This window comes from Cryobacterium inferilacus (assembly GCF_019599185.1).
In the GTDB taxonomy this organism is placed as follows: Bacteria; Actinomycetota; Actinomycetes; order Actinomycetales; family Microbacteriaceae; genus Cryobacterium; species Cryobacterium inferilacus.
On the sequence record NZ_JAIEUL010000012.1, the window covers coordinates 56,871 to 113,176 of the forward strand.

52 protein-coding genes and 1 tRNA gene (2 of these 53 cut by a window edge) are annotated in these 56,306 nt (G+C 68.8%); 22 read left to right on the forward strand and 31 right to left on the reverse strand.

Annotated elements, in window-relative coordinates:
- On the forward strand, positions 1-492 hold the 3' portion of the coding sequence (locus K2F54_RS11900) for an ABC transporter ATP-binding protein (RefSeq protein WP_220606076.1). It extends 180 nt beyond the left edge of the window; 492 of the gene's 672 nt are visible here — the last part of the coding sequence; its start codon lies off the left edge, out of view; the stop codon is at positions 490-492.
- A 97-nt stretch (positions 493-589) separates the two neighbouring features.
- Here the strand turns inward: K2F54_RS11900 and K2F54_RS11905 are convergent, their stop codons facing one another.
- Positions 590-1,660, reverse strand: coding sequence for a hypothetical protein (locus tag K2F54_RS11905; protein WP_220606077.1), 1,071 nt, complete (start codon positions 1,658-1,660; stop codon positions 590-592).
- 475 nt (positions 1,661-2,135) lie between these two features.
- Between K2F54_RS11905 and K2F54_RS11910 the strand changes: the two genes are divergently transcribed.
- Complete coding sequence (locus K2F54_RS11910) at positions 2,136-2,888, forward strand: YqaJ viral recombinase family protein (protein ID WP_220606078.1); 753 nt, start codon at positions 2,136-2,138, stop codon at positions 2,886-2,888.
- A 65-nt stretch (positions 2,889-2,953) separates the two neighbouring features.
- On the forward strand, positions 2,954-4,168 hold the full coding sequence (locus tag K2F54_RS11915; protein ID WP_220606079.1) for an ROK family transcriptional regulator: 1,215 nt from the start codon (positions 2,954-2,956) through the stop codon (positions 4,166-4,168).
- A gap of 25 nt (positions 4,169-4,193) precedes the next feature.
- On the opposite strand, the gene K2F54_RS11920 is transcribed toward K2F54_RS11915, so the two are convergent.
- The 3 genes from K2F54_RS11920 to K2F54_RS11930 all read right to left on the reverse strand — a co-directional run bounded on the left by K2F54_RS11920 (position 4,194) and on the right by K2F54_RS11930 (position 7,551).
- On the reverse strand, positions 4,194-5,195 hold the full coding sequence (locus K2F54_RS11920) for a sugar phosphate isomerase/epimerase family protein (protein ID WP_220606080.1): 1,002 nt from the start codon (positions 5,193-5,195) through the stop codon (positions 4,194-4,196).
- 71 nt (positions 5,196-5,266) lie between these two features.
- Entirely contained in the window at positions 5,267-6,424 is a 1,158-nt protein-coding gene (locus K2F54_RS11925) for a Gfo/Idh/MocA family protein (RefSeq protein ID WP_220606139.1), read from the reverse strand.
- Positions 6,425-6,504: 80 nt separating this feature from the next.
- A complete protein-coding gene (locus K2F54_RS11930) occupies positions 6,505-7,551 on the reverse strand; it encodes a substrate-binding domain-containing protein (protein WP_220606081.1) in 1,047 nt (348 codons plus the stop codon).
- 172 nt (positions 7,552-7,723) lie between these two features.
- Here K2F54_RS11930 and K2F54_RS11935 point away from each other — a divergent pair, with 172 nt between their 5' ends.
- The 5 genes from K2F54_RS11935 (at position 7,724) to K2F54_RS11955 (ending at position 14,544) form a co-directional block, all read left to right on the forward strand.
- Positions 7,724-9,244, forward strand: coding sequence for a sugar ABC transporter ATP-binding protein (locus K2F54_RS11935; protein WP_220606082.1), 1,521 nt, complete (start codon positions 7,724-7,726; stop codon positions 9,242-9,244).
- Positions 9,241-10,305, forward strand: coding sequence for an ABC transporter permease (locus tag K2F54_RS11940; RefSeq protein WP_374107292.1), 1,065 nt, complete (start codon positions 9,241-9,243; stop codon positions 10,303-10,305). The genes K2F54_RS11935 and K2F54_RS11940 overlap by 4 nt, the downstream gene beginning before the upstream one ends.
- Positions 10,306-10,367: 62 nt before the next feature.
- Entirely contained in the window at positions 10,368-11,366 is a 999-nt protein-coding gene (locus tag K2F54_RS11945) for an NADP-dependent oxidoreductase (RefSeq protein ID WP_255577049.1), read from the forward strand.
- Positions 11,363-12,796 (forward strand): cryptochrome/photolyase family protein, encoded by a 1,434-nt coding sequence (locus K2F54_RS11950; RefSeq protein WP_220606083.1) that lies wholly within the window; start codon positions 11,363-11,365, stop codon positions 12,794-12,796. Before K2F54_RS11945 ends, K2F54_RS11950 begins: the two co-directional genes overlap by 4 nt.
- A 140-nt stretch (positions 12,797-12,936) precedes the next feature.
- Positions 12,937-14,544, forward strand: coding sequence for an HNH endonuclease signature motif containing protein (locus tag K2F54_RS11955; RefSeq protein WP_220606084.1), 1,608 nt, complete (start codon positions 12,937-12,939; stop codon positions 14,542-14,544).
- Positions 14,545-14,603: 59 nt separating this feature from the next.
- Here the strand turns inward: K2F54_RS11955 and K2F54_RS11960 are convergent, their stop codons facing one another.
- From K2F54_RS11960 to aceA, 3 genes are all read right to left on the reverse strand, one after another.
- A complete protein-coding gene (locus K2F54_RS11960; RefSeq protein WP_308287635.1) occupies positions 14,604-15,266 on the reverse strand; it encodes a GNAT family N-acetyltransferase in 663 nt (220 codons plus the stop codon).
- Between the two features lie 83 nt (positions 15,267-15,349).
- On the reverse strand, positions 15,350-17,143 hold the full coding sequence (aceB, locus tag K2F54_RS11965; protein WP_220606085.1) for a malate synthase A: 1,794 nt from the start codon (positions 17,141-17,143) through the stop codon (positions 15,350-15,352).
- Positions 17,144-17,205: 62 nt separating this feature from the next.
- A complete protein-coding gene (gene aceA / locus K2F54_RS11970; protein WP_220606143.1) occupies positions 17,206-18,570 on the reverse strand; it encodes an isocitrate lyase in 1,365 nt (454 codons plus the stop codon).
- Positions 18,571-18,737: 167 nt separating this feature from the next.
- Between aceA and K2F54_RS11975 the strand changes: the two genes are divergently transcribed.
- Positions 18,738-20,264, forward strand: a complete 1,527-nt coding sequence (locus tag K2F54_RS11975) for a helix-turn-helix transcriptional regulator (protein ID WP_220606086.1) — start codon at positions 18,738-18,740, stop codon at positions 20,262-20,264.
- 186 nt (positions 20,265-20,450) lie between these two features.
- On the opposite strand, the gene K2F54_RS11980 is transcribed toward K2F54_RS11975, so the two are convergent.
- The 4 genes from K2F54_RS11980 to K2F54_RS11995 form a co-directional block, all read right to left on the reverse strand.
- Positions 20,451-20,912 (reverse strand): MarR family winged helix-turn-helix transcriptional regulator, encoded by a 462-nt coding sequence (locus K2F54_RS11980; RefSeq protein ID WP_220606087.1) that lies wholly within the window; start codon positions 20,910-20,912, stop codon positions 20,451-20,453.
- A gap of 140 nt (positions 20,913-21,052) precedes the next feature.
- Positions 21,053-21,895: a transglutaminase family protein gene (locus tag K2F54_RS11985; RefSeq protein ID WP_220606088.1), complete on the reverse strand. Its 843-nt coding sequence runs from the start codon at positions 21,893-21,895 to the stop codon at positions 21,053-21,055.
- Positions 21,892-22,821, reverse strand: a complete 930-nt coding sequence (locus K2F54_RS11990) for an alpha-E domain-containing protein (RefSeq protein WP_220606089.1) — start codon at positions 22,819-22,821, stop codon at positions 21,892-21,894. Before K2F54_RS11990 ends, K2F54_RS11985 begins: the two co-directional genes overlap by 4 nt.
- Positions 22,815-24,497: a circularly permuted type 2 ATP-grasp protein gene (locus tag K2F54_RS11995; RefSeq protein WP_220606090.1), complete on the reverse strand. Its 1,683-nt coding sequence runs from the start codon at positions 24,495-24,497 to the stop codon at positions 22,815-22,817. Before K2F54_RS11995 ends, K2F54_RS11990 begins: the two co-directional genes overlap by 7 nt.
- Before the next feature lie 287 nt (positions 24,498-24,784).
- Between K2F54_RS11995 and K2F54_RS12000 the strand changes: the two genes are divergently transcribed.
- Complete coding sequence (locus tag K2F54_RS12000; protein ID WP_220606091.1) at positions 24,785-26,458, forward strand: ATP-binding cassette domain-containing protein; 1,674 nt, start codon at positions 24,785-24,787, stop codon at positions 26,456-26,458.
- Positions 26,459-26,500: 42 nt separating this feature from the next.
- Here the strand turns inward: K2F54_RS12000 and K2F54_RS12005 are convergent, their stop codons facing one another.
- The 6 genes from K2F54_RS12005 to K2F54_RS12030 form a co-directional block, all read right to left on the reverse strand.
- Positions 26,501-27,244 (reverse strand): GntR family transcriptional regulator, encoded by a 744-nt coding sequence (locus K2F54_RS12005; RefSeq protein ID WP_308287636.1) that lies wholly within the window; start codon positions 27,242-27,244, stop codon positions 26,501-26,503.
- 90 nt (positions 27,245-27,334) lie between these two features.
- Entirely contained in the window at positions 27,335-28,024 is a 690-nt protein-coding gene (gene rplA, locus K2F54_RS12010) for a 50S ribosomal protein L1 (protein WP_220606093.1), read from the reverse strand.
- A 137-nt stretch (positions 28,025-28,161) separates the two neighbouring features.
- Positions 28,162-28,593, reverse strand: a complete 432-nt coding sequence (rplK, locus tag K2F54_RS12015) for a 50S ribosomal protein L11 (protein WP_220606094.1) — start codon at positions 28,591-28,593, stop codon at positions 28,162-28,164.
- A 127-nt stretch (positions 28,594-28,720) separates the two neighbouring features.
- Positions 28,721-29,701 (reverse strand): transcription termination/antitermination protein NusG, encoded by a 981-nt coding sequence (nusG, locus tag K2F54_RS12020; protein ID WP_220606095.1) that lies wholly within the window; start codon positions 29,699-29,701, stop codon positions 28,721-28,723.
- Between the two features lie 115 nt (positions 29,702-29,816).
- On the reverse strand, positions 29,817-30,089 hold the full coding sequence (gene secE, locus K2F54_RS12025; protein ID WP_220606096.1) for a preprotein translocase subunit SecE: 273 nt from the start codon (positions 30,087-30,089) through the stop codon (positions 29,817-29,819).
- Between the two features lie 42 nt (positions 30,090-30,131).
- Positions 30,132-30,204 (reverse strand) — tRNA-Trp (locus K2F54_RS12030).
- 152 nt (positions 30,205-30,356) lie between these two features.
- Here K2F54_RS12030 and K2F54_RS12035 point away from each other — a divergent pair.
- Positions 30,357-31,598 (forward strand): pyridoxal phosphate-dependent aminotransferase, encoded by a 1,242-nt coding sequence (locus K2F54_RS12035; RefSeq protein ID WP_220606097.1) that lies wholly within the window; start codon positions 30,357-30,359, stop codon positions 31,596-31,598.
- 3 nt (positions 31,599-31,601) lie between these two features.
- Here K2F54_RS12035 and K2F54_RS12040 read toward each other — a convergent pair whose 3' ends face one another.
- On the reverse strand, positions 31,602-32,477 hold the full coding sequence (locus K2F54_RS12040; protein ID WP_220606098.1) for a hypothetical protein: 876 nt from the start codon (positions 32,475-32,477) through the stop codon (positions 31,602-31,604).
- 113 nt (positions 32,478-32,590) lie between these two features.
- Here K2F54_RS12040 and K2F54_RS12045 point away from each other — a divergent pair, with 113 nt between their 5' ends.
- The 4 genes from K2F54_RS12045 to K2F54_RS12060 all read left to right on the forward strand — a co-directional run bounded on the left by K2F54_RS12045 (position 32,591) and on the right by K2F54_RS12060 (position 36,399).
- The gene (locus tag K2F54_RS12045) at positions 32,591-33,487 is read left to right on the forward strand and encodes an ABC transporter ATP-binding protein (RefSeq protein ID WP_220606099.1); all 897 of its coding nucleotides are present in this window, start codon (positions 32,591-32,593) and stop codon (positions 33,485-33,487) included.
- On the forward strand, positions 33,484-34,386 hold the full coding sequence (locus K2F54_RS12050; RefSeq protein WP_220606100.1) for an ABC transporter permease: 903 nt from the start codon (positions 33,484-33,486) through the stop codon (positions 34,384-34,386). Before K2F54_RS12045 ends, K2F54_RS12050 begins: the two co-directional genes overlap by 4 nt.
- Positions 34,387-34,450: 64 nt before the next feature.
- On the forward strand, positions 34,451-35,779 hold the full coding sequence (locus K2F54_RS12055; RefSeq protein WP_220606101.1) for a sensor histidine kinase: 1,329 nt from the start codon (positions 34,451-34,453) through the stop codon (positions 35,777-35,779).
- Positions 35,776-36,399 carry a response regulator gene (locus tag K2F54_RS12060; protein ID WP_220606102.1) on the forward strand — a complete coding sequence of 208 codons (624 nt, stop codon included), beginning with the start codon at positions 35,776-35,778 and terminating at the stop codon, positions 36,397-36,399. Before K2F54_RS12055 ends, K2F54_RS12060 begins: the two co-directional genes overlap by 4 nt.
- Before the next feature lie 336 nt (positions 36,400-36,735).
- Here the strand turns inward: K2F54_RS12060 and K2F54_RS12065 are convergent, their stop codons facing one another.
- Genes K2F54_RS12065 through K2F54_RS12075 form a run of 3 tightly spaced genes read right to left on the reverse strand, consistent with a single transcriptional unit; the run spans position 36,736 to position 38,852 of the window.
- Positions 36,736-37,962 (reverse strand): UDP-N-acetylmuramate dehydrogenase, encoded by a 1,227-nt coding sequence (locus K2F54_RS12065; protein WP_220606103.1) that lies wholly within the window; start codon positions 37,960-37,962, stop codon positions 36,736-36,738.
- 6 nt (positions 37,963-37,968) lie between these two features.
- On the reverse strand, positions 37,969-38,409 hold the full coding sequence (locus K2F54_RS12070; RefSeq protein WP_220606104.1) for a MaoC family dehydratase: 441 nt from the start codon (positions 38,407-38,409) through the stop codon (positions 37,969-37,971).
- Positions 38,406-38,852, reverse strand: a complete 447-nt coding sequence (locus K2F54_RS12075) for an FAS1-like dehydratase domain-containing protein (protein ID WP_220606105.1) — start codon at positions 38,850-38,852, stop codon at positions 38,406-38,408. The genes K2F54_RS12070 and K2F54_RS12075 overlap by 4 nt, the downstream gene beginning before the upstream one ends.
- A 127-nt stretch (positions 38,853-38,979) precedes the next feature.
- On the opposite strand from K2F54_RS12075, the gene K2F54_RS12080 reads away from it, so the two are divergent.
- Positions 38,980-39,456 (forward strand): GNAT family N-acetyltransferase, encoded by a 477-nt coding sequence (locus tag K2F54_RS12080; protein ID WP_220606106.1) that lies wholly within the window; start codon positions 38,980-38,982, stop codon positions 39,454-39,456.
- Positions 39,457-39,503: 47 nt separating this feature from the next.
- Here the strand turns inward: K2F54_RS12080 and K2F54_RS12085 are convergent, their stop codons facing one another.
- The 3 genes from K2F54_RS12085 to K2F54_RS12095 form a co-directional block, all read right to left on the reverse strand.
- The gene (locus tag K2F54_RS12085; protein ID WP_220606107.1) at positions 39,504-40,337 is read right to left on the reverse strand and encodes a MetQ/NlpA family ABC transporter substrate-binding protein; all 834 of its coding nucleotides are present in this window, start codon (positions 40,335-40,337) and stop codon (positions 39,504-39,506) included.
- 83 nt (positions 40,338-40,420) lie between these two features.
- A complete protein-coding gene (locus tag K2F54_RS12090) occupies positions 40,421-41,185 on the reverse strand; it encodes a methionine ABC transporter permease (protein ID WP_308287637.1) in 765 nt (254 codons plus the stop codon).
- Between the two features lie 2 nt (positions 41,186-41,187).
- On the reverse strand, positions 41,188-42,174 hold the full coding sequence (locus tag K2F54_RS12095; protein ID WP_220606108.1) for a methionine ABC transporter ATP-binding protein: 987 nt from the start codon (positions 42,172-42,174) through the stop codon (positions 41,188-41,190).
- Between the two features lie 138 nt (positions 42,175-42,312).
- Here K2F54_RS12095 and K2F54_RS12100 point away from each other — a divergent pair, with 138 nt between their 5' ends.
- Both K2F54_RS12100 and K2F54_RS12105 read left to right on the forward strand, forming a co-directional pair.
- The gene (locus tag K2F54_RS12100) at positions 42,313-42,867 is read left to right on the forward strand and encodes a HEAT repeat domain-containing protein (RefSeq protein WP_220606109.1); all 555 of its coding nucleotides are present in this window, start codon (positions 42,313-42,315) and stop codon (positions 42,865-42,867) included.
- A 12-nt stretch (positions 42,868-42,879) separates the two neighbouring features.
- Positions 42,880-43,668 carry an SGNH/GDSL hydrolase family protein gene (locus tag K2F54_RS12105; protein WP_220606110.1) on the forward strand — a complete coding sequence of 263 codons (789 nt, stop codon included), beginning with the start codon at positions 42,880-42,882 and terminating at the stop codon, positions 43,666-43,668.
- A gap of 46 nt (positions 43,669-43,714) precedes the next feature.
- Here the strand turns inward: K2F54_RS12105 and K2F54_RS12110 are convergent, their stop codons facing one another.
- The 7 genes from K2F54_RS12110 to K2F54_RS12140 all read right to left on the reverse strand — a co-directional run bounded on the left by K2F54_RS12110 (position 43,715) and on the right by K2F54_RS12140 (position 53,110).
- On the reverse strand, positions 43,715-44,422 hold the full coding sequence (locus K2F54_RS12110) for a glycosyltransferase family 2 protein (RefSeq protein ID WP_220606111.1): 708 nt from the start codon (positions 44,420-44,422) through the stop codon (positions 43,715-43,717).
- Entirely contained in the window at positions 44,422-45,918 is a 1,497-nt protein-coding gene (locus K2F54_RS12115; RefSeq protein WP_220606112.1) for a PIG-L family deacetylase, read from the reverse strand. Before K2F54_RS12115 ends, K2F54_RS12110 begins: the two co-directional genes overlap by 1 nt.
- Positions 45,912-47,012: an acyl-CoA dehydrogenase family protein gene (locus K2F54_RS12120; protein ID WP_220606113.1), complete on the reverse strand. Its 1,101-nt coding sequence runs from the start codon at positions 47,010-47,012 to the stop codon at positions 45,912-45,914. Before K2F54_RS12120 ends, K2F54_RS12115 begins: the two co-directional genes overlap by 7 nt.
- A 484-nt stretch (positions 47,013-47,496) precedes the next feature.
- On the reverse strand, positions 47,497-49,839 hold the full coding sequence (locus K2F54_RS12125) for a beta-xylosidase/alpha-l-arabinosidase (RefSeq protein ID WP_489667115.1): 2,343 nt from the start codon (positions 49,837-49,839) through the stop codon (positions 47,497-47,499).
- A gap of 62 nt (positions 49,840-49,901) precedes the next feature.
- A complete protein-coding gene (locus K2F54_RS12130) occupies positions 49,902-50,786 on the reverse strand; it encodes a carbohydrate ABC transporter permease (RefSeq protein ID WP_220606114.1) in 885 nt (294 codons plus the stop codon).
- A complete protein-coding gene (locus tag K2F54_RS12135; protein ID WP_220606115.1) occupies positions 50,783-51,796 on the reverse strand; it encodes a carbohydrate ABC transporter permease in 1,014 nt (337 codons plus the stop codon). Before K2F54_RS12135 ends, K2F54_RS12130 begins: the two co-directional genes overlap by 4 nt.
- 9 nt (positions 51,797-51,805) lie before the next feature.
- Positions 51,806-53,110: an ABC transporter substrate-binding protein gene (locus K2F54_RS12140; RefSeq protein WP_220606116.1), complete on the reverse strand. Its 1,305-nt coding sequence runs from the start codon at positions 53,108-53,110 to the stop codon at positions 51,806-51,808.
- Positions 53,111-53,312: 202 nt separating this feature from the next.
- On the opposite strand from K2F54_RS12140, the gene K2F54_RS12145 reads away from it, so the two are divergent.
- The 4 genes in view from K2F54_RS12145 to K2F54_RS12160 are tightly spaced (at most 53 nt apart) and all read left to right on the forward strand, a layout consistent with a single transcriptional unit that may run on beyond the window.
- Entirely contained in the window at positions 53,313-54,314 is a 1,002-nt protein-coding gene (locus tag K2F54_RS12145) for a LacI family DNA-binding transcriptional regulator (RefSeq protein WP_220606117.1), read from the forward strand.
- A gap of 33 nt (positions 54,315-54,347) precedes the next feature.
- Positions 54,348-55,049, forward strand: coding sequence for a ThuA domain-containing protein (locus K2F54_RS12150; protein WP_220606118.1), 702 nt, complete (start codon positions 54,348-54,350; stop codon positions 55,047-55,049).
- A complete protein-coding gene (locus tag K2F54_RS12155; RefSeq protein ID WP_220606119.1) occupies positions 55,046-56,173 on the forward strand; it encodes a Gfo/Idh/MocA family protein in 1,128 nt (375 codons plus the stop codon). The genes K2F54_RS12150 and K2F54_RS12155 overlap by 4 nt, the downstream gene beginning before the upstream one ends.
- Before the next feature lie 53 nt (positions 56,174-56,226).
- Positions 56,227-56,306: the 5' portion of a hypothetical protein gene (locus K2F54_RS12160; RefSeq protein WP_220606120.1), read on the forward strand. 457 nt of this gene lie beyond the right edge of the window; only the first 80 of its 537 coding nucleotides appear in the window; the start codon lies at positions 56,227-56,229; its stop codon lies beyond the right edge, outside the window.

The following is a 56,306-nucleotide window of genomic DNA, read 5'->3' on the forward strand; positions in this document are numbered from 1 at the left end:
ACCGTGCAACTGGGGGCTTCCGACCTCTCCAAGCTGGGCCAGGGCCCGCTCGGCGAGATCAGGGCCAGGCAGATCGGTTTTGTGTTCCAGGGCTTCAACCTGATCCCCACCCTCACGGCGCAGGAGAATGTGGAGACCGCGCTCGCGCCGTTGGGCGTGTCGGCGGCCGACCGTACGGCCAGGGCCGCGGCGGCCCTGGCCTCCGTGGGGTTGGGCGAGCGCGGCAGCCACCTGCCGGCTGAGCTGTCCGGTGGCCAGCAGCAGCGGGTGGCCATCGCCAGGGCGCTGGTCAAGGAGCCGGCGGTGCTGCTGGCCGACGAGCCCACCGGCAACCTCGACGAGCAGACCAGGGACGAGATCATGGAGCTGCTCGAGGGGCTGTGGCGTGATCGTGGTCTCACCCTGATCGTGGTGACCCACGACTCCGCCGTAGCCAAACGAGCCCAGCGACGCCTGCTGATCAAGCAGGGCGTGGTCAAGGAGGTCGCCTGATCGGCTCGCTGCTTTGACGCGAATAACCACAGACACCCCGGGCGGTTATCGCCCGGGGTGTCCGTGGCTGTGCCGGTGGGTCTACACCCGGTGCGGATCAGGCCCGGCGGAAGCGACGGGTGAGCATCAGTGCGGCACCGAGCAGTACGGCGCTGAAGCCGGCGCCCCACACGATCGTGGTCCAGCTGGACACGCCGGTTGACGCCAGTTCAGTGGCGCTCGACGTCGGCACTGCGGTCGGGGGCGCTGTGGTCGAGGGCACTGTGGTCGAGGGCACTGTGGTCGAGCGCGGAGTCGACGGGGTGGGTGTCGGCGGGGTCACGACCACCGGCGGGGTCACCGACGTCGTGGTGCTGGGCGGGCTCGTCGGCTCGACCGGCGGAGTCGTCGGCTCGACTGGCGGGGTGGACGGCTCGACAGGCGGAGTCGTCGGCTCGACAGGCGGGGTCGTCGGCTCGACAGGCGGGGTGGACGGCTCCACCGGAGGCTCGACCGGCGGAGTCGACGGCTCGACCGGCGGCTCCACCGGCGGATCGACCGGTGGCACGACGGGCGGGTCCACCGGTGGCACCACGGGCGGATCGACCGGTGGCACCACGGGCGGATCGACCGGCGGCACGACGGGCGGGTCAACCGGCGGCACCACTGGCGGATCCACCGGCGGCACCACAGGCGGATCCACGGGCGGATCAACCGGCGGGTCCACCGGGGGATCGACCGGCGGGTCCACGGGCGGATCAACGGGCGGGTCAACCGGGGGATCAACTGGCGGGTCCACCGGCGGGTCCACCGGAGGGTCGACCGGCGGCGTCACGACATCACACCGGGGTGTCTCCCCACTGAATTCCGCGTCGTACCCGTCCGGGGTCTTGAGATCGACGAAGTAGGTGTGCGTCGTGAGGCCGTCCACCGGGATCGTGTTCTGGTAGCTCGTGCCGAAGCTCTCGACGGTGTGCTCCACATCGTCGATGGTGATGGTGACGATGTTCGGGGTGTCGTCCCACTGGGTTGTTCCGTAGAAATCGAAATTCACCGAGAGGGAGTCGCAGGTGTGGGTCACCCCAGGGGTGTGCGCGAACGCCGGAGCGACGACACCGCCGAGGGTGAGTCCGCCGATAACGAGAACGGAACCGGCGACAGTGGCCGCGGTCGTGGTGGTTTTCTTCATGGTGGGCCTTTCGGGTGGCTCAGAGTGAACTGCAAACCGCGCCCCGGTTGAGGCGCAGCGATAACTGGGATGTTCCAGGCTTTGTCTTTACGCTTCGGTGGGCACGCCGATTTCTGCCCCGACTGGAGCTCGAATGGGCGGAGGGCACCACAAATAACCTGACCAACGGTCAGATTGATGTGCTTCACCACATGAGGTGGCAGGTGCGCGGGCCGCGTGCGGCCGTCTTGATCTCGGACGAATTCCGCTCGGCCGGTCCCCCTTTATGAGGACAAGCCTAGGAAGGCCATCGCGGCCCTCGCGCCCCCACAACGGGTCATTTCGACACCGGTTTACCCCCACAACAGGTCATTTGTCCCGCGTCCGGGGGTCGGGTTTTCCGTATCCTGAGAGGGACTCAGCTGCAAACTGTCGCTCTGACCGAGTGCAGGCATGCTCGGCGAGGTGTGCGCAACGGTCGCCGAGACAGAGCAGAATGGATGACGTGCCTCACTCCCTGCTCTCCCTCTTCGACCTGGAGGAGCAGACCCCGGCCGAGGCGCCGCCCGCCGTCGCACTCCCACCCCTCCCCCATCTGGGACGCATTGTGGCCGACTCCACCAACCGGGTCGCCTGGTTGCGGGCGCGCAGCCAGGGCATCACCGCCACGGATGTCGCCAAGCTCGCCACGGAGAAGTCTGTGCACGCCGCCGCCAGGGAGAAGATCAACGGAAGCGGCTTCAGCGGTAACCCGTTCACCGATCACGGTCGGGCCAGGGAACCGGAGATCGCGGCCTGGGTACAGGCCAACTACGGCATCGAACCGAGCACCAATCTCTTCCACGCCGCCGGGCAGCCCCGTCACTTGGCCACCCCCGACGGCCTGGGCCTGGCCGGCAACGGCGTCTTCGAACTGGCCGAGATCAAGACCACCAGCAAGCCGTGGCGTAGCATCCCCCGCTCGTACCTGCGCCAGATCTGGTGGCAGCAATACGTTCTCGGTGCCGACCGCACCCTGCTGGTCTGGGAGGAGCACGACAATTTCGTGCCCCGCTCCGCGGTGCCGGAGTGCCGGTGGATCGACAGGGACGACGATCAGATCAGCATCCTGGTGGGCTACGCCAACCAGCTGATCGACCTGCTCAATCACCAGCGTGAGCGCGAACGGGCCGATGCGCCCCCGCCGTATGACTACCAGTACGACCACAACCGGTCCTCCGCGCCACCGCCCTACGACTACGGACGATAGCCGTTCGCCCCACCATCTACTGGCGCTCGACCGATGTAAGTCGAATGTTGTGATTTGATGGTGCCATGATCGACATAAGTCGCGGTGATGCGCTCGGCTCCTCCGGCACGAGCGACCTGTTCCAGATCCTCCGCGACGGCCGCTCGCGCACGCGAACCGAATTGGCCAACCTCACCGGTCTCGCGCGGTCGACCATCGCCCTGCGCATCGATTCGCTGGTGAAGCTGGGCCTCGTCGGCCCCACCACGGATGCGCCGTCCACCGGCGGCCGCCCGTCCTCCCAGGTTGCCCTGGCGACCGGGGTGAAGATCGTGCTCGCCGTCGACATCGGCGCCTCCCACGTGCGCATCGCCGTCTGCGACCTCACCGGACGGCCGCTGCACACCACGTCAACCGACCTCGCTGTCACCGAGGGGCCGAACGCCGTCCTGGGCTGGGTGATCCAGGCCGGAGACGCCCTGGTCCGCGACTCCGGCCGCGACGTCGCCGACCTGTTGGCGATCGGTGTTGGCCTGCCCGGACCCGTCGAGTACAGCACGGGCCGCCCGATCAATCCGCCGATCATGCCCGGCTGGGACCGCTTCGACGTGCGCGGCACCCTGGACGCCCATTTCCACGTGCCGGTACTGGTGGACAACGACGTGAACATCATGGCGCTCGGCGAGCGCGAGACCGCCTGGCCAGACGTGGACCACCTCATCTTCGTGAAGGTCGCCACCGGCATCGGGTCCGGGGTGATCTCCGGCGGGATCCTGCAGCGCGGCGCGCAGGGCATCGCCGGTGACATCGGCCACGTGCAGGTGCAACGTGGTGCCGACATCCCCTGCCACTGCGGTAATCGCGGCTGCCTGGAGGCCCTGGCGTCCGGGCCCGCCCTGTCGGCCGCGCTGCGCGCCATCGATCTCGACGCGATCACCAACCAAGACGTGGTCGCCCTGGTCAAGGGCGGAAACCTCGAGGCCATTCAGGCGGTGCGGCAGGCCGGCCGGGACCTGGGCGAGGTGCTCACGGCGTGCGTCAGCCTGATCAACCCGTCGGTGATCGTGATCGGCGGGTCGATGGCCCAGGCCGGCGAGCAGCTCATCGCCGGCGTGCGCGAAGTCGTCTATACCCGCTCGATGCCTCTGGCCACCCAGCACCTCCAGATTGTGCAGTCAGGGGCAGGTCCGGACGCGGCCGTGATCGGGGCCGGAATGCTGGCCATCCACCACGCCCTCTCCCCAGCCCGGATCGACGCGATGGTGCTGGACATGATGGAGAGCGCCGCCCTGGCGAAATAGCGCCGCGGCAACCGGCAGCGGGCCGTCAGCGACTGCTGAACGCGGCGTCGAATGAGGCCGTCGGAGCCTCGAAGGCCAGCGAGCGCACGAATGCGAGGGCTTCAGGCGCGCCCACGAGTCTGTCCATCCCGGCGTCCTCCCACTCCACCGAGAGTGGGCCGTCGTACCCGATCGTGTTGAGCATCCGAAAGCTGTCTTCCCAGGGCACGTCACCGTGCCCGGTGGAAATGAAGTCCCACCCGCGGCGCGGATCGGCCCAGGCCAGGTGCGAGCCCAGCCTGCCGTTCCGACCGTTCACCATCCGCTTCTTGGTGTCCTTGCAGTCCACGTGATAGATCCGGTCCCTGAAGTCCCAGAGGAAGCCCACCGGGTCCAGGTCCTGCCAGACGAAATGACTGGGGTCCCAATTGAGGCCGAACGCCTCGCGGTGACCGATGGCCTCGAGGGTTCGCACTGTGGTCCAGTAGTCGTAGGCGATCTCGCTCGGGTGCACCTCGTGCGCGAACCGCACCCCCACCTCATCGAACACGTCCAGGATCGGGTTCCAACGATCGGCGAAGTCCGCGTAGCCCGCGTCGATGGCCTCCTGGGACACCGGCGGGAACATGGCCACGTACTTCCAGATCGACGAACCGGTGAAGCCGATCACCGTCTTCACCCCGAGCTTCGCCGCGAGCCTGGCGGTGTGCTTCATCTCCTCGGCCGCTCGGCGGCGCACGCCCTCCGGGTCGCCGTCGCCCCACACCACATCAGGCAGGATGTCCCGGTGCCGCTGATCGATCGGGTCGTCACAGACGGCCTGCCCCTTGAGGTGATTGGAGATCGCGTACACCGAGAGCCCGTACTTCGCCAGGATCGCCAGCTTGCCGGCGACGTAGGCCTTGTCGTCCCAGCGCCACGGGTCCAGGTGGTCGCCCCAACAGGCGATCTCCAGCCCGTCGTAGCCCCACTCAGCGGCGAGGCGAGCAACTTCTTCAAAGGGAAGGTCGGCCCATTGGCCGGTGAACAGGGTGACGGGTCGGGGCATCGTGTACTCCAGTGGTCGGTGGATCGTCAGGATTGCGGAAGGTGGCGCGCCGGTCACGGCGCGGTTGCAGCCTATTCGTCGGTCGGGTGCTCGACTCCTGTCCAGGCGCTTCCGGAGTCCGCGCTCTGTTCCACGGCGGCAAGCACCCGCTGTACCTGCAGGCCGGCCGCGAACGACGGCTCCGGTTGGGCTTGCGCCACGATAGCCTGCACGAAGTCCATCGCCTGGTGCGTGAAACCGTGCTCGTAGCCGAGCAGGTGACCGGCCGGCCACCACGCCTTGATATACGGATGTTCCGGCTCGGTCACCAGAATGCGGGTGAAGCCCTGTCGCGTCACCGGCGCGGTCGCGTCGTAGAAGCCGAGGGCGTTGAGGTCCTCCAGGTCGAACGACACGGCACCCCGGGAACCGGCGACCTCGATGCGGAGCGCGTTCTTGCGCCCGGTGGACATCCGCGTGGCCTCGAACGACCCGAGGGCACCGCCGTCGAACCGGCCAGTGAACAGGGCCACGTCATCGACCGTCACCGCGCCCCGTTGGCTGGACGCGGTGCCCGCCAGACCGGATGAGCTGGCCAGCAGGGGGCGCTCGGTCACGAAGGTTTCCAGCAGCCCGCTGACGCTGGTGAGCCGCTGCCCGGTGATGAATTGCGCCAGGTCGATGGCGTGGGCGCCGATGTCGCCGAGGGAACCCGAGCCGGCCAGTTCCTTCTGCAGCCGCCAGGCCAGGGGAACCTCGGGGTCGACCAGCCAATCCTGCAGATACATGGCGCGCACCTGCCTGATCGTGCCGATCATTCCCTCGGCGACGAGGTCCCGGGCCAGGGTGGCCGCCGGCACCCGCCGGTAGGTGAACCCGACCATTGCGAACACACCCTTCCTGGCCGCCCTGGCTGCGGCATCCGCCATCGCCTCGGCCTCTGCGACGGTGTTGGCGAGGGGCTTTTCGCAGAGAACGTGTTTGCCGGCGTCGAGGGCGGCGATGGCGATCTCCACGTGGCTCGCTCCCGGCGTGACGATGTCGACGATGTCGATGTCGTCACGCTGCACAGCGGAGCGCCAGTCGGTGCTGGACTCTGCCCAACCCCAGGTCTCGGCCGCGGCCGTAACGGCATCGGGCTTCCGGCCCACGAGCAGGGCCATCTCCACCCGGGCGGGAAGGTCGAAGAAGCGCGGTGCGACCCGCCAGCCCTGGGAGTGTGCCGCTCCCATGAAGCCGTGCCCGATCATGGCGATTCGGAGCTTGGATGTGTCCACTGGTCCCCTTTGTTCGGCAATGAGATGGTGACGACTCCGGCATCCCGGCCGGGTCAGGACTCGAACGCGCTCGGCAGGTACTTGTCGACGTTCTCGCTCGTGACCACGGGGGCGTTCAGCACGATCCGGCTGGGCACCTCCACTTCGACGAGGTCGCTCATCGCCTTCTCCTGCACCAGCAGCCGGGCGAGCCGGATGCCATCGGCGGCCTGGGTGGACGGGTAGATGACGGTGGCCTGCAGCACACCGTCCCCGGCCTCGATCTCCCGCATCGCGTTGGCCGATCCTGCACCGCCCACCATGACGAACTCATCCCGACCGGCGGCGTCGATGGCCGCGAGCACGCCCACACCCTGATCGTCGTCGTGGTTCCAGAGAGCGTCGATCTGCGGTGCAGCGGACAGGAGCTGGGAGGCCGCAGCCTCACCGCCCTGTACCGTGAAGTCCGCCGCCACCCGGTTCGACACCGACAGGCCGCAATCGTCCAGCGCGTCGGCGAAGCCGCGGCTGCGATCCTGCGTCAACGGCAGGGAGTCGATGCCGGCGATCTCGGCAACGACGGCGTCGGGGTTGTCACCGACCTCCTCGCAAATGTAGGTGCCCGCGCTCACCCCCATGCCGTAGTTGTCACCGAGGATGGTGGTGCGGGCGGCGAAGGTGCTGGAGAACTCCCGGTCGACGTTGACCACCGGGATCCCCGCCTCCATCGCCTGGATGGCGACCTCGGTCAGGGCGGCACCGTCGGTGGGCAACAGCACGATGGCGTCCACGCCGTCGTTGATGAACCCCTCGACCTGACTGATCTGCAGGTTGGCGTCGTTGGTGCCCTCGGCGACTCGCAGGTCGATGTCGGGGTACTTCTCGGCTTCGGCGATCGCGGCGGAGTTGATGGCACCGAGCCAGCCGTGGTCGGCGGCCGGTCCGGAGAAGCCGATCACCACGGTCTCGCCGCTCTCGGCGTTGCCCTCGAGCGAGGCGGTGGTGGGCTCGACACTTGTGTCGGTGCTGCCGGGGGTGCAGGCTGCGAGCAGCCCGACCACGGCGAGCGAGGTGCCGGCGGTCAAGAGCATCCGGTGGCGCCGGGTGCGTGATGCATGCATGTGGTCCTCCTTGTTGGTGAATCGCAGTGAGCGCCAACGAAGAGGTGTCGAACATCCGGGCTATGGGTGCATCCCGATTGCCTGTCAACGCTGACGCGACACACCATAGCAGAAGTCCCGTGAATTTCGACGACTTATTCTCGTGGATCGACGTATGTGTTATGTTGCCTCCATGATCGACGACGACCATTCGGCACCGCTGTTGCGGGTGCGGGGAATCACCAAGAGTTTCGCTGGCGTGCAGGCTCTCCAGGGAGTCGACCTCGACGTTCGCGCGGCAGAGGTGCACTGCGTCCTCGGCCAGAACGGTGCCGGAAAGTCCACCCTGATCAAGGTGCTCTCCGGGGTGCACCACCCCGATGGCGGCGTCATTCGGTGGCAGGGCGACGAGGTCACCATCGCCCATCCGGTTGCCGCGCTGGGCATGGGTATCGCCACGATGTACCAGGAGTTGGACGTCGTGGACGGCCTCACCATCGCGGAGAACATCTTCCTCGGCCACGAACGGGCTGCCGGCGGTGTGCTCAAGGTGGCGGAGGCGAACCGGGCCGCCCGCGAACTGCTCGTGCGACTCGGCCACGGCAACCTGTCGCCCAGCACGGAGGTCGGCCGCCTGTCCGCGGCCAACAAGCAGATCGTCAGCATGGCCAGGGCACTCTCACACGACACCAAGCTCATCATCATGGATGAGCCCAGCGCGGTGCTGGACTCCGAGGAAGTGCGCAACCTGTTCAGGGTCATCCGCGAACTCACCGCCCAGGGCGTCGCCGTCGTCTACATCTCGCACCGGCTGGAGGAGATCCGGCAGATCGGTGACCGGATCACGGTGATCAAAGACGGCCGCAGCATGGCCGTCGGCCTGAGCGCCCAGGACACCCCCACCGCCGAACTCATCACGCTCATGACCGGGCGCGCCGTCGCGAACGTCTTCCCGGACCGGGTGCCGGTGCCGGCGGATGCCCCGGTTCTGATCGATATCACCGGCCTGGGCCTGCGCGGCCAATTCGCCGACGTGAGCCTGTCGGTGCGGGCGGGTGAGATCGTCGGACTGGCCGGACTGGTCGGCTCCGGCCGATCGGAGATTCTGGAAACCATCTACGGTGCACGCAAGGCCACCGCGGGGCAGGTGACCGTGACCGGCTCCCGGCTCACAGCCGGCTCGGTGCGCGCGGCCGTGCACGCCGGCATCGGACTGGCCCCTGAGGAACGCAAGAGCCAGGGGCTCATCCTCGACGAGCAGGTCTACCGCAACGTCACCCTGGCCACGTTCGCCAGGTTCGCCCGCGGCGGGTTCCTCGACGAACGACGGGAACGGCAGGTGTCCCTCGAGCAGATGAACGCCCTGGAGCTGCGCCCGGCCGACCCTGATCGGGCCACCCGCACCCTCTCCGGTGGCAACCAGCAGAAGGTACTGCTGGCCCGCTGGTTGGTGCACGGCACCAAGGTGCTCCTGTTGGACGAACCGACCCGGGGTGTCGACGTGGGCGCCAGGGCCGAGATCTACGCCCTCATCCGCCGGCTTGCCGCCGCCGGAACCGCGATCATCCTGGTCTCCAGCGAGATCGAGGAAGTCATCGGCCTGGCCGACCGGGTACTCGTCATCGGCGACGGCGAGGTGCTCAGCACCACCGACGCCGACGCCATCGACGAGCGCGGCGTACTGGACCTGGTCATGAAAGGAGCTGCAACGTGAGCGAACAGAACGAGGCCGTCACCGCCGGGGACCAGACGCAACCACCCTCCGGTGTGGGCCAGAAGAGCGTGGGCCAGAATCGTCCCAGTGTGTTCCGCCGAATCCTCAGCGGCTCGGTGGGCCGCAACCTCGGCCTGGTCATCGCCCTCGTGCTGCTGGGGATCGTGGGAACCATCACGGCCGGTGACAGGTTCGCCAGCGTCGACAACCTCCTCACCATCATCCGTTTCGCCTCGATCATCGGCGTGATCAGTATCGGCCTGACCTTTGTGATCACTGCGGGTGGCATCGACCTCTCCGTCGGGTCGGTGATGGGGCTGTCCACCGTGGTCGCCAGCCTCGCCGCCGTGCAGGCCGCGGCCACGCAGAGCTCGTGGATTCTGATGGTCCTGATCCCGCTGGGCGTGGGGCTCGCTGCCGGACTGGTGAACGGGATCGTGATCGCCTACGGCAATGTCGTCGCATTCATGGCCACACTGGCCATGCTCGTCGCCGCACGCGGTCTGGCGGAACTGATCTCCGGCCGCCGCACCCAGATCGTGATCGAAACCGGCTTCCTGCAGTTCACCCGGTCCGACGTGATCGGCGTTCCGCTGCTGATTTGGATCTTCCTGATCGTGGCCGTCCTGGCCTGGTTCCTGCTGAACCGCACCACGTTCGGCCGCCGCACCGTGGCCATCGGCGGCAACCGGGAGGCGACCAGACTCGCCGGCATCCGGGTGAAACGACACCTGGTCTACGTCTACCTGCTCAGCGGACTGACCGCGGGCATCGCCGGGATCATGATGCTCGGCCGCACCACCGCCGGAACGTCCACCCACGGCGGGCTGTACGAGCTCGATGCAATCGCGGCCGTGGTGGTCGGCGGAACCCTGCTCATCGGCGGGCGGGGCACGATCGTGGGCACGGTGCTCGGCGTGCTGATCTTCAGCACGCTCACCAATGTGTTCACGCAGAACAACCTGGACACCTCGGTGCAGCAGATCACCAAGGGGCTGATCATCGTGATCGCGGTGCTGCTGCAGCAGCGCTTCGCCAGCCGCGGCCCGAGCGGCACCTGACCGGGTGCGACCGGAATCCCGCTGACGGCACGCTCACCGGTGCCGTGCCGCAGAATGGGTTCATGTCTTCTACTCCGGTTCTGCCCTCGCACATGCGCGCACTCGTCATCGACAGCACCGGCGGGCCCGACGAACTCCACCTCGCCGAACTGCCGCTCCCGGCAGCGGTGAGCGACGAACTGCTCATCAGGGTCGTCGCTGCCGGCGTCAATCCCATCGACGCCAAGACCAGGGCCGGAACAGGACCGGCGGCCGTGATCCCCGCGTACCCGGCCGTGCTGGGCAACGACTTCAGCGGCGTGGTCGTGCGCTCCCCCTACGAGTCCTTCGGGTTGCAGCCCGGCGATGCGGTGTACGGCATGGCCAGGGCGCCGCGCATCGCGGGCACGTACGCCGAATACGTGGCGGTGTCGGCAATGTCCGTCTCCCGCAAACCCGCCGCCGTGAGCCACATCGAAGCCGCGGGCATCCCGTTGGCCGCGATGACGGCGTGGGGCATGGTGACGCTCGCGCAGGCGGGCCCAGGTCAGCGGATGCTGGTTCACGCCGGCAGCGGCGGCGTCGGTCACTTCGCGGTGCAGTTCGCCCGGCACCTGGGCGCCCACGTCATCGCCACCGGCTCCACCGCGTCGGTCGGGTTCCTCACCCGGCTCGGCGCCCACGAGGTGATCGACTACAGCACCACCCGGTTCGACGACACCCTGCGCGACATCGACAGTGTCATCGACCTGATCGGCAATGTGCACGACAACACCGGCACCCGCTCACTCACGGTGCTGCGCCCCGACGGGCTGCTCGTCAACGCGCCCACCGGCAGCTGGCCCACCATGCTGGCGGAAGCCACCGCGGCGGGCGTTCGCGCCACCGGGTACAAGGTCTCCGCCGACGCGCGGGTGCTCGACACCATCACCGCCCTCATCGACAACGGCACCGTGCGAGTGAACATCGACCAGGTCTTCGACCTGGCCGACGGCGCCGCCGCCCACCGGGCCATCGAGGGTGGGCACACCCGCGGCAAGATCGTGCTGCGCGTCACCGAAGCGGATGAGAGCGCAGCGTGAGCGCAGCCAAGGAGCCGGCCGGCACCACGGGCCCCACCACGGCGCGCCCGGACGGGCCGTCGCTGGTCTGGCTGCGCGACGACCTCAGGCTGGCCGACAACCCGGCCCTCACCGCCGCGGTCGAACGCGGCCGGCCCATCGCCGTGGTCTACGTGCTCGACGAGGTCTCCCCCGGCATCCGCCCGCTCGGCGGGGCTGCCCACTGGTGGCTGCACCAGAGCCTCAGCTCCCTGGCCGCAGACGCCTCCGCCCTCGGTGCCCGGCTGGTGCTGCGCCGTGGAGCGGCCGCGACCGTGATCAACCAGCTCGTCGGTGAACTGGGTGCAGGGGCGGTCTTCTGGAACCGCCGTTACGGTGCGGCCGAGCGGGAGGTGGACACCCAGATCAAGACCTCCCTCACCGACGCGGGCGTCGTGGCGCACAGCTTCGCCGGGTCGCTCCTGTTCGAACCGTGGACCATCCGCACCGGCGGCGGCACGCCGTACACGGTCTTCACCCCGTTCTGGCGGGCGTGCACCGCCGGCCCGCCGCCGCGGGCGCCCTACCCGGCGCCGGCCGCGCTCGACGACGCCGCGCGCGGGCTGGCCAGTGACGACCTGGCCGGCTGGGCGCTCGAGCCCACCAGCCCGGACTGGGCCGGTGGCCTGCGCGAGGCGTGGACGCCCGGCGAGGCATCCGCGCACGACTCCCTGGCCGCCTTTCTCGACGAGTCCCTGCCGCAATACGGCACCGAACGCGACCTACCCGCGCAGCAGGCCACGTCGCGGATGTCACCGCACCTGCGCTGGGGCGAGATCAGCCCGCACCAGATCTGGCACGCCACCGACATCGCCCGCCGCGGTCTCACCGGCGCCGCCGCCACCAGCGCCACCCGGTTCCTCACCGAGGTGGGCTGGCGGGAGTTCGCCTACCACGTGCTCTTCCACGCGCCCGATCTGGCCACCGCCAATCTGCGCCCCGGCTTCGACAACTTCCCCTGGCCGCCGCTCGACGAGCGCGCCCTGCAGGCGTGGCAGCAGGGGCGCACCGGCTTCCGCCTGGTGGATGCCGGTATGCGCGAACTGTGGCGCACCGGCAGCATGCACAATCGGGTGCGCATGGTCACGGCGTCGTTCCTGATCAAGAACCTGCTCATCGACTGGCGCGAGGGCGAGCAGTGGTTCTGGGACACCCTCGTCGACGCCGACCCGGCCAGCAATCCGTTCGGCTGGCAGTGGGTGGCCGGCTCCGGGGCGGATGCGGCCCCATACTTCCGGGTGTTCAACCCCGAACTGCAGGCGGGCAAGTTCGACCCGAACAACGAGTACGTGCGGCAGAACGTGCCCGAGTGGGGCACCCCGGCCTACCCCCAGCCGATCGTCGATCTGGGCGAAACCCGCAGGGCGGCCCTGGCCGCCTACGAATACGTCAAGGCCTCCCGCGAATCGTGAGGTAGGCGCCGGAAAAGGCGAGATTCGGGGGGTGCTCCTGGGGTGTACTCAGGCTGTGTGCCCAGGGTTGTTTTCAGAGCTGTTCTGAGGGGTGTTCCGGGCCGAGCGTCAATGTCGGTGGTAGCTGAGAGGATCTCAGTATGAGTAGCCCAGACCAGGCACCACCGCCAGTTCCGGATGATGACGACTACTCTCCGGAACCCGCCCCACCCGGATCCACCCCCACCGCTGACCACCCGCCCGGGCCCGATCGAGCCGATCCCGACTGGGTGCGCACGGAGCTGGTGCGGCGCACCGAGCTGATCGCGGCCGAGCACCGTGCCATCGCCCAAGCCCAGGCCCGGCAAGCCGAACGGCTGGTGGAACTCCAGCTCTGGAGCGAGGACCCCCAGGTGGCGTCCCGCCTGCAGGGCAGCCTGGAAGCCATTCGCCTGGCCGACCGGAACGCCGCGACGCTCAGCGCGTGTCAGGCCCGGGCGGTCGCGTTCGGCCGGTGGGAGGACCGGGAGGTGGCGAGGCGCACGATCGTGAGCGAGACCGCATGCCTGCTGAACCTGCACGAACGCACCGTGGAACGACTGCTGGACGAGTCGCTCTGGCTCTACTCCACCACGGCCACGTTCGAAGCCCTCTCGGCCGGGGAGATCAGCTACCCGCACGCCAAGGCGCTGATCGACCAGATGCGCACCCTGCCCGAGGCCGACCAGGCCGCGTTCGAAGACGCGGTGTTGCCGCACGCGAAAACCCTGCCGGTGGGCCGGTTCACCAACCGGGCCCACCGGCTACGGGAGAGACGCCACCCGGAGTCGATCGTGACCCGCACGACGAATGCCCTGGCCGAGCGGCACACCCGGTGGGAACCCGCCGCCGACGGCATGGGCTGGTTGCACTGGTACGGCACCGCGCACGACACCAAATCCGCCTTCGACCGCATCGACAGCACTGCCAAGACCCTGCAGAAGCTCGGCGATCCCGGCGCGGGAACGGGCTCGGGCTCGGGCTCGGGCTCGGGCTCGGCACCGGGGTCGGCGGCAGAGCGGGTGGAGGCCGAGCAGCAGCGCAAGCGCGGCCTCGCGCAACTTCGAGCGGACATCACCCGCGCTCTGCTGCTGGACGGTGTCACGCCCGATGGCCTTGGCGCCGGCATCCGCGGCACGGTGATGATCACCGTGCCCGTGCTGACTCTGCTGGGCCAAAGCGACGAACCCGCCACCCTCGAGGGGTATGGGCCGATCTCCCCGGAGACCGCCCGGGAAATCGCCGCCACCGCGCCCAGCTTCACCCGGCTGCTCACCCACCCCGAAACCGGCGTCGTGCTCTCGCTGGGGAAAACCCAGTACAAGAACACGAAGGCCATGAAGAAGTGGTTGCGGATGCGCGATGAGACCTGCCGGTTCCCGGGCTGCTCCCGGCCGGCGGTGACATCCGATGTCGATCACACCAACGACTGGGCCAACGGGGGAAAAACCGACTGCGACAACCTCGCCCATCTGTGTGAAGCCCACCACCGGCTCAAACACCTCTCCCGATGGCAGGTCGTTCAGGAACCGGGCGGGGTGCTGCTCTGGACCTCCCCCGGCAAGCGCAGCTACCGCACCGACCCGGCCAACCCCGTCGCACCACCCCGACCCAGACCCCCGGTCGTCACACCTAAATCCCGCAAACGACCCGCCGCGACGAGCTACCTGATGCCCGAACGACCCCAACGTCGCCCGTCACCACCGGTACCCGAGAACCCGCCGTTCTAGGAACACGTTGGCCGCTACCGAGGTCCGCATTCACTGGCCCAGCGTGGGTCCCCTGATCGTTAGAGGGCGCGCTCCAGTACGTAGTCATCTTCATAGCGCTCGCCCACCAGAAACCGCTTGATGCCCACCTGCATGAAGCCGTGTTTGCCGTAGAAGCGCAGGGCACGTACGTTCTCCTGGTTCACCCCGAGCCAGGAGCCGGCCGCCCCGCGCCCACGCGCGGCGTCGAGCGTGGCCGTCATCAGCGCGGCGGCCGTGCCACTTCCGTGCGCCTCGGCGCGCACGTAACACTTGCTGAGTTCGGCGGTGGGACGAATGCGAATCGCGCCGGCGGCATCCGCGTCGTGGGGTTCACCGAAGACCAGCATCGTGTACCCGGCGAGGGCGCCCACGGCATCTTCGGCCACGAGCAGGAGCCGATCGGGGTCGGCGAGAAAGGCCTCGAAATTAGCGGGAGCGAGCACGTCGCGCAGGAACGCGGCGATGGCGTCGGCGCTGGTGTGCGGCGGGCAGGCGAGCGCGAAGGTGGCGGCGGCCACTTCGGCGAGCGCCGCGGCCTCATCCGGGCGGGCGGGCCGCACGTGCACCTCGGCAGTGGGCTGCGCGGCAGCGTGCAGGGGCGTGGCTGGCGGGACCGTCGCGGGCGGGACGGCAGCGGGCGGGACGGCAGCGGGCGGGCTGCTGGCGGGCGGCGTGGTGTCTGGCGGCGTGGTGTCGGTCACAATCCCAGCTTCACAGCCCGCGCGCCGACACGCAAACGGCCCCGTCGGGGTACCGACGGGGCCGTTCGGGTGCGGCCGAGCGCCTACAGGTAGCGGGCGTACGCGGCGACGGTGAGGAAGGTCGGGAACTCGGGTTCGAGTGCCGCGGACCTGAACACCTCCAGGGCGTCGTCGAACCTGTCCCCGGTCGTGCGGGGCAGGGCCGCCATTTCCTCGCCGACCAGCCCGGCCACCCAGCCGGCGTCGATCTTGCGCCCATCATCCAGTGCCGAGCCGTCGTGGATCCACTGCCAGATCTGCGACCGGGAGATCTCCGCGGTCGCGGCGTCCTCCATCAGGTTGTCGATGGCCGCCGCGCCCACGCCGCGCAGCCAGGATTCGATGTAGCGCAGGGCGATGCGCACATTGTCGCGCACCCCCGCCTCGGTGATCTGACCGCCGGCAGAGGCCACATCCAGCAGGTCGGCCGCGGTCACCCGCACCTCGTCACGGGTGCGCTCCAGCTGGTTGGGCCGGTCACCGAGCACCGCATCGAACTCGGCCCTGGCGGTGGGGATGAGGTCCGGATGCGCCACCCAGGTGCCGTCGAAGCCGTCGCCGGCCTCGCGGCGCTTGTCGGCGGCGACCTGCTCGAGTGCCCGTTCGGTCACGGCGGGGTCGCGCCGGTTGGGGATGAAGGCGCTCATCCCGCCGATCGCGTACGCGCCCCGTTTGTGGCAGGTGGCCACAAGCAGCTCGGTGTACGAGCGCATGAACGGCACCGTCATGGTGATGTCCTTGCGGTCGGGCAGCACGAACCGGCGACCCCTGGCCCGGAAGGTCTTGATGATGCTGAAGATGTAGTCCCACCGCCCGGCGTTCAGGCCCGCGCAGTGGTCGCGCAGTTCATAGAGGATCTCGTCCATTTCGAACGCGGCCTGGATGGTCTCGATCAGCACCGTGGCCCTGATCGTGCCGTGCCCGATGTTGAGGTGGTCCTCGGCGTGGCTGAAGATGTCGTTCCACAGCCGCGCCTCGAGGTGGCTCTCGAGCTTGGGCAGATAGAAGTACGGGCCGCTGCCGTTCTCGATCAGCCGGCGGGCATTGTGGAACGCGTACAGGCCGAAGTCGACCAGGCTGCCGGAGGCGGGCATCCGTCGGTTGGCCCGGTCCACGAAGGTGAGGTTCTTCTCCACCAGGTGCCAGCCGCGGGGCCGCATGACGATGGTCGGGGTGGTGCCGGGGCGGGCGCCGTCCTGGCGACCGGCGGGGGCGCCGGTCACCCGGTACGCCTTGCCGTCCGGACCGTCGTACGACAGGGTGCCGCGCACCGCGTCGAACAGGGTGAGCTGGCCCTCGATCACGTTGGCCCAGGTGGGGCTGGTCGCGTCCTCCTGGTCGGCCAACCAGACGGCCGCGCCGGAGTTGAGCGCATTGATGGCCATCTTGCGGTCGGTCGGACCGGTGATCTCCACCCGGCGGTTCTCCAAGCCGGGGCCGGGGCCGGCCACCCGCCAGGACGGGTCGCTGCGGATGTGCGCGGTCTCGGGCAGGAACCGCGGATCGCGCCCGTTCGCGGCATCCACCCGGGTCTGCAGCCGCGCGGCCAGGAGGTCGTGGCGGGTGCCGGCGAAGCGGTCATGCAGTTCGGCGAGGAACTCGAGGGCCTCCGGCGTGAGGATCTCGTCGTAGCGGTCGCCGAGCTCCCCGGTGATCTCGAGGTGCGGGTGGATGGTGGTGAAACTGCCGGTACTGGTCTCCCCGAACGCGCGCCCGGTGGTCGAGCCGATCCCGGTGGTCGAGCCGATCCCGGTGGTCGAGCCGATCCCGGTGGTCGAGCTTGTCGAGACCCGGCGAGTGCTGCTCGGTGGCGCTGGTGACAGCGGTGGTGTGGTCATGATCGTGTCTCCTCTGAAGCGATGCGAATGTCTGAAGCGATGCGAATGTCGGGGCGGGCCGGCTAGAACTGCTCGGCCTCGGTGGATCCAGCCAGCGCGAGGGTGGCGCTGGTCGGGTTGAGCGCGGTGGCGATCCGGTCGAAGTAGCCGGTGCCCACCTCCCGCTGGTGGCGGGTGGCGGTGTAGCCGTCGACCTCCGAGGCGAACTCGGCCTCCTGCAGGTCGACGTATGCGCTCATCTGACGCTCGGAGTAGTCCTTGGCCAGGGTGAACATGGAGTGGTTGAGGGCGTGGAAGCCGGCCAGCGTGATGAACTGGAAGGCGTACCCGCAGGCCGCGAGCTCACGCTGGAACGCGGCGATCTGCTCGTCGTTCAGGTGCGACTTCCAGTTGAACGACGGCGAGCAGTTGTAGGCGAGCTTCTTGCCGGGGAACCGGGCGTGGATCTCCCTCGCGAAGCGCTGGGCCAGGGCCAGATCTGGCTCACTGCTCTCCACCCAGAGCAGGTCGGCGTACGGCGCGTAGGCCAGGCCGCGCGCAATCACCACGTCGGGTCCGTTCGCCGTGTCGTAGAACCCCTCGGCGGTGCGGCCGCCGGTGAGGAAGCCCTGGTCGCGCTCGTCGATGTCGCTCGTGATGAGGGTGGCCGCGAGCGAGTCGGTGCGAGCGATGATGATCGTGGGCACGCCGGCGACATCCGCCGCCAGCCGGGCCGCGTTGAGGGTGCGGATGTGCTGGCCGGTAGGCACAAGCACCTTGCCGCCCATGTGGCCGCACTTCTTCTCGCTGGCCAACTGGTCCTCCCAGTGCACGCCGGCCGCGCCGGCCTCGATCATCGAGGCCATCAGCTCGTAGGCGTTCAGCGGGCCGCCGAAACCGGCCTCGGCGTCGGCGACGATGGGCGCCATCCAGTCGATGCCCTCGCCGTTGTTGGTGGCATCGGCCCCGGATGCGACCGCCTCCGCTCCCTCGATCTGGCCGGCCCGCAGCAGCGCGTTGTTGATGCGCCGAACCACGGCAGGAACCGAGTTCGCCGGGTACAGCGACTGGTCGGGGTAGGTCTGGCCGGAGAGGTTCGCGTCGGCGGCGACCTGCCAGCCGGACAGGTAGATGGCCTTGAGCCCGGCGCGCACCTGCTGCACGGCCTGGTTGCCGGTGAGCGCGCCGAGAGCGGCGACCCACTCGGGGTTCTCCGGGGTGCCGTTCTGGTGAATGAGCTCCCAGAGCTTCTCGGCCCCACGGCGGGCCAGGGTGCGCTCCTCCCGAACGGCTCCGCGCAGGGCGATCACGTCCTCCGCCGTGTAGTCGCGGCGGACCCCCTCCCAGCGCGGGTCGGCGGCCCATTCCAGGGCGAGCTCTGCGGCCGTCTGGGTCTGGTCGCCGGGGCGGGCGGCGGATGCGGCGCTTGATGCGGTGGGGTTGGTCATGGTGTTCTCCTCGGTCAGCGTCATTGCGGAACTGGTGCGGAACTGGTGCGGCTTCTGTGCCTGCACCCACTCTGCGGCGCATCATCGTCGGCAAGCCGGGCCCGATCCGAAGAAGAAAACCTGTTCTTCCGGTTGTGTGAACAATCACCGCATGTGACCATGAGCAGATGGTCACCGTCGATCCCAGCTCACCCTCCGCCGCCGCGCCCGCCCGGCCCGCAATCGCCCCGACCCCCGCCGCAGGTGGTGCCGATCCGGGCGAAACGGGTCTGGATGCGCTCACGCTGGGCCGCCGCATCCGGGACCGCCGGCACCGGCTCGGCCTCACCCTCGACACCCTGGCCACAGCCGTTGACCGGGCCCCGTCGCAGATCTCGATGATCGAGAACGGCAAACGCGAACCGAGGCTCTCGATGCTGCGGCTGATCGCGGCAGCCCTCGACACCACCGTGGACGAGCTGCTCCGCACCGACGCGCCGACCCCCAGGGCCGCCCTCGAGATCGCGGTGGAACGCGCCCAGCGCGGCCCGGTCTTCACCGCCCTGGGCCTGCCCCGCTTCCGGGTCGGCCCCGGCCAGCCCGACGACACCCTGCAGACCATCCTCACCCTGCACAACGAGATCGAACGGCTGCACCGGGAGCGGGCCGCCACCCCGGAGGAGGCCAGACGGGCCAACGCCCAACTACGCGCCGAGATGCGCGCGCGCGACAACTACTTCCCCGACCTCGAGGCCCAAGCCCTCGAGCTCCTCACCGCCGTCGGGCACTCCGGCGGTCCTGTCTCCCAGCAGGTGGTGGCCGACATGGCCGCCCATCTCGGCTTCTCCCTGCACTACGTCACCGACCTGCCGCACTCCACCCGCTCGGTCACCGACAAGCACAACGGCCGAATTTACCTGCCCACCGAGCAGTCCGCCTCCCGCGACAGCCGCTCCCCGATCCTCCAAGCGTTCGCCAGCCACCTCTGCGGGCATGCCGAACCGAAAAGTTACGCCGATTTTCTGCGCCAGCGGGTGGAGACCAATTACCTCACCGCGGCCATCCTGCTACCCGAAACCGACACCCTGCGGCTGCTCAACGACGCCAAGGCCGCCCACCGTATTTCGCTCGAAGACCTGCGCGATGCGTTCTCGGTCTCCTACGAGACCGCCGCGCACCGGTTCACCAACCTGGCCACCGCCCGGCTGGGCATCCCGGTGCACTTCATGAAGGTGCACGAGTCGGGCACCATCATCAAGGCCTACGAGAACGACGACGTGCAGTTCCCCTCCGACGCCCTCGGCGCCGTCGAGGGCAGCACCGTCTGCCGCAGCTGGACCGCCCGCACGGTCTTCGACGTGCCGGACCGGTTCAGCCCCTGGTACCAGTACACCGACACCCCCGCCGGCACCTTCTGGTGCACCTCCCGCATCGAGAAGGCCAAGGAGGGCGACTACTCGGTGAGCGTGGGTGTGCCGTTCGCACACGTCAACTGGTTCCGCGGCCGGGAGACCGCCAACCGGGCGGTATCCCGCTGCCCGGACGAATCCTGCTGCCGCCGCGCCCCTGCAGATCTCTCCGGTCGCTGGCAGGGCCAGGCCTGGCCGGTCGCCCGCACCCCCACAAGCCTGCTCGCGGCGTTGCCCACCGGCACCTTCCCGGGTGTCGACCCCACCGAGGTCTACCAGTTCCTCGAGGCCCACGCCCCCGACTAGATCCGCCGACTTGCCGGAAACCGCCCCTTCATCGCACCCGAAGGGACCTTATGCGGCAACTCGCGACAGTGCAGTTCGCCGACTTGCCGAAAATGCCCCTTCAGCTCGCCCGAAGGGCGAACTTTGCGGCAACTCGCGACAGTGCGCTGGCGAGCGGGGCGAGGGATGGGCGGATGCGCGCTGCTGTTAGAGCGCGGCGCGGGCCAGGTCGGGCAGGCGGTGCAGGGCATCGACGAGGGGGCCGAGCTCCGGCTCCTCCTCTGCGGCGGCGAGCGCGCCGGCCAGGGCCTCGTCGTAGGCCGGGCGGGCACGGGCGAGCAGGGCCTTTCCGGCCTCGGTGAGTTCGGTGTAGATCCCCCGCCGGTCATCGGCACAGAGGATGCGCGTGAGCAGCGCCCGGTCCTCCAACCGGTTCACCAGCCGGGTCGTCGCACTGCTCGACAGCGCCGCGGCGCGAGCCAGCTGCTGCATCCGCATGTGCCAGCCGTGCTGCCGACTGAGGGCGTCGAGCACGGTGAACTCGACCACAGAGAGGTCGAACCCGGACTGCAGGGCCCGCTCGAGCACGGTCTCAATGCGACCGTGCAACGCGGCCAGCGTGCGCCACCCCTGCGCCCGAACCTCCACGGCGTCGTCTTCGATGCTCATGCGTGCTGCTCCCTCGACCCGACCTGACCTGACCCTGACAGGACCAGACCCAACCCGGCCTGACCCGACACACTCGCGCAAGTACAACGCGCTTGCAACTACCAGTGTAGGCAGATCGGGCGTCCAGGCCCGCCCCACCGCTACGACTCCCGGGTGATCTCCACCTTCACGAACAACTGTGACCCGCCAGAGCCGGCGTAGACGCCGCGCAGCGGTGCGATGTCGTTGTAGTCCCGGCCGCGGCCCACGGCCACGTGCCGGTCACCGATGTCGATCTGGTTGGTGGGGTCGTAGCCGCGCCAATCCCCGCAGAACCACTCCACCCAGGCGTGCGATTCGCCCGTGACCGTCTCGCCGATGTCGGCCTGCGGTTTGGGGTGCAGGTAGCCGGACACATACCGGGCCGGAATGCCCGCCGACCGGAGGGCGCCGAGGGCGACGTGAGTGATGTCCTGACAGACACCACGCTTATCGGCCCAGGCCTCCCGCGCATTGGTTTTCACCCCGGTGACCCCCTGCACGTAGGCCATGTTCTCGCCCACGAACCGGCAGATCTCCTGCGCCGCGTCGCACGGGTCGAGCCGGCCGGCGATCTCGGCGGCAGCCGCCACCACATCCGCCGGCGGTTCGGTGAGCGCGGTCTGCCAGGACTGCTCCACCGAGGAGGTGGACCTGGCCACCAGGGCCGCCAGGTCCTCCCACGGCATCGGGTGCAGCAGATGCTCCCGCGGCGACACCTCGACGAGGCTGTTGGCGGTCAGGGTGAGTTCGCCGTGCGGGGTGAGCACCTCGAACGACGACACCCTGGTGCCCCAGTAGTCCACGTAGTTGTGGTTGCTCGAGAGCGGGCTGATGTCCAGATTGGAGTACAGCACGAACTGGTCGGGTGAGGTGACGGGCAGCATCCGCGCCTCGTTGTACGACGTCGCCACCTCGCCGTTGTAGCGGTAGCCGGTGGTGTGCCGGATGCGCAGCCGCTTCATGACGCCTCCCCCGTCCAGGTCGGCACCGCGCTGGTCGGGAAGTACCGGTTGCCGATCGACTCCGACGCCGTACTGGTGGCGTCCTGCACCATGTCCATGTGTCCGGGCAGGTCACCCAGGATTTCCATGATCGGCCGGTACTCCAACTGGCTGCGGATCTGGCCGAGGATGCGCTGCGAGGAATCGGAGACGCCCACCCGGTCGGTGCGCGGCTCGAGTTCCTGCAGGCATTGCTCTGCGCGGGTGATCGAGTACACGATCGACCGGGGGAACAGGCGGTCCAGCAGGAGGAACTCGGCCGCGTTCCGCGCCGACGGAACCCCGCGGTAGGTGCGCAGGTACGATTCGTACGCGCCGCAGGAGCGCAGAATGGTGGTCCAGGACGGCCCGCTGTTCTCGGTCAGCGACCGGGTGGCCAGGAGCCTCGCGGTCATATCGGCCTGTTCCAGGCTGCGTCCCAGGGTGAAGAACTGCCAGGCGTCGTCCCGGCTGGCGCTGGATTCGACGATCCCCACGGCCAGGGCCGCCCGCTCGCGCACCCAGCCGAAGAAGTCATGGGTCTTGGCGCTGGCGACGTTCCTCGGCATCTTCGTGTAGGTGGTGTTCAGGCACTCCCACAGTTCGGTCGACACGATCTCCCTGGCCCGGCGCGCGTTCTCCCTGGCGGCGCCGAGCGAGTACGCGATCGACGACGGATGCGTGCGGTCGGCCGCCAGGGTCGCGAGCACGTCCTTGCGGGTGAGGTCACGGTTCGGCGGAACCGGGCTGCCCATCAGGTGCAGCAGCGACCGGCAGGCCAGGTTCTCCTCGATCCACGGGTCCTCCAGCAACAGCTGCAGGTGCACATCCAGGATGCGCGCCGTTCCGTCGCTGCGTTCGATGTAGCGGCCGATCCAGAACAGGCTCTCGGCGATGCGGCTCAGCATTCGAGGGTCCTTTCAGCAGTCGGGAGAGTGCGTTGTTGCTGTTGTTGTTGCTGTTCCTGGTCCTCGTCGCCCGGCGGGGTGTCCTGCGGGGAATGATCGACGACCCGGGGCGGGATGATCGAGATCGACTGGGTGTTCGCGGCCTGTTCGTTGACGAGGCCCTGGATGTTGCGGGCCGAGCCGGTGTTGCCGAAGTCGGGCTCGAGGCCGATCACCCAGGTGTCTTTGGACCCGCCGCCCTGGCTGGAGTTCACCACGAGTTCGCCTTCGGGCAGGGCCACCCGGGTGAGGCCGCCAGGCAGCACCCAGACATCTGACCCGTCGTTGACGGCGAAGGGGCGCAGGTCGGCGTGCCGGGGCCGCATGCCGTCCTCGACGAGGGTCGGGATGGTGGACAGCTGCACCACCGGTTGGGCGATCCAGCCCCGCGGGTCCCTGAGCAACTGCTGCCGCAGGGTCGCGAGCTCCGCCTTCGTCGCCGCCGGGCCCACCACGAGACCCTTGCCGCCGGAGCCGTCGACGGGTTTGACCACGAGCTCGTCCAGCCGGTCCAGCACCTCCTCGAGGGCCAGCGGGTCTTCGAGCCGCCAGGTGTCGACGTTGGGGATGATCGCGTCCTCACCGAGGTAGTACTTGATCAGCTCTGGCAGGTAGGTGTAAACGAGCTTGTCGTCGGCGACCCCGTTTCCCACGGCGTTCGCGATGGTGACGTTGCCCAGCCGCGCCGCCATCAGGATGCCTGGCGATCCCAGCTGGGAGTCGGCGCGGAACTGCAGTGGGTCGAGGAACTCGTCGTCGACCCTGCGGTAGATCACATCCACCCGGGTGGGACCGGCGGTGGTGCGCATCCACACCCGTCCGCCGGAGCAGAACAGGTCGCGGCCCTCGACCAGCTCGACACCCATCAGGCGGGCGAGCAGGGTGTGCTCGAAGTAGGCGGAGTTGAACACGCCGGGGGTGAGCACGACGATGTTCGGGTCGTCGACGCCGGCCGGAGCGGAGGCGCGGAGGGCCTGCAACAGCTTGTTGGGGTAGTCACCCACCGGGCGTACCCGCATGGAGACGAACAGCTCAGGCAGGGTCTGCGCCATCACGCGTCGGTTGGAGATCACATAGCTGACACCGCTGGGCACCCGCACGTTGTCTTCGAGTACCCGCCAGGCGCCCACCTCATCACGGATGAGGTCGATCCCGGAGACCTGGATCCGCACGTTGTTCGCCGAGGTGATTCCGGCGGCCTGCCGGTGGAAGTGCTTGGAGGAGGTGATCAGCCCGGCCGGGATCACGCCGTCCCGCACCGCGGCCTGGGGGCCGTAGATGTCGGCGAGGAAGGCCTCGAGGGCCAGGACCCGCTGTTTGATGCCGGCCTCGACGTTCAGCCATTCCGGCTGCGCGATCACCCGGGGCACCGCGTCGAGCGGGAACGGCCGTTCCTCTCCGGCGAAGTCGAAGGTGACCCCCTGGGCGAGGTAGGAACTGGCCAGCGCATCGGTGCGACCGCGCAACTCCTCCTGCGTCATCTTGGCCAGCGCGCCGTACACGTCCTTGTACGCCGCTCGCGCCTCGGTCGGTGACAGCGAGGACGGATCGGGGAACATCTCGTCCCAGGCCGAGGTCTGACCCCGCTCGCGGGGTGGTGCGGAGGTAGCGCCATAGCCACTGAAGAGGTCAACCATGTCTGGATGCTAGTCGCCCGGTGTTGCCAGTTTGTTTCCTACTCGTGGCGCGTCGAGAAGGCAGCGCGCCGAGGCACCGACCGGCCAAAACCTGCCCCGTCCCCGTTCTGAGACCGCCCCCCGCAACTCCGACTGCATACAACAAACCGTCGTGGAGCCGGTATTTCCGGAACAAAATCGTGCAATGTGCACCGAGTTGTGCCTTTTTTGCATACAGTTAGCAGCAGTTCGATTCTGACGTCCACGTCGTTTACGTTTCGGCAGCACCAACCTGGATTCGAGTACTCATGCGCGCTGTTGCGGGGCCCCGCCGCTGGGTGGGTGTGCTGATCCTGTCGGTGCTGGCGGCCGGCGTCCTCCTCCTGGTGTCCTGGCTGATGAGTCCCCCCGCAGCGCTCCTGCAGGCTCTCTCCGGCCGCCTTCCCCTGGCAACGGCCGGCACCGTGATCTCTCCCCTGATGTCGGGCATCCTGGGCGTCGGCGGCGGCCTGCTGGCCGCGCGACACGACCGACAAACCGACAGAAGACTGCGCAGCCTGGTTATCGCCGGAGTCTGTGTCTGCCTGCTCTGGATGGCCCTGGTGAGCACATTCTGGTTCATGGTCCAGGGGGAACTGATGACACTGCTCGGTCCCGGCGCGGGTGGCCGGGCCGGAGTCAGCGTGCTGAGCACGCTACTCATCCCCTCCACCATCATCGTGTTCGGCGCCGCGGCCGTCATCGCGCTGCGGGTGCGCACGGCGACCCGGCTGGTGGCGCTCGAGGGGCACGTCTTGACGGCCCACGGCCGTGGCCTGCCTACCACCGGTCTGGTCCTCCGCCGCGTGTTGCAGCGCACGATGCCCGCGGTCCTGTTCGTGCTGATCGTCGAGTTCCTCACTCTCTACGCCGGCTCCCTGGCCGTACAGACGGTTTTCACCACGCCCACCGTCGCCGCCGCCCTGCCTCCTCTCCTGCCGTCCGAGAGCCTGCCGTTCGTGCTGAGTGCTGCCCTCCTGTGCATTATCGGCGTGATCGTGGTCGGCGTCGCCCTGGCGACGAACCACTGGGATGAGCCAACGCCGCCGGTTCAGACCGCGACCGCGGTCGCCCTGCCATCCATGCGCTTCCGCTCCACCGATTTCCTCGACATCCGGGAGCTCTGCCTCGTCCCCGTCGCGACTCCCCAGCGCGGCGATCCCCTGTCGGGCATCAGCCTCACCGTCAGCCGCGGTCAGAGCCTGGCAGTCGTGGGCGATGCCAAGGACGGCACTTCCCTGCTCTGTCTGGCCATCGCCGGCCTGCTCCCACCCGGCTTCGGCCGAGTCACCGGTTCCATCCTTTTCGACGGGACCGAGCTCATCGGCATCTCCGAACGTCGCCTTCGGCAGCAGCGCGGGCACGGCATCGGTTTCCTCACCTCGCCAGACACCTTCGGATTGGATCCGGACATTCGGATCGGAGCCCAGCTGAGCCGGATAGCCGCCAGCTGGCCGACGACATCCCGCGCACGTACGCAAGACCCAGACCTCCTCGCCGAGGTCGGGGTCACAGACGCTACCGCCGTCCTCGCGGCGTACCCGCATCAGGTGTCCGGCGTAACGGCGCAGAGGGTGCTGCTCGCGGCGGCCCTCATCCGTGAGCCTCGGCTGCTCATCGCCGACCATCCCACCCGGGGACTCGATGCCGCGGACGAAGCCGGTTTCCTCGACCTGCTGCACGGGCTCCAGCAGACACGCGGGTTCACCGTCATTCTGGCGTCGGACCGGGTCTCGAACGTACTGCGCTGCGACCGGGTCGCGGTCATGCACGAGGGCACCATCGTCGAGTACGCCTCCGCCCAGGAACTGCTCACAGCGCCCCAGCATCCGCACAGCAGGCATCTTCTCGCCGCAGGCCCGTCCGCCGGCCCGCGCAGCGTCGGCCCGCGCACCGTCGGCCCCGGTTCCGTCAACCCGGCTGCACCTACCCTGGAGGGCTGAACCGGCCGGCACGGACCTGCTGACCGGACGGATCCGACCGGATCAGTGTTCGGTCAGGGCGTTCCTGGCCCCCAGGATGTGCGACCGCATGGCCACTTCGGCCCACAGCGCGTCTTTGGTGCGAAGCGCTGTGAGGATGTCGCGGTGCTGGTGATTGCTCCGAGCCCGAAACTGCACTCCCTGCCGCCGGAACGCATCCGCCATCAGTGGCACCCTGGCCACGTTCGTCGTGAGGGCCATCAGCTGAGGAACGCCGGATGCCTGCACGATGATCCGATGGAATTCGGCGTTCAATCGACCCAGCTCCGAGATGCCCGCGTCGTCGACTGCGGTCACGAAGGGCTCCATCGTGTCGATGAGGGCGGCCAGGGTGGTCAGCTCGTCGGTGGTGATGAGACCGGCGGCCAGCCCGGCGGCGCGGCTCTCCAGTCCGGCCCGCACCACGTAGGTTTCGCGCACCTGGTCCATGGTCCACGCCACGACTGTGGCACCGCGATGGGGAACGAACGCGACCAGACCGGCCTCGGCCAGGCGCCGCAACGCTTCCCGGACCGGCGTGCGGCTGACGCCCAGCTCCACCGCCAGCGCCTGTTCCCGCAGCATGCTGCCGGCGCGCAACTGCCCAGAGAGTATCCGCGCACGCAGCGTCAGAAAGACGGTTTCTCCACCGGTAGCCAGCACTTTTTCCTTCCGATGCGTGGGACGTGGTCCCGTTTCTTTGACTGTGGCACACTCCGACGCCGGCGCGGACCCACACACCGCCAATGCCGCCCGGCCTCCCCCCACTTTGGGGGTTCCAGGTGCCCCAGGGTACGACAAAGGGCCCGTCTTTCGACGGGCCCCATGGCTACTGCTGGTGGTGCGTGAAGCGGATGCTTAGATGCTGTTCACGTCGAGCGGGATGCCAGGACCGAAGGTGGTCGAGACGGCGCCCTTGGTGATGTAGCGGCCCTTGGAGGAGCTCGGCTTGAGGCGAACGATCTCCTCGAGTGCTGCACCGATGTTCTCGTTGAGCTGGTCGGCGGTGAAGGATGCCTTGCCAACGACGAAGTGCACGTTGGAGTGCTTGTCGACGCGGAACGCGATCTTTCCACCCTTGATGTCGTTCACGGCGCGAGCCACGTCCGGCGTCACGGTGCCGGTCTTCGGGTTGGGCATGAGACCACGCGGGCCCAGAACCTTACCGAGACGACCGACCTTGCCCATGAGCTCCGGAGTGGAGACGGCGGAGTCGAACGAGGTGTAGCCGGCGGCCACCTTCTCGATGAGCTCGTCGCCACCGACCTCGTCGGCGCCGGCAGCGATAGCTGCCTCAGCCGCGGGGCCCGTTGCGAAGACGATGACGCGGGCGGTCTTGCCGGTGCCGTGAGGAAGAATCACGGTGCCGCGGACCATCTGGTCTGCCTTGCGCGGGTCGACGCCGAGCTTGAGCGCGACCTCGACGGTGGAGTTGAACTTGGCGGAGCCGGTCTCGCGAGCGAGGGTGACGGCTTCGGTGGGGGTGTAGAACTTATCGGCTTCGATCTTCTCGACCGCAGCGCGGTAGGCCTTTGACTTGGTTGCCATTTTGAATCTCCTGTAGATGCATGTGCTGAGAGCGTGGTTTTCGTGAGCCTGGCTGGCTCTTCCACTTGGTGCCTGTCGGCCGATCGGATCGATCGGGCCTGTCGGCGAAGTGTTCGACGAATCGAACGTGAGGGGTATTAGCCCTCGACCGTGATGCCCATGGAGCGAGCGGTTCCGGCGATGATCTTCGACGCAGCGTCGAGGTCATTGGCGTTGAGGTCAACCATCTTGGCCTCGGCGATTTCGAGAACCTGTGCCTTGGTGAGCTTGGCAACCTTGACGGTGTGCGGGGTTCCGCTGCCCTTGGCGACGCCGGCGGCCTTCTTGATGAGCTCCGCTGCGGGCGGGGTCTTCAGGATGAACGTGAACGAACGGTCGTCGTAGACGGTGATCTCCACCGGGATGACGTTGCCGCGCTGGGATTCGGTCTGGGCGTTGTATGCCTTGCAGAATTCCATGATGTTCACGCCGTGCTGTCCCAGCGCCGGCCCGATGGGCGGTGCGGGGTTGGCGGCGCCGGCCTTGATCTGAAGCTTGATCAGACCAGTAACCTTCTTCTTCGGTGCCATGTTCTATTCCTTTTCAATGATCGAACTCAGATCTCGCTCATCCAGCCAGTTCGCTGATCGAGCGTGTCGAGATCCGTGTTCTCCCGCGTCCCCGGCATTTCCGGGGGGCGGTGGTTTGGGGAGGTTGTTAAAGCTTGGTGACCTGGTCGAAGCTGAGCTCGACCGGGGTCTCACGCTCGAAGAGCGACACGAGCACGATGAGCTTGCCGCTCTCGGGCTTGATCTCGCTGATCGAACCGGGCAGGCCCGCGAACGAACCTTCCTTGATCGTGATGGTCTCGCCGATTTCGTAGTCGATCTCGGCGGGAAGAACGCGCTGGGCGGCCTTGCCGGGGGCACCGGACTTGGTGACCGGCACATCCTTGATCTCGACCAGGCCCTTGAGCATGCCGAAGGCTTCTTCGAAACGCAGCGGGGTGGGGTTGTGCGCGTTGCCCACGAAGCCGGTGACACCGGGGGTGTGGCGCACGACGGACCAGCTGTCTTCGTTGAGGTCCATGCGCACCAGCACGTAGCCGGGGATGCGCACTCGGGTGACCATCTTGCGCTGGCCGTTCTTGATCTCGACGACGTCTTCCATCGGAACCTCGACCTGGTAGATGAAATCTTCCATGGCCATGGACTGCTTGCGGTTCTCGATGTTCGACTTCACGCGGCGTTCGAAGCCGGCGTAGGAGTGAATGACGAACCACTTGCCGGGCTGGAAGCGCAGTTCCTTGCGGAAGGCTTCGTACGGGTCCTCGTCTTCGGGCTCTGCGTCGGCGTCGGCGTCGGCGTCCACGGCAACGGATGCGTCGCCGTCGATCTCTTCCTCGTCGTTGACGGCAACAACAGCGGCCTCTGCCTCGTCGGCGGAGTCGATGTCGAGTGCGTCGTCGACGATGGCGTCTGCCTCGGGGTCGCTGGACTCGACGAGGGCGTCGAGCGCGGCGTCGAGATCGACTTCGATATCGGCGTTCTCATCTTCGACGTGCAGGGCGACCTGCTCGGCTGCTTCGACGGAGGTTTCGTCGGCGGCGAGGGTGTTGCCCTCCTGCGCCTCGTCGTCGTTGGCGGACTGCTCGGCAGCGGTGGCCCAGTCGACGTCGTCGCGATTGGTCTCAGTCACTAAATATCAATCCTTCTTCTATTGCGTGGGCGTGAGGCTGCACCGGGTGTTGCTCACAGTTCCACGTTCATGATCAGTCGGCCATGATCAGTCGGCGCCGCTCACGCGGCACGAGTCAACTGGGAGTGCCGAATAGGAATGTGACGAGGAGTGCGAACACCCAGTCAAAGGCCGAAACCAGCGCCATCATGATCACGACGAAAATGAGAACCACTGCGGTGTAGCTGAGCAGTTCCTTGCGGGTCGGGGTGACGACCTTGCGAAGCTCGGCGAGGACCTGCGAAATAAACAGGGACAACCGAGCGAACGGACCGCGCTTTGCTTCGCGGGCCACTTTCGCGTTGGCGACGATTTCCTCGCTGGGTTCGTCGATAACTTTTCGGGCCACCTGTTACACCTTTCGTGGGCCAATGGACAGACCACCGACTTGCAGGGCGGACAGGACTCGAACCTGCAACCTGCGGTTTTGGAGACCGCTGCTCTACCAATTGAGCCACCACCCTATGCAGCGAAACCGTGAGGCATCCGTGCGACCAAAACAGGCGCAAAGAAGCTTGGCAGATTTCAACTACCGGATCGAGTCTAGGTTACCGCGAGTGCCCTGTAAAGCCAGCGCCCCTGTTCCTCGCCCTCGGCGGCCCCGTATGCTCGTACCGTGGCACACGACATCAAACGGATCTCCACCAGAATCGGCTCCATCGCGGAGTCCGCGACCCTCAAGGTCGACGGCAAGGCCAAGGCGCTGCAGGCGGCCGGCCGGCCGGTGATCAGCTTCGCGGCGGGCGAGCCCGACTTTCCCACCCCGCCCCACATCGTCGAGGCCGCGCTGGCGGCCGTGACGGACCCCCGAAACCACCGCTACACGCCGGCGGCCGGTCTGCCCGAGCTGCGGGAGGCCATCGCCGCGAAGACGCTGCGTGACAGCGGCCTCGCCGTGCCGGCATCCAGGGTGCTCGTCACCAACGGCGGCAAGCAGGCCGTCTACCAGGCCTTCGCCACCCTGCTCGACGCGGGCGACGAGGTGCTACTGCCCACGCCGTACTGGACCACATACCCCGAGGCGATCCGTCTGGCCGGCGGCGTCCCCGTCGACGTGTTCGCCGGCAGCGACCAGGGCTACCTCGTCACCGTGGAGCAGCTCGAAGCCGCTCGCACCGAGAAGACCAAGGTGCTCCTGTTCGTGTCGCCGTCCAACCCCACCGGGGCCGTCTACTCCGAGGAGCAGACCCGCGCCATCGGCGAGTGGGCCGAAGAACACGGGCTCTGGGTGATCAGCGATGAGATCTACCAGAACCTCACCTACCCTTCGACAAGCTCAGGGCAAGCCTCGACAAGCTCAGGGCAAGCGACAAAAGCTGTCTCGATCGTCGAGGCGGTTCCCGCCCTGGCCGACCGCACCATCCTGGTCAACGGCGTCGCCAAGACCTACGCCATGACCGGCTGGCGGTTGGGTTGGATGGTGGGGCCGCAGGATGCGATCACCGCCGCGGCCAACCTGCAGTCCCACCTCACCTCGAACGTGTCGAACATCTCCCAGCGCGCCGGCATCGCCGCATTGAACGGCCCGCAGGACGACGCAGAGGCCATGCGGGTCGCATTCGACCGCCGCCGCACACTCATCGTCGCCGAGCTCAACAAGATTCCCGGCATCCGCACGCCTACCCCGCAGGGAGCGTTCTACGTCTACCCCGACGTGACCGGGCTGCTCGGCCGCAGCTGGGGTGGAGTCACCCCCACCTCGTCGCTCGAACTGGCCGACCTCATCCTCGACCAGGCCGAGGTGGCCGCGGTCCCCGGTGAGGCCTTCGGCCCCAGCGGGTTCCTGCGACTGTCATACGCGCTCGGCGACGACGCGCTCCTGGAGGGCATCCAGCGCCTCCAGAAGCTCTTCGCCTAAGCCTTACTCGACGAGCACCTGCAGGCCGGCGCGCAGCTCCTCGAAGGGGCTGTCGCCGGCGTCGACCAGAGCGGTGGGGCAGGTCACGACGACGTACATGAACGATTCGGCCTGCGGCATCGCCCGACCGGCGATCTGGTTGGTGTAGTTCAGCTGCAGGTTCGGGTCGACGAAGTCGATCCGGCTGGTGACGAACTCGATGCGGCCCTGGCCATCCGGGGTGGAGAGGGCGAAGTCGGTGCTGTCGAGGTCACCGATCAGCTCGGCCCCCGTGCCGTTCTCCAACACACCCTGTTCGAGTGCTTCCATCGTCGCGAGGGTGTCGCTCAGGTCATCCGTCGCCTCGAGGTCCTGGGCCGGCTGCTTGTTCTGGGATGACGTGAACATGCAGTCGAGCTCTTCGTTGGTCGACTGGTTCACCCCCTCCTGGTCGAAGATGACGATCTCCCAGCCGTCCTGCATCGGGTAGCCCCAGATCGGGAACGCCCCACCGAAGTCGGCCTGGTCGTCCACGGCGAGGAGCGCCCCGTCCGCGACGCCGGCGCCGGGCGTCGCCGAGGGTTCTGCGCCATCGGTGGGCGGCGCGGTCTCCGTGGGCTCACCGGTTGGCGCTGCGACCGGCTGATCTGCGCCCTCGTTGGCCGTGACAGCGCCGATGACCGAGTTGACCACGATCGCGACGACAACCACGAACGCGATCATCACCAGCGCGCCACCACCGATCAGGAACCAGGCCCAGCGCGGCAACCCGCGTCGACTCGGGGCCACTGGCGGGGTGGGACCGCCGTAGACGGCGTCGGCGACGTCCGGTGCAGCGGCAGGTGCCCCGGTTTCGGCCGGGTTGGCCGGTTCGGCCGGATTGGTCGGTTCGGTCGTCATGGTGTCCCCCAAAAGATTTGTTGAAGAACCTTATCGGCATCCACCGACCGGTGGATGCCGTGGTCGGTCGGCAGGGTGTTGCCGCATGAGACTCCTGGGGCGACTCTGAGTACATGACAACTCCCACTCCGGCGGTGCGCGTGACGCGACTGAGCAAGTCCTATGGCGACGTCGACGCCGTCACCGACATCAGCTTCGACATCCAGCCAGGTGAAACGTTCGCGCTGCTCGGCCCGAACGGTGCGGGCAAGAGCAGCACCATCGAGATCCTCGAGGGTTACCGCGACCGTTCCGAAGGCGACGTCTCCGTACTCGGTGAAGACCCCCAGCACGGCGGTCTGGACTGGAAGGCCCGCATCGGCATCGTGCTGCAGTCCAGTGGCGAGAGCGGCAACGCAACGGTGACCGAACAGCTGCGTCACTTCGCAAGTCTCTACCCGCACCCACGCTCGGTCGACGAGGTGATCGCCGCGGTCGGCCTCGAGTCCAAGGCCAAGACCCGCATCCACAAGCTCTCCGGCGGGCAACAGCGCCGGGTGGATGTGGCGCTCGGCATCATCGGACGGCCGGAACTCCTGTTCCTGGACGAACCGACCACGGGCTTCGACCCCGAGGCGCGGCACCAGTTCTGGGACCTCATCCGTTCGCTCAAGGCCGAGGGAACCACCATCCTGCTCACCACGCACAACCTCGACGAGGCCGCCGAACTCAGCGACAGGGCCGGCATCATCGTGGGCGGCCGGCTGATCGACATCGGCACCATCGGCGAGCTCGGCGGCCCCACCGCCCGCATCCCGCTGGTGCGGTGGCGTGACGGCACCGGTGCGGTGCGGGAGCAACGCACGGACACCCCCGCCAGGGTCGTGGCGGAACTCGCCGCCGCGGCCGGGGGCGAGCCGGCCGATCTGCAGGTGCTGCGACCCAGCCTCGAAGACATCTACCTCGGCCTGGTTCGCCGGCACGCCGCCGAGACCGCGACCAGCCCGGAGAACGCGGAGGTGCTCGCATGAGCGCGACCCTGAACACCCAGCCAGGCGGGCAGCCCGCGAAGGCCCCCCAGGGCAAGACTCGCACCGACCGGGTCCGCACGGCCCGCCGCGGCGTGCTGCCGCTCGGGCTGGCCCGCATCGGCTTCGAGATCCGGCTGTACTTCCGTTCCACCGACACCGTCTTCTTCACCTTCCTGTTCCCGTTCATCATGCTGGGCATCTTCACCGCCGCGTTCAGCGCCCAGGGCAACATCGGCACCAACCCGGACGGCTCCGGCGGCATCAGTGTGGGCGCTTATTACCTGCCCGGCATGCTGGCGGCTGGGATGCTGCTGTCCGGGCTGCAGAACCTGGCGATCGACATCGCCGGCGAGAAGGGCGATGGCACCCTCAAACGGCTCGGCGGCACCCCGCTGTCGCCGCTGAGCTACTTCATCGGCAAGATCGGCCAGGTGCTCGTCACGGGCATCCTGCAGGCCGTTCTGCTGTTGCTCGTGGCCAGGTTCGCGTTCGACATCGCCCTGCCTACCGAGCCGGAGAAGTGGCTCACCTTCACCTGGGTGTTCCTGCTCGGCGTGATCACCTGCGCGTTCCTGGGCATCGCACTCTCCGCCCTGCCACGGTCTGGCCGCAGCGCATCCGCCGTCGTGATCCCGATCGTGCTGGTGCTGCAGTTCATCTCCGGCGTCTACCTACAGTTCAACGCGCTGCCGGAGTGGATGCAGAACGTCGCCGGCCTGTTCCCGCTCAAGTGGATGGCGCAGGGGATGCGCGCCGTCTTCCTGCCAGAGAACTTCGCCGCCCAGGAGCAGAACGGGGCGTGGGAACTGGACCTGGTGTTGCTCGCCCTGCTGATCTGGCTGGTCGTGGGGCTGGTCGGCAGTCGCCTGACCTTCCGCTGGATCCGCAAGGACGCCTGATGCGCCCGGGGCACCCGATGCGCCGTGGGCACCCGATCCGCCAGGGGCATGGGATGCTTAGCGCATGAACGCGCGGCGGTGGTGGGACCTGATCGTCACCGGATCCCTCCTCGTGCTGGCGGTGATCACCATCGACGGCTACGGGGCCGGCCCCGCCGAACGAACCGGAGGGCTGCTCTCGCTCGCGGCGATCTGGCTGGCCTACCTGGTCTGGGGGCGACGGATGCTCCGGTCGCCGCACGCGTCGGCCATGCCGGGCGACTCGGGATTCGACCACACGACCTTCCCGCTGTCGGCCCGGCTCTTCCGGATCACGCTGATCGTGGCGTGCGGGGCGGCCACGGCGTTCGACCCCAACCTGGCCACCGTGCAGGCGCTGGCCTTCCCCATCCTCTGGGCCCTGTCGACGTCGTTCACCGGCGCTGTCGTGCTTAGCGCCCTCCTGGCCGTCTCGACCGGGCTCGGCCTGTGGTTCGGCATCGGGCGCACCGTCGACGCTGCCCTGCAGGCCTCGGCGATCGAGGGCATCTCGTTCGTCTTCGCACTGGCGATGGGCACCTGGATCACCCGCATCGCCGACGCCGGCGCGGCCCAGCGCCGGTTGGTGGAGCAGCTCACCCAGGCCCAGGACGAGCTGGCGGCGGCGCACCGGGTTGCGGGCAGCGCCGCCGAGCGGGAACGCCTGGCCAGGGAGATCCACGACACCATCGCGCAGAGCCTCACGAGCCTGGTCATGCTCAGCCAGCGCACGCGACTGCAGTTGTCGGCCGTGACCGGGGACACCTCGGCGGTGGCAGACAGCATCGACCTGATCGAGTCGACCGGCCGGGACGCGCTCACCGAAGCCCGCGCCCTCGTGGCGTCGATGTCGCCGGTGCACCCCGGAGACGGCGACCTCGCCCACACCGTGACCCGGCTGGCGGACCGCTTCGAACGGGAGACGGGGATCACGGTGACGCTCGACCTGACCGGCCTCGGCCGATCCGCCGCCGACCCTGCCCCGCTGGACCGCGCGCTCGAGGTGGTGCTGCTGCGCTCTGCCCAGGAGGGCCTGGCCAACGTGCGCAAGCACTCCCAGGCGGGCGCGGCGAGCATCACCATCGACCGTTCGGCTGCGGAGGTGACCCTCACCGTCACCGACAACGGTCAGGGCCTGGGTGGCTACCGGCCGGAATCGGAGAACGGCTTCGGGCTGTCGGGCATGCGCGACCGGGTCGCCCTGGTCGGCGGCCGCCTCGAGGTGGCCAACCTCACTCGCGGCGTCGCACCGGCCGGCACCGGAGCGACCGGTACCGGCACGGCCGTGGCGGAGTCGGCCACCGGCACCGTGCTGCGGGTGACGCTGCCGCTGACTGCGGCGGGGCCGGCCGTTCTGTCGGGCGGGCACGGATGATCCGGGTGCTGGTCGCCGACGATCATCCGATCGTGCGTGGCGGCATCGTGGGTCTGCTCGGCGCCGCCGCTGACATCGAGGTGGTCGGTGAGGCAGCCGACGGCCTCGCCGCGGTGCAGCTGGCCGAACAGCTGCGCCCCGACCTGGTGTTGATGGACCTGCGAATGCCCCACCTGGACGGCGCCGCGGCCACCGCACAGATCCTCGCGGACACCCCCTCCACCCGGGTGCTGATCCTCACCACCTACGAGACCGACGACCAGATCCTCGGCGCCATCGCCGCCGGCGCCAGCGGCTACCTGCTCAAGGCCGCTCCGCAGGCCGAGATCATCGAGGGCGTGCGGTCGGTTGCCGGCGGCCAGACCGTGCTCGCGCCCGTGATCGCGGCCCGGCTGGTGCAGCGGTTGCGAGCGGATGCCGCGCCAGCACCCCGCCTGTCGGCTCGCGAACTCGACGTGCTGCGCCTCGTCGCCGCCGGCCAGAGCAACCCGCAGATCGCCAGGTCGCTCTTCATCGGCGAGGCCACCGTGAAGACCCACCTGCTGCACGTCTTCGAGAAGCTCGGCGTGGGCGACCGCACCCGCGCGGTCACCCTGGCGATGGAACTGCGCCTGCTCTGACACATCCCCCGCCCCGCCCGCTGAGTTGCCGCAATATCCCCCCTGAGCGACTCCGAAGGGGACTTCTGCGGCAACTCGCGATGCGACGCCCGGAGCGGGCTCCCCGCGAGTTGCCACTTTGCGCCCGTTATGGTCGCCGCAGAGGGCCTCAACTGGCAACTCAGCGGCGGGCATGGGCGGCGAGCATGGGCACGCGCGGGCAGGCGCGGTCGCCTCAACCCGGCCCGGCTGCCCCCTCGAACGGATGCCCGGCCCGGTCAGGCAACTCGGCGGGTCAGGCCACCTGGCCGAATGTCCCCTCGATCGGACACCCGGCGCGGGTCAGGAGAGCGCGGGTCAGGAAAACAGGGCGAAGCCGACGAAGACGGGCTCTGGCTGCAGGATCACGCCGAAGTCGGACTGCACCCGCTGCTGCACGTACCGGGCCAGTTGGCCGATCTCATCGGCTGTGGCGCCGCCGGTGTTGGTGATCGCCAGGGTGTGCTTGCTCGAGATCGCCGCGGCGGAGCCCGGCAGTCTGAACCCACGGTGGATGCCGGCGTTCTCGATCAGCCAGGCGGCGCTGAGCTTGACCGTGCGCAGGACCTCGGCGCCGGGGATGGGGCCGACACCGGCATACTCGTCGAGCGGGATGACCCGGTCGGGCAGATCGACGTCGGCCTGCTTCCAGCGCGGGGCGGTCTCCGGCAGGGTCCGGGCGAAGCTCTCCGTCACGATCGGGTTGGTGAAGAACGAGCCGGCGCTGAAGGTGTCGGTGTCGGCCGGGTCGAGCACCATGCCCTTGCCGGCGCGCAACCCGAGCACGCTGCGGCGCAGCTCGTCCAGCGGCACCCGATCGCCCAGCTGCACGCCCAGCGCCTGGGCCAGCTGCGGGTAACTGACCGGCTGACCGAGGGCGCTGCCGAGCACCTCGGCCGTCGACGTCATGTCGCGCAGCTCAAGTTCGATGGCGAGAACCACTCCGCGCCTGCCCTGCTTGAGCACCGAGGTGCGGTAGCCCAGGCCCAGCTCGGCGGCGGCGAGGTGTTCCACCTCGCCGGTTTCGTAGTCCAGAAAGTCGATCGCGACGAGGCTGCTGGCCAGCTCCTGGCCGTACGCACCGATGTTCTGCACCGGGGCGGCCCCGCTGGTGCCGGGGATGCCGGACAGCGCTTCGATGCCCGCCCAGCCGTTGGCCACGGTGCGGGCGACCAGGTCGTCCCAGGGCTCCCCGGCCTGCACCCGGATGCGCACGGGTCGCCCGGCCTGCACGGCGTCGGTGTCGACGACAGGCACGGTGTCGGCATCCGGCACGGTGTCGACGACAGGCCCGGAATCGGCATCCGGCCCGGCGTCGAGCACCTCGATGCCGCGGGTGACGACGTGGATGACGGTGCCGTCGAAGCCCGCATCGGCGGCGACGGTGTTCGAACCGCCGCCGAGCAGCAGCCAGGGCTCGTCGGAGCTCCACACCTCGAGGGCGGCCTGCACCAGAGCGGCCTCATCGGCAGGGGCGACGAGGCGCGCGGGCACACCGCCGACGCGCAGGGTGGTCAGGCTGGACAGGGCAACGGGGTCCGTCATGGCCGCCTAGACCAGCGAGACGCGAGCTTGCGCCTTGCCGAGCACGGTCACCGCGTTGAACGTGACGGTGAGGTCGATCCGGGCGACGCCGGCCTCGGCCTCGAGCGCGCCCACCTTGGCGACCACGGTCACGACGGCGCCGAGGTCGGGATCCACCGGCACCGGACGGGTGAACCGCACCTGGTAGTCGAGCACCCTGGCCGGGTCGCCCGCCCAGTCCACGACGGGCTGGATGGCCAGGCCCATGGTGAGCATGCCGTGCGCGAGCACGCCGGGCAGCCCCACCGCGTGGGCCACGTCGTCGCGGTAGTGGATGGGGTTGAAGTCTCCGGAGGCGCCGGCGTAGCGCACGAGGGAATCCCGGGTGAGCGGGAAGCTGCTCTCGGCGACGATGTCGCCGACCGTGAGGCTGTCGATGGCGGGCGTGACGGGTGCGCTGATGGTCATTCGTCTCCCCTGACGACGAGGGTGGAGGTAGCGGTGACGACGTGGGCGCCGGATGCGTCGACGATCGTCGACTCCGCGGTGACCATCGAGTGGCCGCCGAGGCTCTTCACGCTGGCGACCCGGAGGGTGGCGGTGAGTTCGTCACCGGCAACGATCGGCCGGCTGAAGCTGAAGCGCTGGTCGCCGTGCACTACTCGGGTGAAGTCGATGCCGGCATCCGGCTCGGCGAGCAGCTGAGCGAGGGTGGCTTCCTGCACGACCACGGCGAACGTGGGCGGAGCGACGAGGTCGCTGTGCCCGGCGGCGCGGGCGGCGTCGAGGTCGACGTTGATCGGGTTCGTCGAGAAGACGGCACGCGAAAACTCGCGCACCTTCTCCCTGCCGACGAGATACGGCGGCACGGCGGGAAAGACCCGGCCCTGGATTGCTGGATTCACAGACACATACCGAGTGTACTTGCGCCCCGCCCGCGAACGACGAGCGTGGCAGGGCCGGCACGAGAGCGGAGCCGGACGAGGAGCCAAGAGCGGAGGAATTGTCGACAACGGCGCTCTGGGGCAGACTTGGCCGGTGGACTATCGACGAGTTGCCCTGACCGACCCCGAGGTCGTACCCCTGCTCACCGGTCTCCGTCAGGAGTACGAGGCTCGTTACGGCAACGGTGCCGGCGACTCCGTGCTCGATGTGGACGCCACCGAGTTCGACGCGCCGACCGGCGCTTTCGTGGTGCTCCTCGACGAGGGCACTACCGTCGCCGGTGGCGGCATCCGACGCATCGACGACACGACCGTCGAGGTGAAGCGGATGTGGACCAACCCCGACTACCGCCGCCAGGGCCACGCCATGCGCACCCTGCGGGAACTAGCCGGCCTGGCCCGTCAGCTCGGCTACCACACGGTGCGCCTGGAGACCGGGCACGCCCAACCGGAAGCGCTGGCGCTGTACCGCGGCCTGGGTTTCAGCCATATCGACAGCTACGGCCCGTACGACCACGCGCAGGCGTTCGAATTCGGCCTCGACGACCTCACGTCAACGCCCCGCCACTGACCGGATCCGAACCGGGAGAGACGGGGCGTCGAACGAACCTGACGTGACTAGACGGCGGGGATGACCAGGCCGCCCCAGGTCTCGTCCATGAATGCCTGCGTCTCGTCGGAGAGCAGCAATTCGGTGAGCTTGACGATGCGCGGGTCGCTCTCGAGCTCCGGCGTGGTGGCCAGCACGTTGAAGTACGGGCTGTCCGAGCCCTCGATCAGGATCGCCTGCTCTGCGGTGAGACCGGCCGGCAGCGCGAACGAGATGGTGACGAAGGCGACGTCGACGTCCTGCACGGCCTGCGGCAGGGTGGCGTTCTCGATTTCCTGGAACTCGAAGTCGCGCGGGTTGTCGATGATGTCGGCGATCGAGATGGGCTCGTCGGTGGTCTCGATCAGGCCTTCGGCGGCGAGGATCTTGAGCGCGCGGCCCTCATTGGTCGGGTCGTTGGGGATGGCGATGGTGGCGCCGTCCTTGAGGTCGTCGAGCGAGTCGACGGAGTCGCTGTAGAACGCGGCGCTGGGCAGGTAGATCTCACCGACGCTCACCAGGCTGCCGCCGGCCTGGGTGTTGTAGGTCTCCAGGAAGGTGTCGTTCTGGAACAGGTTCGCGTCTATCGAGCCGTCGGAGAGCGCCACGTTGGGGGTGTTGTAGTCGGTGGACTCCTGGAATTCGATCTCCAGGCCGGCGTCGGCGGCCAGGTTCTCCTGCACGAACTCGAGGATGTCGCCGGCCGGGGTGGCCAGGGCGCCCACGGTGATCGTGCCGAGGTCGCCGTCGGCGGCGGGCGTGGCGGGCTCGTCGGAGGAGCCGGCGCAGGCGGTGAGGGCGAAGACGGCGGAGAGGGCGACGGTGGCACCGGCAAGGCGCGTGCTGCGGGAGGTGAACTGCATGGGAGGGCTCTTCTCGTGGGGGGTGGGCTGGGATGGCCACGCCGTCATGCTGACTTCGACGCGGCCGGGGTGGGTCTGGGAGGTCAGGTGCCTGGCATCACGCTGGCGCGCAGCGCGGGCGAGGCCTTCTCGGCGCGGGTGGGCCGGGACTTGTGCGCGAACCGTTTGGCCAGCAACGTCGCCAACCCCTGCAGCACCATCACGATCGCGAAGATCACGATGATCACGGCCACCATGTGGATGGTGCTGTATCGCTGGTAGCCGTAGCGCACGGCCACATCGCCCAGCCCGCCACCGGCGACGGTGCCGACCATGGCGGAGAAGTTGATGATCGAGGTGACCGTGGTGGACAGGCCCAGGATCATCGGCGAGAGCGCCTCGGGCACGAGCACCTTCGACACGATCTGCCAGCGGGTGGCGCCGAGCGACTCCGCCGCCTCGATCAGGCCGGTGTCGACCTCCTTGATGGCGATCTCCACCATCCGGGCGAAGAACGGGATGGCCACGACGGCCAGCGGCACGATCGCCGCTGTGGGGCCGATGAAGGTGCCGACCACCAGCCGGGTGAACGGGATCAGCGCCACCATCAGGATGATGAACGGCACGCTGCGGCCGAGGTTGACGACGAATTCGAGCACCCGGTTGATCACCCGGCCGGCACGGCGGGAGCCGAACGGGCTCTCGAACAGGCCGCCGGATTCGGTGCCGACCAAGAGGATGCCCAGCGGGAGTCCCACGATGATGGTGATCAGCAGCGAGACGCCCACCATGTACAGGGTCTGACCGGTGCCGACGAGCAGCACCTGGAACAGACCAGACCAGAAGTCGGGTGCGGATGGATCGATCACGGTTACTCCCCCACGATTTCGACGAGCATGCCCTGCCGGCGCAGGTCCGCGATGGGCGCGGCGTGTCCGGCCGGGTTGCCCGGCAGGGCCAGTCGGGTGCGGCCGGCCTGGTTGCCGCCGATGGTTTCGATCGCGGCGCCGAGGATGGAGACGTCCAGGCCGTAGGTGCGGGCGAGCTGCGCGATCACGGGACTGTCGGCCGAGCCGCCGCTGAAGGTGATGTCGATGACGGTGTCACCAGGACGGGACGGCGGGTCACCGAGCGGGAAGAGTTCGTGTGCGAGGCGGGAGCCGGCGGTGGAGATCAGCTCGACGATGCGGCCCTGCTCGATGATGCGGCCGCCCTCGATCAGCGCGGCAGAATCGCAGACGCGCTTGACGACATCCATCTCGTGCGTGATCAGCAGCACCGTCAGGCCCAGTTCGGTGTTGATCTTCTTCACCAGGTCCAGGATCGACCGGGTGGTTTCGGGGTCGAGGGCGCTGGTGGCCTCGTCGGAGAGCAGGACCTTGGGGTTGCCGGCCAGCGCCCTGGCGATGCCCACCCGCTGCTTCTGCCCGCCGGAGAGTTCGGACGGGTACGCGCCGGCCTTGTCATCGAGGCCGACCAGCTCGAGGATCTCCAGCGCCCGGCGGCGGCGCTGCTCACCGTCGACGCCGATGATCTCGAGGCCCAGTTCCACATTGCCGCGCACGGTGCGCCCGGCGAGCAGGTTGAAGTGCTGGAAGACCATGCCGATCTTGCGGCGGGCGGTTCGCAGCGCGGCCGGCGATAGCGCGGTGAGTTCGTCGCCGTCCACGGTCACGGTGCCGGAGTCTGGCCGTTCGAGCAGGTTGACGGCACGGATGAGGGTGCTCTTGCCTGCGCCGCTCTGGCCGATCACGCCGAAGATCTCGCCCTCGGCAACCTCGAGCGAGACATCCTGCAGGGCAGCGGTGACGGTACCGCCGGAGCGGAAGGTCTTGGATACATGCTGTACGGATATCACGGCGGTTCCTGAGGATTCTCCGCGGCCTATTACCGCAGTACTTCCGAGTGTGTCAATTGCAACGCCGCGGGCCAAATCACTGTGACGGTTTGTGTCAGGCATGCCGATACCCGCTGTGAGGGATAACGTGGACACGTTATGCATAACAAACTGACTCCCCACCCCGATCTTCCGATCGACCTGCCCACCGACGAACGCCTCGCCAAGGCGGTCGAGCACTACGGCGAGTCCGTCGTTGTCGACCACTCCGTCGCCCTGATGCGCGGCAAGAACGCCGGCAAGGACTTCCTGCTCTACGTCGGCGGCCGGCACGCCCTCGGCATCCTCGAGGGTGCCCCCGCCCTGTACTGGCCCGAGCTGTGGGGCGCCCGCGCCCTGCTGCACGTCTGGAACGACTCCGCCGCCCCCTATGTGGTCGTCGGCCTCAACAACGAGGCCTGGCGCATCCGTGAAATGTGCGCGAAGGTCGTGCTGCTGCGCGGGCTGGATGTGGCGCCCAAGCTGGTGAAGGCCACGACAGACGAGGTGCCCCGCGTGCGGGTCGCCGCCCTCAACGCCCTCGCCGTGCAGGGTCGCGAGCAGGACATCCCCACCATTGCGGTGCGCCTGCGCGACCCCGACAAAGACGTACGCCGCGCCGCTCAGCAGGCCCGCGACGCCATCGTCAGCCGGCTCAACCTGCCCAAGGAGTAACCCACGAACGCCATGGCCACTCCGCCCCGCAGCACGCAGCCCTACCGACGGTACGTGGCGATGGGTGACAGCTTCACCGAGGGTGTCGGCGACGACCTGCCCGACGGCCAGGTGCGCGGTTGGGCCGACCTCGTCGCGCTCGGCCTGGCCGCCGCAGCCGTCGAGCCGGTGTCGTACGCGAACCTCGCCATCCGCGGCAAGCTGCTCGGCCCGATCGTGAACGACCAGCTCGAACCGGCTCTGGCCATGAAGCCCGACCTCCTCACCGTCTGCGGCGGCGGCAACGACATGATGCGGCCCCGGGTGGAGATCTCCTACGTGGTCGACCTGCTCGACCGGGTGGTGGACCGGGCCGTGGCCGACGGCATCCACGTGGTGGTGCTCAGCGGCGGCAACCCGTCCAGGCACCTGCCGCTCGGCTCGCTCATGCAGAAGCGTGGCGACCGGCTCGCCGAGGCGGCCAGGGCGACCTTCAGCAAGCCCGGCGTGACCCTGGTCGACAACTGGGTCGACACCGACCTCACCCAGAGCCGGTTCTGGTCGGCCGACAAGCTGCACCTCAACGCCCGCGGGCACACCAGGGTCGCCACGAGTGTGCTCAGCGCCCTCGACGTGCCGATCCCGGCCGGCTGGACGAACGGTGAGGCCGGTGAGGCCGCACCGCGCGAACGCATCCAGGACACCGCCGCGTACTACGCCGCCTACGTGCTGCCCTGGATCGGCCGCCGGCTGACCGGTAAGTCCTCCGGTGACGGCCGCCCGCCGAAGCGTCCAGAACTCACGGTCGTCGAGACGCCGTAACCGGTTCTGGCCGCCTCCTGGTTCCTTCGGCCGCCGGCCCGGGTTGTCAGCGTGCCGCCACCTGGCCGGCGAGGTAGCCGCCGAAGCCACCGGGAACCCGGCCCTGCAGCCGGCCGGAGGTGAGCACAGGGATGAGCGCGGTGCGGCATTCCCTGGCCTCGAGCCGGCGCAGTTCCGTCACCAGGAGTACATCCTCGTCGGAGTCGACATCGCTGAACCCGCCCGCCTGCAGGTAACGGTCGGCGCGCACGCCCAGGTTGGCGCCGTGCACGTGCGGATGCCCGTCGACGAGGGTGTGCACCCCGTGCCAGCGGGCGCGTTCCTGCTCCGGCAGTTCCTCGTCTGGCAGCACGGTGCCCAGAACCAGCTCGGTGCCGGCGCCGGCCAGGGCCAGCTGCACCGCCAGCCATCGTCTGGGCACCGCAGAGTCGGCATCCGTCGTGGCCACCCAGGTATTCGCCGCCGCGCCGGCACTGGGCGGCAGCAGCAGTGCCACGCCGGCCCGGCGGGCTGAGCCGACCGACCCTGCCGTCACCTCCAGCGCCTGAAACTGCGGCCAGCCGGCCACCACAGCGGCGGATGCGTCGGTGCAGAGGTCCAGCACCACGACCACCGAGATGGTGGGGGCATCGGCGCCGAACTCCTCGGTCACAGCCTGTACGGCGTCGGCGAGCGCGGCCAGGCAGCGCGGCAGCCGGCTCTCCTCGTTGCGCGCAGGCACCACCACGATGAGGTGGTCGATCCGGTTGCCCATCAGGCCAGACCTTCCCGCTGTGCCACGGATGGCGCCGGCTGCGGCTCGTACACCTCGAGCACAAAATCGCGTTCCAGGTGCCGCACCGTGCGGTCCAGGCCGGGCAGTGCGGCGAGCGCCGCGTGCACATCATCGCCGCCGAGGGGGTATTCCCCCACCGGGTGGCGCCAGTGGCAGGCGACGAGCGTCCCACCTGGGCGCAGGCTCGCGCGGCAGTTCTCGAGCAGCACGGCCAGGTCGGCCGGGGAGCAATAGTAGCCGATCTCCGATAGCACCACCAGGTCGAAGGTGCCGGCCGGCCACTCGGCGGGCAGGACACGCCGTTCCACGGTGACGCCGGGCAGGTCGGCGAGGCGGTCGCGGGCCACCGCGAGGGCCTGCTCGTTGATGTCGGTGGCCAGCAGGGTGTCGGAGCGCTCGGCCAGCTCCCGGCTGAGCACGCCGATGGAGCAGCCCAGTTCGAGGGCGTCGCCGTACCGGGCCAGCGGCAGCGCCGCCAGGGTGGCGGCACGCTTGCGGGCCTCGTACCAGCGGGTTTCGAAGCCCCACGGGTCCACCGAGCCGGCGTAGAAGTCCTCGAAGAACCCGGCCGTGAGGCTCTCCCCGGCCGACCCGGCCACGGTCGGGCCGGTGTCGGTGTTGGTTGCTGCGTCGGTGTCGACCGCTGCGCCGAGGAACGTCTCGTGGTCCCGGTCGAAGTGGGCGGCGAATCCAGGGCTCACGATCGCCTCGTCACCCGGCCGGTCAGAGAGTGGCTCCACCTGGCTGCCGTGCGCGGCCAGCGCGATCCGCTTGTGCTCCAGAGCGGTGCCGTCCAGGTCCCATCGCCACCTGGTGATCGGGTCGGCGTCGCCCGGCCAGATCTCGTCGTCCGGGGTCGACCAGTGCCAGGCCCAGATCGGGTACTCCAGCAGGCGGGCGCCCGTGCGCCGCGCCACCATCGCCGCCGCCGTGCCGGCCACGGCATGGTCGGGGTGGCCGTCCTGCCGCCAGGGGGCCACCAGCCAGGTGGACGCACTCGTGGCGCCCGCGGCAGTCTCGGCGCCGGCCGCATCCGCCGTCTCACGATCAGACCCACCGCCGGTCTGATCGGTCATGGCTTCGTCCCAGAGCGCCTCCTCGAGGCTGTTGTGGTGCTGGGTCAGGTCACCGTCGGGCAGGTCGAGCAGGCGCACCCGCGCGTCCGGAGCCAGTGCGTGCACGGCGGTCACCACCTCCACCCGCCGGATCGCGGCGAGATCGTCCGGGGTGTGCGTGGGCGAATGCGGATGCGACGCCTCACCATTGGTCGCGACGACGACGGTCACCGGAATACCCCGCCCGGCGGCAGCGGTGATCAGGCCGCCGGCGCCGAGGGTCTCGTCGTCGGGGTGCGCGGCCAGCACGATCAGCCGCGCGCAGTCGGTCAAGACCAGCGGGCCGGCCGCGGCCGACCAGCCGTTCTGCGCCCAGATCCGCTCGCTCGTGCCGGCCTCGTGGTGGCTGAAGCTCACCATGCGGCGTCACCCCCGGTGAGCAGGCGGGCGCCGAGGGCGGCATCGTCGCGCTCGGCATGGTGCTGACGCACGTACAGGGTGAGGTCGGCCGTGCGCCTGGCGTGCCGGGCGTCCAGGGCGAGCGGCGCGGGACCGAGCGCGTGCCCCACCCGGCCGAGCACCTCATCCACGGTGCGGGCGACCAGCCCGCGCACCCTGGCGGCAAGCAGGGTGCCCGCCTCACCGACGGCCTCACCGGCGTCGATCATCGCCGCCGCATCCGCCAGCGCCGCGCCCGCGCCCAGCAGGGCCAGGTCGACCGCGCCCAGGTGGGCCCGCATGATCTGGTCCGGCTCCCGCTCGGCCGCGGCGGCGGCCAGCCGTCTGGCCACACCGACGGCGCCGCCCCACCAGCAGGCGGCCACCTGGATTCCGCCCCAGCTGAACCCCGGGCGGGTGAGGTACCAGTCGTCGGCGCCCACGGGTTCGGCGGCCACGGCGACGAAGTCCACCGGCCCGCTGGGCACCTGCGTCAGCCCCGTCGCCACCCAGGCGCCGTTCTGCACGGTGACGCCGGGTGCACTCAGGTCCACCGCGAACAGTCGACGGTGGGCGGGCGTGACACCCTCCGCGGTGGTGTGCGCGGTCACCAGGGCCCGATCGAGTGAGCCGGCCAGCGAGCACCACGGCTTGCCGCCGTCCAGGTGCCAGCCATCGGACTCGCGGGTGGCGCTCACCCGCTGCCGGGGCGCTTCGGCGGCGAAGACCCCCCAGCTCCGGTCCGCTGCCCCTGCCGTTTCGACCGCGTCTGCGTCTGCGTCGGCCTGCGCCAGGATGCTGAGCGCATCGATGTGGGCCTCGAGCACCCGGGCTGCGGTGAGGTCGGCCGCGGCAATCGTGGCCAGCGCATCAAAGAGGTCGCTGGTGCGCCCGGCGCCCGGCCGGGGCAGGTCCACCGCCACATCCACGGCGAAGGCGATGGCCCGTTCGGCGTCGCCGTCCACGGCCCACGCCGCCGCTCCGAGCCGGTCCAGATCGGCACCCGACCCGTCCCGCCGCGCACCGCCGGAGCGCACACCTCCGACCCGCACCGCCGCCGCGCTCGACTCCGTCATCATGACTCTCCCCACCATTCACCGGGATGGCCGAGACAACACGCCACGCCACATCCGTCACAGAGCCGGATGCCCCCGTCAGCACATCCTGCCAAACGCGGTGCCGAATCGGAAAAAGGAACCCGCCCCGACCTGTCGGCCGAGTCGAAATCGGGCTACCATACCCCTCATACGGGGGTGTTCCCCGAAGTGTGTCCCTGAGGCACCGTTGATAGGGCCCGACCGAGGCCACACACGAAGCATCCCCGCATGGGGTGGGCCGTCATCGGGGTGGCCCGCCCCTTTCTCTGCGCCCAGCGCCACTGCACCCAGCACCTCTGCACCCGGGAGCCCCGGCACCCGGGCCTCCGCACCCCGGCCAGCCGGGCCGCACAACCGCGATGCGCGGGCGACGCGCCGGTTCGCGGGTGGCGGGCCACCCGCGGACCGGCGCCTGACCCGCGCATCGCAGGTTCGCCGAGCCGTCCGCCGCCCGGTCGGGGCGTCAGGCCCGCGCGGTCTCCGTTTCGCGCACCGGGGTGTCCGCCGGCGCGCGCAGCACCGACGTCTCCACGTACCGGCCGTCGGCCAGGGTCACCCGGTGTACCGCGCCGGTGAGGCTGATCTCGGCGGTGGTCTCCTTGCCGGCACACGAGGGCCCCACCCACAGTTCCACGGCGCCGGGTTCGACGATGCGTTCGTGGCGCAGACCCGTGAACGCCAGCCGGGCGGTCGGCACCCGGAAGGTGACCTGGGCCTCTTCGCCGGGCTCGAGCGTGACGCGGTGGTAGCCGAGCAGCTGCGCCACCGGCCTGGTGACGCTGGCGTAGGTGTCCTTGGCGTAGAGCTGCACCAGATCGGTGCCGGCCCGCTCGCCGGTGTTACGGATGCGCACACTCGCCGTGAACGTACCGCCGGCGGCGACCTCCGCGTCGGCCGTCAGGTCGGTGCGCTCGAAGGTGGTGTAGCTGAGTCCGTGCCCGAAGGGCAGCACGGGGGTGCTGTCCACGCTGGTGACATCCGACGGCCCACCCAGGATCGGGTGCAGGTAGGAGAACGGCTGCGCGCCGGCGGACCGGGGCAGCGACACCGGCAGGTGCCCGGTGGGGGCGACGGCGCCGGAGAGCACCGAGGCGATCGCCACGCCGCCCTCTTCGCCGGGGAAGAACGCCTGCAGCACCGCTGCCGGGGCCAGCGGGCCCTCGACGGCCCACGCCACGGCGTACGGCCGGCCGGTCATCAGCACCATGACCACGGGAGTGCCCGTGGCGACTACGGCCTCCACCAGGTCGCGCTGCAGACCGGGAAGCTCCAGGCTCTCCACGTCGTTGCCCTCGCCCACGGTGCCGCGGCCGAACAGGCCGGCCCGGTCGCCCACGACCACCACGGCCACGTCGGCGGCGCGAGCCGTCTCGACGGCGGCGGCGATCGCGGACGAGTCAGAGCCCTCCACCTCGCAGCCGGCGGCGAACACGACCTCGGCGGAGGGGAACTCCTTCGCCAGCGCCTCCAGCACCGTGGGCATCTCCAGGTCAGCCGGCACGTCGGGGTGGTGCGCGAGCACGTGGTTGACGAACGAGTAGCAGCCCATCAGGGCCTCGGTCGAGTCGGCGTTCGGGCCCAGCACCGCGATGGTGGCCGGTCCACGGTCGCCGGCGCCCACGAGCGGCAGGACGCCGTTGTTGGTCAGCAGGATCAGGGATTCCTCGGCGAGCACCCGCGCCACGCGGCGGTGCTCAGGCGAGTCCAGGTCGATCTCGGTCGGCGCCATGGTGAACGTCTCGTCGAGCAGGCCCAGGTCCTCCTTCTGTGCCAGCACCCGCAGCACGGCCCGGTCGATCAGGGCCTCGTCGGTCTGTCCGGCCCGCACCCGCTCGATCAGCGGGGCGAGGAAGGCGTCGCCGGTGGGCAGCTCCACGTCGATCCCGGCGGTGAGCGCGAGCTCGGCCGCCTCGCCGCGGTCGGCGGCGACGGCGTGCATGAGTTGCAGGAACGCCACCGAGAAGTAGTCGGAGACGACAACGCCGTCGAAGCCCCAGCGGTCGCGGAGGATCTCGGTGAGGTACTCCGGGGTGCCACCGACGGGTGCGCCGTCGATCTCGGCGTACGAGTTCATCACCGACCGCACCCCGCCGTCGAGCACGGCCATCTCGAACGGCGGCAGGAACACGTCGTTGATCTCCCGCGACCCGGCGTGCACCGGCGCGTGGTTGCGGCCGGCCTGCGTGGCCGAATAGCCCACGAAGTGCTTGAGGGTGGCGTGCACCCCGGCCGCCTGCAGGCCGGTGACGTAGGCGGTGCCGATGGTGCCGACAACGTAGGGATCTTCGGCGATGCACTCGTCGACCCGGCCCCAGCGCGGGTCACGAATGACGTCGAGCACCGGGGCGAGCCCCTGGTGGATACCGAGCTGTTTCATCGAACCGCCGATGAGCAGCCCCATCTCCTCCACCAGGGCGGGGTCGAACGCCGCGCCCCAGGCCAGCGGGGTGGGGAAGGTCGCGGCCTTCCACGCGGCGAGGCCGGTCAGGCACTCCTCGTGCACGATGGCGGGAATGCCCAACCGGGTCTCCGAGGTCAGGCGGCGCTGTTCCGCCCAGAGCCACTCGGCCCGCTCCACCGGATCGACCGGCCGGGTGCCGTACACCCGGGTGAGGTGGCCGAGTCCGTGCAGCGTGGCTTCGTCGTACCTGGTCGAGGTGGCCATCTCCCCGGCGAGCGGGGCGACGACCTCACCACCCTGGTCGACCCAGTAGCCGACGAGTTGGGCGATCTTCTCTTCGAGGGTCATCCTGGCGTGCAGGTCACGCACGCGGTCGGATGCCGCAGGCAGTTCTGGGTTGGTCACAACGTTCTCTCTCTACTTCTTCTACATCGATGAATCGGGCTGCGCGGAACGCGAGCGGCCGATCAACCCTTGACCGCGCCGGTCAGTCCGCCGACGATGCGGCGTTCGAACAGGGCGAAGAACACCAGCGCGGGAATCATGGACAGTGAGGTGAAGGCCAGGACCTTCGCCGTATCCACCGAGTACTGCGAGGCGAATGACGCCACCCCGAGCGGCAGCGTGAACACGGCCTCGTTGTTCAGAATGAACAGCGGCAGCAGGTAGCTGTTCCAGCTGGCGATGAACGCCAGGATGCCCACCGTGATGACGCCGGGCATGGCCAGCGGCACGATCATCCGCCAGAAGAAGCCCAACCGGCTGCATCCGTCGATGAAGGCGGCCTCCTGGATCTCATCCGGGATGGCCTTCAGGAACGGCACCAGGATGATGATCGTCGTCGGCAACGCGAACGCGATCTGCGGCAGGATGACACCGCCGAGCGAGTTCATCAGGCCCAGGTTCTTGACCACCAGGTACAGCGGCGTGATGGCGACCGTCATGGGGAACATCAGGCCGGCGGCGAACATGGCGTAGAGGATGCCGCGGCCGCGGAACGAGTACCTGGCCAGCACGTAGCTGGCCATCAGGCCGAGCAGCACCACGCCGAGAGTCGTGGCCAGACCGGCGATGAGGGAGTTGCCCACCAGCCGCCAGAAGGTGCCGCCGGCGAGAACGTCGAGGTAGTTGCCGATGTTCCACACGCTCGGCCAGCCGGACGGGTCGGTGGTGATCTGCGCGTTGGTGCGGAAACCGCCGATGATGATGAACAGCACCGGGGCGAGCATTGCGGCGACCACGAGAACCGCCACGACATAGGCAACCGGGGTTCCCCAGCGCCGACTGGTCTTGATCGGGGCCGGCGGGTTGGCCGGCGGCAGTTCCACAGCCGGCGTGGTGGTGAGGGTCATTTGCTCGTCCCCTTGTCAGTGATGGCACCCTCGGTGTCCCGGCGCAGTACGAAGCGCTGGTAAATCAGCGCGACCACGAGGGAGATCAGGAAGAGTACGACGGCGACGGCGTTTCCGTAGCCGTAGTTGCCGGAGTCACGGCCGTTGGCGACAAGGTAGGTCGCCATGGTCGAGGTTCCCGCGGTGGAGGAGATGTACTGCCCCCAGATGATGTAGACGAGGTCGAACAGCTGCAGGGCGCCGATGATCGACAGGAAGGCCCAGATGCGCATCGTGGGTGCCAGCAGCGGCAGAGTGATGTGGCGCTGGATCTGCCAGAAGGACGCACCGTCGATGGCTGCGGCTTCGGGTAGCTCTTCGGGGATGCCCTGGAGACCGGCGAGGAAGAGGATGACGGCGAAGCCGACGTACTTCCAGGTGATGATAACCATCAGGGTCCAGATGGCGATGTCCGGGTTCGAGAGCCAGTCCTGGGTGAAGGCACCCAAACCGAGCTTCTCCAGCATCCCGTTCACGGCGCCGTTGGACTGCAGCATGAGGCTCCAGCCGGTACCGACGACAACCTCGGAGATGACGTACGGCACGAAGATCAGCACCCGGATGAGGGACTGCCCGCGCAGTTTTCGGTTCAGAAGCAGCGCCAGGAGGATGGCGACCGGGCCCTGCAGCACCAGCGACGCCACGACGATGAAAGCGTTGTGGCTGAGGGCCTCTTGGAAGGTGGGGTCCTGCAGGATGGTGATGTAGTTGCGGAAGCCGACGAAGTCGGTGGCAGGGCCGTAACCCTGCCAGCTGAAGAAGCCGTAGTAGGCCGCCATCACGACGGGGAAGATGACGAAGCCGAGGAAGACGATCATGGCGGGACCGACCAGGACGGCGATCTCCACCTTGGCCGATAGGGGCGTGCGACGGCGGCGCCGCACGGGCGGGGCCGCGGGCGTGGCGCCCGCGACCCCGCCGTTCGCGAGATCCACCTCTAATCGCGTCGAAGTATTCTCGCGAACTGACATGAGTGCTGCCTAGGCCTTCTTGGCCGCGTCGTTGACCGCCTGGATGAGCAGCTCGGGGCTACCCTTGCCGGCCAGCAGGTCGACCACTCCGACGTTCAGCGCGTTTCCGACGTTCTGGCCGTAGACGGTGTCGAGCCACTGTGAGACGTACGGGGCCGCGTTGTAGGCCGCGATGATCTCCTGCAGGTAGGGCTCGGTGACGGCTTCCTGCGCCACGGTGTTCACGGGCGGAGCGTTGAAGGCCGCGTAGTACTCCTTCTGCACATCGGAGCTGCCGATGTAGTTGAGGAAGTCGACACATTCCGGCGGAGCCCCTGCGGAGCAGGAGTAGCCGTCCACGCCGCCGAGGATCGAGCCGGGCTCGCCATCCCCACCGTCGACCTCAGGGAACGCGAACCAGGACAGGTCGGGCAACGGCAGCTCGTCCGGGGTCAGGGACGCGATCACGCCGGGGTTCCAAGCGCCCATGAGTTCCATGCCCGCCTGGTGGTTGGCGAGCAGTCCAGCCGAGCTGCCTGCACCCTGCTGGGCAGCGGTGGTGAGGAAGCCCTGGTTGAAGGGCTCGGTGTCGGCGAAGTTCTGCAGGTCTTCACCGGCGCGGATCCAGCAGTCGTCGGAGAAGTCCTTGGTGTCTGCGGCCTCGGCGAGGATGTCGGGGCTGCATTCACGCAGGGCGAAGAAGTAGAACCAGTGCGCGGCGGGCCAGGCGTCCTTGGCGCCGAGGGCGATCGGGGCGACCCCGGTGGCCTTGAGCTTGTCAGCGGCGACGACAAGGTCGTCCATGGTGGTGGGTGCCTCGGTGATGCCCGCGGCGTCGAACAGGTCCTGGCTGTAGAAGATACCGCCGGGGAGCACGGCGACCGGCATCGCGTAGACCTTGTCCTCGAGGGTGTTCGCGATGAACGAGCCCTCCGGGATCTCCTCGCGCACCTGGTCGGAGATGCTGTCCGTGAGATCCATCAGCTGGCCCGCGGCCACCATTGCGGCCATCTTGCCACCGCCACGCTGCAGGAAGACGTCTGGAGCGTCTCCGGAGTTCAGCGCGGTCTGCAGCTTGCCGTCCAGGTCTTCGTTCTGGATGGCCTGTACGTCGATCGTGACGCCGGGGTTGTCGGCCTCGAAACTGGCGACTGTCTTGTCCCAGAACTCCTGGCCGGGGCCGGTGGTGGAGTTCTGCCACAGGCTCATCGAAACGTCGCCGCCCGATGACCCTTCGTCTGAAGCTGCGCTACAGGCGGTGAGGCCCATGGCGCTGAGGCCCAGGACCATGGTTCCTGCGAAGATTCTCCTCGCGGTGGTGTGGTTCACCTTCATTGGTTCAACCTTTTCTCTTCATTGAGGGACACCATCGGTCATCGATGGTCTTGGTGTGAAGCCGCGCCCTGACGGGCTGTGCTGCGTTATTCGGGCGGCGGCGGGGAGGCCCCGTGCGTACCGAGTTGCCTCAGTGTCACAGCGGAAAAAAGAAGTGTCAAACGTTTTCGAAATCAGTTTCCATGTGACCTATGCTGATCCCATGACCCCCCGCGCTACCATCCATGACGTCGCCGCAGCCGCCGGTGTGTCGGTGGCGACGGTCTCCAAGGCCGTCAACGGCCGGTACGGCATCTCGGCCGCGACCACGGCCAGGGTGCTCGACGTGGTGCAACAGCTCGGCTACGAGTCGAGTCTGGTGGCCAGCAGCATGCGGTCCCGCCGCACCAGTGTGATCGGCATCCTCGTGGCCGACTTCGAGCCGTTCAGCGCCGAGATCCTCAAGGGTGTCGGCGTCGCCCTCGCGGACTCCCGGTACGACCTGCTCGCCTACAGCGGTTCCCGCCAGCGGGAGACCAACGGCTGGGAGCGGCGTTCGCTGAGCCGGCTGAGCGGCACCCTCATCGACGGCGCCATCATGGTCACCCCCACCGTCGACACCACCTCGTCGGAGATCCCCGTCGTGGCCATCGACCCGCACACCGGCCGGGCCGATCTGCCCACCGTGGAGTCGGACAGTTTCGGCGGCGCCATGCAGGCCACCCGGTACCTCATCGAGCTCGGCCACCGCCGGATCGGCTTTCTCGCCGGGCGCCCCGACCTGCGCAGCGCCACCCTGCGTGAGGCCGGGTACCGGCAGGCGCTGGCGGATGCGGGCATCCAGTTCAACCCCGCTCTGGTGCGGGTGGGACTGTACAAGCGCGACACGGCCAAGGGGCCGGCCGCATCGCTGTTGTCGATGACCGACCGCCCCACTGCGGTGTTCGCCGCCAATGACCTCTCCGCCATCGCGATCATCCAGGTGGCCGCGGAGCTCGGCCTCCAGGTGCCGGGCGATCTGTCCGTGATCGGCTTCGATGACATTCCGGAGGCGTCGCAGATGAACCCAACGCTCACTACCATCCGGCAGCCGATGAAGCGGCTCGGCGCCACCGCAGCAGGGATGCTCGTTGCGCTGCTGAACGGCGAGACGCTGCCGCAGAACCACATTCGGCTGCCGACCGGGCTCGTGCGCCGGGCAACGACGGCGCCACCTGCGATCTGACACTTTTTTAGGCACGGCTACGAGGAGGTAGGCATGAAGGCACTGATCGTGCGAGGCGGTTGGGACGGCCACCGGCCGGTGGAGAGCACCGAGCTGTTCGTCCCGTTCCTGCGGGGCAACGGCTACGAGGTGCGGATCGAGGAGTCGCCCGCCGTCTACGCCGATGCCGCGGTGATGGCCGACACCGACCTCATCGTGCAGTGCGTCACGATGAGCGAGATCACCGCAGAGCAGGTGGCCGGGCTGCGGGATGCCGTCGCCGCGGGAACCGGCCTGACCGGCTGGCACGGCGGCATCGCCGATTCCTACCGGGCCTCCTCCGACTACCTGCACCTCGTCGGCGGCCAGTTCGTGACCCACCCGGCCAAGGCCGCCGAGCTACGGGCCGGCGGCGAGGAGGACAACTACCTCGACTACCTGATCAGCATGACGGATCTGGGCCGTGCGCATCCGGTGACCGCGGGCCTGGCCGACTTCACGCTCACCACCGAGCAGTACTGGGTGCTCACCGACGACCTCTGCGATGTGCTCGCGACCACGACGCATCCGGCCGAGGACTGGCAACCCTGGCACCGCCCGGTGACGTCTCCGGCCGTCTGGACCCGGCAGTGGGGTCTGGGCCGCATCGTCGTGACGACGCCTGGACACAGCATCGACGTGCTCGAGGACCCCTCTGTTCGCACCATCATCGAAAGGGGCATGCTGTGGTCCAGCCGCACACCAGCCGAGAAGTGACATCGCACCGTCTGGGCATCGTGGGCCTGGGCGTCATCTCCGCCGCCTACCTCGACACCCTGGCCGGCACCGAATCCGTCGTGATCACGGCCGTGGCCGATCTGGATGCCGCGCGCGCCCGGTCGGTCGCGGCCGGGCTGCCGGCCGCCCGCGCCCTGACGGTGGCCGAGCTGCTCGCCAGTGACGAGGTGGACACCGTGCTCAACCTCACCACCCCGGCCGCCCACACCGAGATCGCCCTGGGCGCCCTCGCGCAGGGCAAGCAGGTCTACGGCGAGAAGCCGCTGGCCGTGACGCTGGCCGAGGGCCGCAGCATCCTCGCCGCCACCCACGCCGGCCTGAGGGTTGGATCCGCGCCGGACACCGTGCTCGGCACCGGCATCCAGACCGCCCGCGCCGCCATCGACGACGGCCTGATCGGCCGCCCGGTGGCCGCGTCGGCGGTGATGGTCAGCCCCGGCCACGAGTTCTGGCACCCCAACCCGGACTTCTACTACCGCGAAGGCGGTGGCCCGCTCTTCGACATGGGCCCGTACTACATCACCGCACTGATCCACCTGCTCGGACCGATCCGCTCGGTCACCGGCGCCTCCAGCCGGCCGCACGAGAACCGGGTCATCCGCACCGGCCCGAGAGCCGGCGAGAGCATCCCCGTCTTCGTCGACACCCACGTCACCGGGGTGCTCGAGCACGACAGCGGCGCCCTGTCGACCATCACGATGAGCTTCGACTCGACCGCCACGGTGGCCTCGCCGATCGAGGTGCACGGCACAGACGGCACCCTCGCCGTGGGCGACCCGAACACCTTCGACGGCCCCACTAGCCTCCGCCGCGTGAACGACGGTGGCTTCCACACGCTCGACCCGCTGGCCGGCTACGTCGACGGTGCCCGCGGCATCGGTCTGCTCGACCAGATCCGCACGCCGCCCCGCGCGGTCGCGCGCGCCAACGGCGAGCTCGCCCTGCACGTGCTCGACGTGATGGAGTCGCTGCAGCGCGCCGCCACCGAGGGCCGCCGCATCGACACCACCACCACGGCCGAGCGGCCGGCCCCGGTGCCGCTGACGCCTCGTGCGGAATGGCTCGGCGCCATCGACTCGCACGGCCGTACCATTCGTCACTGACGCCAACGGGCCGACCGCGCAGCCGCCCGACCCCGAGAAGGCACAATGGGGCTATGCACGACGCTGACGCAGAGACCTTCGCCCAACTCGACCGTCATGTTGCGCGCGGCAAGCGAGTCGTCATGATCGCCAC

Bases quoted from the DNA above. Each gene is read 5' to 3' on its own strand.
- K2F54_RS12000 (WP_220606091.1), top strand. From the start codon at position 24,785: ATGCGCGCTGTTGCGGGGCCCCGCCGCTGGGTGGGTGTGCTGATCCTG.
- K2F54_RS11925 (WP_220606139.1), bottom strand. From the start codon at position 6,424: ATGATCGGGCACGGCTTCATGGGAGCGGCACACTCCCAGGGCTGGCGG.
- K2F54_RS12070 (WP_220606104.1), bottom strand. From the start codon at position 38,409: ATGACCATCAGCGCACCCGTCACGCCCGCCATCGACAGCCTCACGGTC.
- K2F54_RS11930 (WP_220606081.1), bottom strand. From the start codon at position 7,551: ATGCATGCATCACGCACCCGGCGCCACCGGATGCTCTTGACCGCCGGC.
- K2F54_RS11915 (WP_220606079.1), top strand. From the start codon at position 2,954: ATGATCGACATAAGTCGCGGTGATGCGCTCGGCTCCTCCGGCACGAGC.
- K2F54_RS11920 (WP_220606080.1), bottom strand. From the start codon at position 5,195: ATGCCCCGACCCGTCACCCTGTTCACCGGCCAATGGGCCGACCTTCCC.
- K2F54_RS11945 (WP_255577049.1), top strand. From the start codon at position 10,368: ATGTCTTCTACTCCGGTTCTGCCCTCGCACATGCGCGCACTCGTCATC.
- K2F54_RS12135 (WP_220606115.1), bottom strand. From the start codon at position 51,796: ATGTCAGTTCGCGAGAATACTTCGACGCGATTAGAGGTGGATCTCGCG.
- K2F54_RS12040 (WP_220606098.1), bottom strand. From the start codon at position 32,477: ATGACGACCGAACCGACCAATCCGGCCGAACCGGCCAACCCGGCCGAA.
- K2F54_RS11905 (WP_220606077.1), bottom strand. From the start codon at position 1,660: ATGAAGAAAACCACCACGACCGCGGCCACTGTCGCCGGTTCCGTTCTC.
- K2F54_RS12130 (WP_220606114.1), bottom strand. From the start codon at position 50,786: ATGACCCTCACCACCACGCCGGCTGTGGAACTGCCGCCGGCCAACCCG.
- K2F54_RS12060 (WP_220606102.1), top strand. From the start codon at position 35,776: ATGATCCGGGTGCTGGTCGCCGACGATCATCCGATCGTGCGTGGCGGC.
- K2F54_RS12145 (WP_220606117.1), top strand. From the start codon at position 53,313: ATGACCCCCCGCGCTACCATCCATGACGTCGCCGCAGCCGCCGGTGTG.
- K2F54_RS11975 (WP_220606086.1), top strand. From the start codon at position 18,738: ATGGTCACCGTCGATCCCAGCTCACCCTCCGCCGCCGCGCCCGCCCGG.
- K2F54_RS12120 (WP_220606113.1), bottom strand. From the start codon at position 47,012: ATGACGGAGTCGAGCGCGGCGGCGGTGCGGGTCGGAGGTGTGCGCTCC.
- K2F54_RS12085 (WP_220606107.1), bottom strand. From the start codon at position 40,337: ATGCAGTTCACCTCCCGCAGCACGCGCCTTGCCGGTGCCACCGTCGCC.
- K2F54_RS12065 (WP_220606103.1), bottom strand. From the start codon at position 37,962: ATGACGGACCCCGTTGCCCTGTCCAGCCTGACCACCCTGCGCGTCGGC.
- K2F54_RS12140 (WP_220606116.1), bottom strand. From the start codon at position 53,110: ATGAAGGTGAACCACACCACCGCGAGGAGAATCTTCGCAGGAACCATG.
- K2F54_RS11990 (WP_220606089.1), bottom strand. From the start codon at position 22,821: ATGCTGAGCCGCATCGCCGAGAGCCTGTTCTGGATCGGCCGCTACATC.
- K2F54_RS12055 (WP_220606101.1), top strand. From the start codon at position 34,451: ATGAACGCGCGGCGGTGGTGGGACCTGATCGTCACCGGATCCCTCCTC.
- K2F54_RS11985 (WP_220606088.1), bottom strand. From the start codon at position 21,895: ATGAAGCGGCTGCGCATCCGGCACACCACCGGCTACCGCTACAACGGC.
- aceB (WP_220606085.1), bottom strand. From the start codon at position 17,143: ATGACCACACCACCGCTGTCACCAGCGCCACCGAGCAGCACTCGCCGG.
- rplA (WP_220606093.1), bottom strand. From the start codon at position 28,024: ATGGCAACCAAGTCAAAGGCCTACCGCGCTGCGGTCGAGAAGATCGAA.
- K2F54_RS11910 (WP_220606078.1), top strand. From the start codon at position 2,136: ATGGATGACGTGCCTCACTCCCTGCTCTCCCTCTTCGACCTGGAGGAG.
- K2F54_RS12110 (WP_220606111.1), bottom strand. From the start codon at position 44,422: ATGGGCAACCGGATCGACCACCTCATCGTGGTGGTGCCTGCGCGCAAC.
- K2F54_RS11955 (WP_220606084.1), top strand. From the start codon at position 12,937: ATGAGTAGCCCAGACCAGGCACCACCGCCAGTTCCGGATGATGACGAC.
- K2F54_RS12150 (WP_220606118.1), top strand. From the start codon at position 54,348: ATGAAGGCACTGATCGTGCGAGGCGGTTGGGACGGCCACCGGCCGGTG.
- K2F54_RS12105 (WP_220606110.1), top strand. From the start codon at position 42,880: ATGGCCACTCCGCCCCGCAGCACGCAGCCCTACCGACGGTACGTGGCG.
- rplK (WP_220606094.1), bottom strand. From the start codon at position 28,593: ATGGCACCGAAGAAGAAGGTTACTGGTCTGATCAAGCTTCAGATCAAG.
- K2F54_RS12115 (WP_220606112.1), bottom strand. From the start codon at position 45,918: ATGGTGAGCTTCAGCCACCACGAGGCCGGCACGAGCGAGCGGATCTGG.
- K2F54_RS11995 (WP_220606090.1), bottom strand. From the start codon at position 24,497: ATGGTTGACCTCTTCAGTGGCTATGGCGCTACCTCCGCACCACCCCGC.
- K2F54_RS12045 (WP_220606099.1), top strand. From the start codon at position 32,591: ATGACAACTCCCACTCCGGCGGTGCGCGTGACGCGACTGAGCAAGTCC.
- K2F54_RS11980 (WP_220606087.1), bottom strand. From the start codon at position 20,912: ATGAGCATCGAAGACGACGCCGTGGAGGTTCGGGCGCAGGGGTGGCGC.
- K2F54_RS12100 (WP_220606109.1), top strand. From the start codon at position 42,313: ATGCATAACAAACTGACTCCCCACCCCGATCTTCCGATCGACCTGCCC.
- K2F54_RS11935 (WP_220606082.1), top strand. From the start codon at position 7,724: ATGATCGACGACGACCATTCGGCACCGCTGTTGCGGGTGCGGGGAATC.
- K2F54_RS12050 (WP_220606100.1), top strand. From the start codon at position 33,484: ATGAGCGCGACCCTGAACACCCAGCCAGGCGGGCAGCCCGCGAAGGCC.
- aceA (WP_220606143.1), bottom strand. From the start codon at position 18,570: ATGACCAACCCCACCGCATCAAGCGCCGCATCCGCCGCCCGCCCCGGC.